Below are 57,671 nucleotides of genomic sequence, written 5' to 3'. Positions count from 1 at the left end.
TCTAGCCGTCGCGCGCACCGGACAGATCCTGGCGGCGTCGAAACGGCTCGGCGTCAACCATGCCACTCTCAGCCGCCGGGTGACGGCGCTTGAGGAAACGCTGAAGACGCGGCTTCTGGTGCGCCGGCCGAACGGCTGCGAGCTGACGGCCGAGGGAGAGATTTTCGTCACGGCAGCCGAGCGGATGGAAACCGAGATGCTGGCGGCGCAATCGCAGATCGGCCGGATCGATACTGCGATCGCCGGCACCGTTCGCATCGGCGCGCCCGACGGTTTCGGCGTGTCTTTCCTGGCGCCGCGCCTCGGTCGGCTGACCGCCCGCTATCCGGAACTGAAACTGCAGCTCGTGCCGGTGCCGCGTTCCTTCTCGCTGTCGCAGCGCGAGGCCGACATCGCAATCACCATCGAGCGACCGGAACAGGGGCGTCTCGTCTCCTCGAAGCTCACGGATTACACGCTCGGCCTCTACGCCTCGTCAGCCTATCTCGAAAAGCACGGTACGCCGCGCACGATCGACGACCTCAGGGAGCATCGCCGCATCGGCTATGTCGAGGACCTGATCTTCACGCCGTCGCTGAACTTTTCCGCCGAGATCATGCGAAGCTGGGATGCCTCTTTCGAGATCTCCAGCGCCACCGGCCAGACGGAGGCGGTGCGCTCCAGCGCCGGCATCGGCATCCTGCACAATTACATCGCCCGCCACACGCCGGAGCTCAAACGCGTCCTGCCGGAGACGACCATCCGCCGTGCCTACTGGACCACCTATCACGAAAGCGCCCGCGACCTCGTACGCGTGCGCACGGTGGTCGCCTTCCTGCAGGAACTGGTGACGGCGGAGCACCAGATCTTCGTCTGATACGCCTCAAACGGAGAAATCCGCGGACCAATCGCGCTACAGCGCCGCGCTTTTCGGGCGTATAAGGGCCGCTGTAACACTTTGCACCACTGCATGTTTTATCCTTAAAGCGGATACGATTTAAGGAAACATGCAGCAGCAACCCGGCGGCCTCGTCGAGCGAATTGCCGCTGTCAATGTGCGACTTGCGAAGCAGCCGCCATCAACTCCTCGGGATTGAGCGCCTGGCACAGGTTTTGGCCCTGGTCCTCAACTTCCGTAAAGCTCCAGCGCACCACGCCTTCACGATCGAGCAGGAAATGACCGACAAGCTGCATATGACCGGGTATCCTCACCTGCTGATCGGCATCTGTGATTTCGTACCCGTCCTTTTCGCTCAGGAGGTCGCCGGCCGTCGCCGGGTCCATCGCCTCGGGCAATTCCCCCGGCAGATCGACCCGCATCGTCGTGACGAGGTCCATCCCGACCCTGTGTGGCCAGTCGGTCTCATCCTCGGTGAACTCGAGGAGAGGCAGGCCGAAGGCGCGGTGTGATGCCCGCTCCGGGTCGGATGCAGCAAGAAGGCCGGGTATCGGATGATAGCGGAAATAAAGCCGCGCGCGTTCGACCGGGGTGTTCACCACTGCTAGAGACTCCACGCCTTTTTCGCGCAGGGCCGGGTTGAACTGCGCCATCGCCGCGACATGGCGCCGGCAGAAGGGACACAGCAGGCCCCGATACAACCCGACCAACAACGGACGACGGCCGCGAAAATCATCAAGTGCGATCTTGCCCTCGCGGGAGATCGCATCCAGCACAAAGTTCGGCGCCTGCTCGCCCAATCGCAACGGATGTTCCAAATATTGTGGAGACATGGTCAACCTCCTCCCCGAAGGACCAATAAAAAGAGGCAGCACGGCAAGCGCTTCGAGGTTGAGCTCAGCGCAAACGCCCTGCTCTATTGCATGTCTCCTTAAATCGACCTCGATTTGAGGACGAAGACATGCAGCAAATCAAAGTCCTACAGCGACCTTTGCGCGTCTGATAAGACGCGCGGCGCTCCAGCGCAAGATGCACTCGGCCCCCGTCATGGTGCGGGGTCGAGACCAAGCGTCGACCGGCCTGACCTCTCGCCTTAGCGCATGGCCATGATCAACTGAGAATGGCCCCACATCGGCTCGCGAGCAAGCAGCAAAAAGGTTCCTGATCCGTTCACGGGACGCTACGCCAGCGAGGCCGCATCGACGTCCCGGCACGCGTCTTCCCCTACTTGATGCGCGATGGACCAGAGCATCTCGGAATGCAGGTCCCCGCGTCGCATCTAAAGGGAAATCCCGGCTTCGCGGAGCCCGTCCACCAGCCGGCCCAGAACGCCCGGATCCTTGTAGGGCATGGCACGCTTGAAGTGATCTATCGAGAAATTCGGATTGACCTCGAACACCTCATGCCAATAACGCCGCGCCTCCTCGTGGCGCCCGGTGCGGCCGTAGAGACAGGCGAGATAGAAACGCGTCATGTCCGAGCGTGGAGCCAGCGCCAGCCGCCGCTTGAAGGCGATCTCGGCCTCGTCGAAACGGCCGAGATTGAGCAGGGTCCGCCCGAGGAAGTGCAGCGAAAGGTCGAATTGCGGATCGAGCCGGTGGGCTCGCGTGTAATAGGGCAGCGCGTCCTCGAACTTGCTCTGGAAGTCCCGGATCGAGCCGAGAGCCGTGTGACCGCCGGCGGAATTGGGGTCGAGCTTGAGCATGCGCTGCGCCGCGACTTCCGCCTCGTCATAATGCCGTGCCCAGCAGAGCGCGAGCGACAGGGCATGATGGCCGTGTGCCTCGTTCTCGTCGGTTTCGATAGCCTTCTCGGCAAGCTCAAGGGCACGCGAAACATTGTCGAACGTCCCGCCGTTCCACCGGTTGATGTAGTCGGTCAAGGCAACGATCGAGAGCGACGCATAGGCAGCGGCAAGGCCCGGATCGATGGCGATGGCGCGTTCGAGCATGCTGCGCGCCTCGGCGGACGATTGTACGTCGAACCGCAGGATGGCCTGGCGGGATCGGACGAGCAGGTCATAGGCTTCCGGATCGACCTTGTTGCGGCTCTCGCGCCGCTCCTCTTCACCGGCCGTCAGCTTCACCTTGAGCGCGGTGACGATGGTGCGGGTCACTTCGTCCTGAACCTCGAAGATATCTTCTATTCCACGGTCGTAGCGTTCGGCCCAGAGATGACCGCCTGTCGTTCCGTCGATCATCTGGGCATTGATCCGGATCCGATTGGCGGCACGGCGAACGCTGCCTTCAAGCACGTAGCGAACGCCGAGATCGCGGCTGACCTGGCGGATATCCGGCGACTTGCCCTTGTAGGCGAAGGAGGAATTGCGGGCGATGACGAAGAGGCCTGAAACCTTGGAAAGATCGGTGATGATGTCCTCGGTGATGCCGTCGGCGAAATAGCCCTGTTCCGGATCGCCGGACATGTTGTCGAACGGCAGCACGGCGATCGACGGCCGGCTCGGGAGCTGCGGCGGCGCTTCGGGCACAACCTTCACCGGCGCGTCATATTCGTCCGGCGACCAGCTCCAGATGTGCACGGGGCGTTCGATGTTCTTGACCTCATGATGGCCGCTGTCGACGAAATCGAGGTCGATGCGGCCATGCACATATTCGTGCACCCCGTCCGAGATCGCCACGCCGCCCGGTTTGGCAAGCGCTTCTATCCGGGCGGCGACGTTGACGCCATCGCCGTAGAGATCGCTGTCGGCGACCATGATATCGCCCATGTTGACCCCGACGCGCAGCACGATTGCCTGATCCGCCGGTACGTCCCGATTTGCGGCCGTCATGGCTCGCTGAAGTGCTGCGGCGCATTCGACGGCATTGACGGCGCTGGAGAATTCGACGAGCACGCCGTCGCCCGTTGTCTTGAAGACACGGCCCTGATGGGTGGCGACAAGCGGCTCCAGAACCTCTTTCCAGCGCGCCATGAGCTGCGTGTAGGTGTTTTTCTCGTCGCGCTCCATCAGCCGGCTGTAACCGACGACGTCGGCAGCCAGGATCGCAGCGAGCCTGCGCGTGATGGATTCGTTGGCCATGGGATTGCAGCGCCTTCCGAGAATCCGTTGTCGAAATTTTACCGACGGATGGCGCCAATGTCTATTCGGACGGAAGGTGCCCGCGGCCGCTTATTTCAGCCAGAAGAGGACCGTCGCCCTCGCCCCGTAGGCGACAGGCATTCGCGCAATAGGAACAGCTTCATCTCCGCCTGACTGCGGCAGCGTCACCGGTCAACCCGTTTTGGGTATCACAGCACAGGAACAGAGCGCCGTCTCCCAGCGTTTCTGCTCAATGGGAGACTCCCATGCGATGGTTCAGGGCGATCGCCCACGAACCAGCGCGATCGCGCGGAAGCGATTCGTATGTGGAGTCGAGCAAGGAGGATGGAACGATGCTTGTCGCTGTTACGGGCAGGCCAATCCTGCCGGGTGAATTCGTCAAGATCGACGACGTCTTCAACGATGCGATACGGGAGAGAAATCTCCCGCGCCGCTCACCCGAGGCCATTGCATTGGCCGCCCGGCTGATAGAACTCTACCAGAATGGCGTTGATGACGTGACGGCATTGAGAGCGATGGCCAAGCTGTTCTGAGAGCGCGCGATGCTTGTGCCGGCGGCTCGACAAAATGCTTCAACATCAGAGAGATAGAGAAGAAATGGTACGGTTGAGTGGGGTCGAACCACTGACCTCAGGTGCCACAAACCTGCGCTCTAACCAACTGAGCTACAACCGCACGGCTGGCGACGTCGTGTCGCTTGGCGGCTCACATACGGAGACTTCCGTCGATTTGCAAGCCTTAACTTGAGATTATCCTGCAAAAAGACCGGATGGCAACCCATCCGGTCTTTTTGAATTTCGGCGCGCCCCGGCAGATCCAGGGGCAACAGCGGCCCGTCGCCACCCGCCACGCAGCGCAATCGGTCGGCTTAGGCCTTCTTGAAGGAGGACATTGCCTTTTCGGCAGCTTCCTTGCCCGGCTTTGCGACGTTCTCCGCAACCTTCTTGGTCGCTTCCTGCATGGTCTTCGCCTGCTCGACGGCGAGCTCGGCCTGCTTGCGGATGAAGCCCGTTTGCAGCTCGACGAGTTCGGAGAGCGACTTCACGCCGAGCAGCGCTTCCATGTGCGAAAGCGAGTTTTCGGCATTCGTGCGCAGCGCATCGATTGCCTTGAGGCCGAGCTCGACGGTGCCGGTCTGAGCGTTTTCAAGCGTGGCTTCGACGGTCTTCGTCGCCTCTTCGGCGGCCGTCTTCATCTTGGCATAGGCTTCCTTCGACTGGGCGGCACCCTTTTCCGCGAAATCGCGGAAGCTGTCGGTGAACTTCGCCGGGTCGAACGAGGAAAGGGAAAATACGTCGTCGGTCTTCTTGGTAGCCATGAAAGCGCTCCTTGGTGTCAGGCCCTCTTTTGAGGCGCCGTTGCTTGATGCGCACTATATAATCGATCTCCTTGTGCATTGCAATAAAATTGTGCACCGCACAAAATCCGAGGCATTAACCTTTCGCGGTGAAAGCCGGGACGAAGCTCCGGGCCTCGCTGGACCCTCGCGGGCGGGCCGGGTATTAATAGAGTGTTAACCCGTAAGCGATCCGTCAATAGGCCAGTCCATGCCCGCGAGACAGTATCCTTTCATCGACATCGCCGTGCATGCGCGGGTGCGAGAGCATTTCGCCCGCGGCGATGCGGCGATCCTGTTTTCGCGGGACTTCGAACGCATCCTCTGGGCAAACGACCAGGGCGCCGCGTTCTTCGGCGCCGGATCGATCTATGACTTCATCGATGCGGGGCCGGACCAGAACGATCTTTCGCTGCGCCAGTTGCGCGCCGCGGCGGCGCAGCTCGTGCGCGTCGGCGACCGCCGCCAGCTTTCGATCCGGAAGTTCTCGGGCTTCCGCGGCACGCCGCTCAATGTCGCCGTCGAGATGATCCGCGTTCGGCCGGACGAGGATGCCGTGCTCTTTACCGCGCCGCATGCGGGCGCGCCGCTTTCGATCGAGGATCGGGCCGCGCGAATGATCGCCGGCCTGGACGGCCCCGATACCCACATGGCGGTGCTCGATGGTGAGGGCGCCATTGTCGCGCACTCCCCGGGTTTTCCCGGCCTCGGCATGTCGGACGAGACGCGCAGGCAACTCGTCGTCGCCGTTTCGCGCGATCACGACTGGCTGATCAAACGCCCGGTCGCCACCCGGAAAGGACATCTGCCGGCCGCTGTCGGCAAGATCGCCGACGATCCGTCACTGCATCTGCTCTTTGCCGTCGAGACCATTCTCGGCACCCTCGACCCCGAGGAAGAGTCTCCCGTGGCGGAACAAGTGCCGGTGCCGCCGCCCGTCCAGGGTCAGGATCCGGGCGAAAGCGGGATTGCGACCGAACCCGAATTGGCAACCGACGAAATGGACGACGAACCGGCGGCAAGCCTGGCGCCGGTCGAGCCGTTGGAAACAGTCGTCGAACCGGAGGCATCGGACGTAGAACCGCAGGCCGGCGACAGGGCCCTGGTCACGGACGAGGTGGACACTCCCGCGGAGACAGTCATCGAGCCGGACCCGCTTAACGCCTCCGGTGAGGCGACAGCCTTGCCGGCCGAGGGCGAAACCGACGCTGAGGACCTGAGCGCCGAGACCACAGAGACCGTCGCCCGAGCGGCAGCCGCCGAGGAGGCCCTGGTCGAAGAGGAAGCCCGGGCCGAAGGGAAGCCCCAGGCCGAAGGCGAGACGGGCGAAACCGGCGCGGACGACACGGCTCCCACCGAGGAGGCCGATTTCGTCTTTACGCCTGGCGGCCGTGCGGTGCGTTTCGTCTGGAAAATCGATGCCGAGGGCCGCTTCAGCGAAATTTCCGAGGAGTTCGCGACCGCGGTCGGGCCGCGCGCGGCCGATGTGATCGGCACGAGCTTCACCGATGTCGCGGCGCGCTACGATCTCGATCGCGACCACAAGATCAGCACGCTGCTGCAGCGCCGGGACACCTGGTCCGGCAAGACGATCTTCTGGCCCGTTCAAGGCACGAGCCTCAAGGTTCCGGTCGATCTGGCCGCTTTGCCCACCTATTCCCGCTCGCGCGAATTCGACGGCTTCCGCGGTTTCGGCATCGTACGCCTTGCCGATGCCGTCGAGGACGAGAACGCCAACGGCCTGGCGCTCGGCCCCGAGGCAAAGGTGGATGAGCCTGTGGACCCATCTCTGCCGGAAGAGGCCGGGAGAGAAGGACCAACCGGCGAGATCGAGGCGGAAAGCCAGGTTGCGGCAGAGCCTACCCCGGATGACGGCGACGCTGCCGAACACGAAGACCTGCCGCTCTTCTCGGTCGCGCCGGAAGCAACGGATCTTACGCCTGAAGATGAAAGCCCTATTGACGAGCCTGCGTCTCCCCCCGGTCCTTCCCAAAGCGAGCGTCCGGCGCTGCGCGTCGTGGAGACACCAAGCCCCCGAACCTCCGACAAGATCGTCGAGCTCGAGCAGCACCGTGCGGCGAGCGGGCTGACGCGCGGCGAACAGGCGGCCTTTCGCGAGATCGCCCGCCAACTGGGCGAGAATTTCGGCAAGCCGGCCGACGCGGCGGAGGCGGCGCCGGAAAACGGCGAAACAGCCAGGGCGACAACGGCTGAGCCCCTCCCCCCGAGCGAGGACGACAGCACGGCTTCAATGCAGCCGTCAGGTGAGCCGGAGACCGAAGACGCTGCACCCGTCGAGGCAGACGGAAGCGAAACCGCGCTCGACGCGGAGACACACGACGACGCGGCCGGCGAAATCGAAGGCCAGCAGCAGACGGCCGATATCGGTCTCAGCGGCGAGATCCTCGACAGCCTGCCGATCGGCATGCTCGTCCATCGCGGTGACCAACTGCTGCACGCCAATCCGGAGTTTCTGCGGCTCACCGCCTATGACGACCTCGACGCGTTCGCACAGGAAGGCGGCATAGACGCGCTCTTTGCCAATGGCGAAGAGGCAATCGACGGCGAGCCCGACGGCACCTTGACGCTGATCCGCAGGGACGGCCAAATGCGGCCAGTCACCGCCCGCCTGCACTCGATCCGCTGGGACGGCAAGGGCGCCTTGATGCTGGCACTGACACCGGCGAGCGCGCCGAGCGCCGAACCGGCCAAGGGTGGCGAGGCGGTCGCAGGGGGCCAACAGGTCGAGAGCCTGAAGACGGAAATCGACGAGCTCAAGTCCATTCTGGAAACGGCCACCGATGGCGTGGTCGTTCTCGGCCATGACGGCGATATCCGCTCGGTGAACCGTTCGGCCAGCGCCCTCTTCAACTATGACGAGGGCGAGATCCGCGGCAAACCCTTCGCGGCGCTTTTCGCCCATGAGAGCCAGAAGGCGGTCATCGACTATCTGCACGGTCTTTCCGGCCATGGCGTGGCGAGTGTGCTGAATGACGGTCGCGAGGTAATCGGACGGGAGGCCAATGGCGGCTTCATTCCGCTGTTCATGACCATCGGGAGGCTTTCGGCATCCAACGGCTTCTGCGCCGTGATCCGCGACATCACCCAGTGGAAGCGGACGGAAGAAGAGCTCCGGAACGCCAAGCGCGCGGCAGAAACGGCAAACGCCCACAAGACCGAGTTCCTGGCCCGCGTCAGCCACGAGATCCGCACGCCGCTCAACGCGATCATCGGCTTCTCCGACATGATGGCAAGCGAGCATTTCGGCCCGGTCGGCCATCCGCGCTATATCGAATATGCCGGCGATATCGGCCGGTCGGGACGCCACGTGCTCGATATCGTCAACGATCTCCTGGATATCTCGAAGATCGAAGCCGGAGAGATGGAACTCGACTTCGGCGCCGTCGAGATCAACGAGGCGGTTTCGGAGGCCGTGTCTCTCGTCCAGCCCCAGGCCAACAGCCAGCGCGTCATCATCCGCACCTCGCTTTCGGCGGCCGTGCCGAACGTCGTCGCCGACGGTCGCTCGATCAAGCAGATCGCGCTCAACATCCTGGCAAATGCCATCCGCTTCACGCCCTCGGGCGGTCAGATCGTCGTATCGACCTCCTACGAGGCGAACGGCAGCGTCATGCTGCGGATTCGTGATACCGGCGTCGGCATGACGCGCAGCGAACTGGACCAGGCGATGAAGCCGTTCCGGCAGGTGACGACGGGCGGACGCAAGCGCGGCGACGGCACCGGGCTCGGCCTGCCGCTGACAAAGGCCATGGCGGAAGCGAACCGGGCGCACTTCTCGATCACCTCCGCGCCGAACGAAGGCACGCTGGTGGAAATCTCCTTCCCGTCACAACGCGTCTTGGCGAACTGAGACCGGATGTTATAAGGAAATGTTGACTTGCGGCGGCCAGTTTGCTGGGCGCCGGTTAGCTATTCCTGCCGTCTCGCTTCGGAATCGATCGATTGCAGTCCACCTCTCAGAGCACAAAGCGGCGTCTTGCACGGGCAGGAACCGGTCTTTCCCATCCTCTCCTGGCGACCTGGGCCGGCCTGACGTCGGTGATCGTGCTGATGCCGATCATCGCGATCGCTTGGCTCGCAGTGTCGGGCGGCGGCGGCAACTGGCCGCACCTCATGGAAAACGTCATTCCACGCGCAACCGGGCGAACGCTCCTCCTCGTTTCGCTGACGGGTGCCAGCACTGCGATCATCGGCATCCTGACCGCCTGGCTGGTGGCAAGCTGCGAGTTTCCGCTCCGCCGGTTTCTCTCCGCAGCCCTCGTGCTGCCGCTCGCCATTCCCGCCTATCTCGCAGCCTATGCCTTCGGTGAACTCCTCACCTTCACCGGGCCGGTGCAAAGCATGGTCCGCGTCATCTTCGGCTTCAAGACGAGCCGCGACTATTGGTTTCCGGATATCCGTTCGCTCGGCGGCGCGGTGCTGGTGTTGAGCTCGGTGCTCTATCCATACATCTATCTCGCCTGCCGCTCGATGTTCCTGATGCAGGGGCGGGCGGCTGCGGACGTCGCGCGCACCCTCGGCGCCGGTCCGCTCAAGGTGTTCTTCCGCATCCAGATCCCGATGGCCCGCCCGGCGATCATGATCGGCCTGACGCTGGTGGCGATGGAGACCCTGAACGATATCGGTGCCGTCGAATTCCTTGGCGTGCAGACGCTGACCTTCTCGATCTTCGATACTTGGCTGAACCGCGGCAGCCTTGCGGGTGCAGCGCAGATCGCCTGCATCATGCTGGTCTTCGTCATCGGATTGATGATGATCGAACGGGCCGCACGCCGCCGCCAGCGCTTCTCCAGCCAAAAGACGACCTCGGCCGTCCACGATGCCGTCCGGCTGTCTTTGACCGGCTGGAAGAAGTGGGCGGCGATGTTCGCCTGTCTGCTGCCCGTCCTCTCCGGTTTCGCCGTGCCGTTCTTCATCCTCGGCAACTTTGCCCTGAAGCGGATCGACCAGTTCGTGGAACCCCGTCTCCTGAACGCGCTTTTCCACAGCATCCTGGTTTCGGGCGCGACGGCGATCGCCACGGTGCTGCTCGGCTTCGTGCTGGCCTATGCGGCGCGCACCGGGCACTCCCGGGTCTCCGACACGGCCGGGCGGCTTGCCTCCTTCGGCTACGGCGTGCCCGGCACGGTGCTGGCGATCGGCGTGCTCTTTCCGCTCGCCGCGCTCGACAACGCGATCGACGCCGGCATGCGGGAAACCTTCGGCATCTCCACCGGCCTGATGATGACCGGCACCGGCTTTGCCATCATCTATGCCTGCAGCGTGCGCTTCCTGACCATGGCGGAAGGCACCCTCGAAGCCGGCTTCCAGAAGCTCTCTCCGCATCTCGACATGGCCGCGCGTGCGCTCGGGCGCACGGGCGGACAGACTCTGCGCACCGTGCTGCTGCCGATGATGCGTCCGGCCGTTCTGACTGCGGCCCTGCTCGTCTTCATCGAAACGATGAAGGAGTTATCCGCCACGATCATGCTGCGGCCCTTCAACTTCAACACCCTCGCCACCCTCGTCTACGAGGATGCCTCGCGGGCAAAGGTCGAGGATGCCTCGGTTGCCGCCATGATCATCGTCATCGCCGGCATGATCCCGGTCATCGCGGTGTCGCGCTCGCTCGAAGGTCGATCCTGATCGGCCCCGGGCTCCACTCGTTTCTGACGGTCGAAACGGCATAAAAAAAAGGTGGCTGGGAGGCCACCTCGATAGTCGAATGCTAAATCAACAAGTGCTCGAGAAGGGATGACATCATGTCTGCGGCGGCATCGCTGCCGAACGCCGACCTACATCGACCGGCCCCAAGTTGACATGACAATGCGCCCCAAATTCTTAACAAGACCTTACCAGGCGACTCCGCAATTTTAGTGATTTTTCAGCAAGTCTGAAGGCTTGGTTAATTCGGGGAGCGCCAACAAGTTAACGCGCCCTCAATTCTTAAGGGCCTCGAGACCGGCAAAAAGATCGAGCGCCTCGGGGTTGGCGAGCGCCTCCTTGTTCTTCACCGGACGGCCATGCACGACATCGCGAACGGCAAGCTCGACGATCTTGCCCGACTTGGTGCGGGGGATGTCGGTGACCGCGATCACCTTCGCCGGCACGTGGCGCGGCGACGCGCCGACGCGGATGCGGTTCTTGATCGCCTTGGTCAGATCGTCGGTGAGCGTGATCCCGGATGCGAGGCGGACGAACAGAACGACGCGAACGTCGTCTTCCCAATCCTGCCCGATGCAGAGCGCCTCGACGACCTCCTCCATCTGCTCGACCTGATTGTAGATCTCCGCGGTGCCGATGCGCACACCGCCCGGGTTCAACGTCGCGTCGGAGCGGCCGTGAATGATGATGCCGCCGTGTTCGGTCCATTCGGCAAAGTCGCCATGGCACCAGACGTTGTCGAAGCGCTCGAAATAGGCGGCGCGATACTTGGCGCCTTCCGGATCGTTCCAGAACATCACCGGCATCGACGGGAACGCCTTGGTGCAGACGAGCTCGCCCTTTTCGCCGCGCACGGACTGCCCCTCGTCGTTCCAGACATCGACGGCCAATCCGAGGCCCGGCCCCTGGATCTCGCCGCGCCAGACCGGCTTCAGGGGATTGCCGAGCACAAAGCAGGAGACGATATCCGTGCCGCCGGATATCGAAGCGAGCTGGACGTCCGCCTTGATCCCTTCGTAGACGAAGGAGAAGCCTTCCGGCGACAAGGGCGAACCGGTGGAGGTGAGCAGCCTCAGGGTCGAGAGGTCATGGGTCTTGGCCGGCACGAAACCGCCCTTGCGGACCGCATCGATGTACTTGGCCGAAGTGCCGAACACCGCGAACTTCTCGGCCGCGGCATAGTCGAAGAGCACGTTGCCGTCGGGGTAGAAGGGCGAGCCGTCGAAGAGACAAAGCGTGGCGCCGACCGCCAAGCCCGAGGCCAGCCAGTTCCACATCATCCAGCCGCAGGTGGTGAAGTAGAAGAGCTTTTCGCCGCGGCGAAGGCCGCAGTGGAAACGGTGTTCCTTCAGATGCTGCAGCAAGGTGCCGCCGGCGGAATGCACGATGCACTTCGGAACACCCGTCGTGCCCGACGAAAACAGCACGTAGAGCGGATGGCCGAAGGGCAGCCGTTCGAACGTCAGGGCCTTCGCCTTGAAGGGCGCGATGAAATCTCCGAGCGTCGCAGCGCCCGCGATCGAGGTGGCGAGCGCCGTGCTGTCGCCGGCGTAGGGTACGATCAATGCCGGCACGGCAAGGCTTGCCGAGACCGCGCGCACCTTCGCGTCGACGTCCTGGCGCTTGCCGTTGTACCAATAGCCATCGCAGGCGACGAACAGCTTCGGCGCGATCTGGCCAAACCGATCGAGAACGCCCTGCTCGCCGAAATCGGGAGAGCAGGAGGACCAGATCGCTCCGATCGAAGCGGTCGCCAGCATCAGCGCGATGGTTTCCGGCATGTTCGGCATCATCGCCGCGACGCGATCGCCCGGGCCAATCCCTTGCGCTTTCAGCGCCTGCTGCAGTCGCGACACCAAGGCCCGCAGCTCGTTCCACGACAGGCGGTAGTCGACCTTGTCCTCACCGCGGAACACAAGCGCATCGCCATCGCCGGTTTCGCGAAGCAGGTTCTCGGCGAAGTTCAGCTTCGCTTCAGGGAAGAAGCGGGCATCGAGCATCCGCTCGCCATTCACGAGGGCGGTCGTGCCGCGCTCGCCGATGACGTTGCAATGCTCCCAGACTGCGGTCCAGAAATCGCCACGCTCGGCCACCGACCATGCATGGAACGCGTCATAATCCGCAAAGGTCCTGCCGAAGCGTTCGCTGCACCAGGCGATGAATTCGGCCATGGGGCTATGCGCACGGATCTCGGGACCGGGAACCCACAACGGCTGCTCTGCTTGCATGCTTTTCCTCCACTCCTGCTCCAGGCTCTCTATACCATGCTGCATCGCAAAATAAACAGTGCCCGCAATCGCCTCGGCATCGCGCCGGCGACATTTACCTGTCTGTTTCCTGTCCGCCGCATTTGATTTCTGAGGGCCGAAGGCCTATCCAACATGCGTGACCCAAGCGACGGCGACCAGGCGGACATGACACGGAAATTCCTGCATATGATGCGCGACGCACGCCTGCGGTCGCGGTTCCGTCGTCGCCACTTCCTATGGGCAGCGGCGATCGGAGTGGGGCTTGCTGCCGCCTACAATGCCGCGCTGCCTCTGCTGATTTCCACCGCCGATGTGCGCCCAAGGGTGGAGCACATGCTCGACGCCTGGTCCGGCGGGAAGAGCCGGATAACAGGCAATCCCGAGATCAGCTTCTGGCCGGAACCGACCCTCACGCTCCGCTCCGCGACCATCGAGACGGCAGACGGCACATCGCGCAAGCTCGCGAATATCGGCAGCATAACCGCTTCCTTCAGTCTGCTCTCGGCCATCGACGGCGATCCGGAACTCGAGGACATCCACTTGATCGAGCCGGTCGTCACGCTGGAGAGACGAACGGATGGCACGCTCAACTGGCAACCCCCACACTGGTTGACTGCGCCGGAAAGGCCGACCTCCAGCGACGATACGCCCTTTGGTGACGTCACGGTCGAAAACGGGCGCCTGCAGGTCATCGACCTCATCACCAACCAGACCCGGGAATTTTCCAGCATCGCCGGAACGGTCAAGTGGCCCTCCTTCACCGAGCCTCTGGGCGCCGAGTTCTCGGGCAGCCTTGGCGGACAGCTGGTGACCTGGACGCTCGACTGCAACGAGCCGCTGGCCCTGCTCGCCGGTCGCAACACGACGCTCAGGACATCGCTGAGCTCAACTCCATTGAACCTCTCTTTCGAAGGCACCGGCAGTCTCTCGCAGACGCCGATCAGTTCGGGTCGGCTCCAGCTTTCGACGGCATCTCTGCAAGCGCTGGCAGCCTGGTATCAGGGCAAGGCTGGCCGCGCCCTGCCCGACAGCAGCCTCAACCTCAGCGCCAATGTCACGACAGGCGATCGCTCCCTGAAGTTCGACGATCTGCAGCTTGCTCTGGGCGGCGCCAATGCGACCGGTGTCCTCGACGTCTCCATACCGGCCAACGATACGCCCCGCATAGAGGGTACGCTCGCGTTCGACCATATCGGCCTCAACGGCCTGCAGCCACTCATCGATCAATTGCCGGTAGAGCCTGACGATGTCACCAAGCAGCTCCGCGACGCTTTCGCGCGGACCTGGCGCGCCGACCTCCGCCTATCGGCGCAGGAGGCATCGATCGGCCCTCTGCGGCTGACGGATGTGGCCGCCGGCGTGATCATCGATCACGGGCGCGCTTCCGTCGACATCGCCGACAGCACCTATGCCAATGGTCGGCTCAGCGGCCGGATCGCCGTCTCGGAAGCGGGATTGGCAAAGGGCGGCAAGCTCGAACTGGTCCTGAAGAATGCCGACCTCGCCGCAGTGCTAGCGGATTTCGGGTTTACAGGCCCGATCCCGACCGGCCGAGGAAACGTCAACTTCGACCTTGTGACCGAGCATCCGTTCTGGACCGAGCAGGCGGCCGAAGCCTCGGGCAGCATCAGGCTCTCGCTCGCCAACGGCAGCCTCTCCGGCTTCGACGCAAACGCCTTCGCGAACCTTGTCAGGGCGGGAGAGTTCTTCTCGCTGGCTCAGGCCAGCGATGGCAGCTTCGCCTTCCAGACCGCCGACATCGAAGCGAGCTTCGGCCAGGGGTCGGCGCGGCTGAACCAGGCGCTTTTCACCGGCCAAGCCGGCAGTCTCTCGGTCAATGGCGTCATTCCCTATCGCACCGGCAGCCTGGCGCTCGCCGGCACCTTCATCGACGCGCTCAACGCCGGACAAAGGCTGCGCTTCTTCGTCGGCGGTTCCTGGCCAAATGCAGTGATCTCGCCCCTGTCGGTCCTTGGCGAGCCCAATTGAAAACGGCCGGCGTCAGAAACACCGGCCGTTGGCTTACAGTTCACAGCGACAAAAGCCGCCCACGCTAAGCGCGGGGCTGCTCCCGCTCAGGATTGGGCAAAGGCAGCCCGCTCGTCTCGCTCGCGCTGCGCCTCGCGCTGCTTGGTAACGATGGAAGCAACGACCACTCCGATCGCCACGACACCGATGAGGATGGTGCAGATCGCGTTGATTTCCGGCGTCACGCCGAGCCGCACCTGGCTGTAGATCTTCATCGGCAGCGTCGTGGCGCCCGGTCCCGTGGTGAAGCTCGAAATCACGAGATCATCCAGCGACAGCGTGAAGGCCAGCACCCAGCCGGAAAACACCGCCGGCGCGATAACCGGCAGCGTGATCGCAAAGAAGGTCCTGACAGGAGTAGCGCCGAGATCGAGCGCCGCCTCTTCGATCGACCGGTCGAAGCTGAGCAAGCGGGACTGCACGACTACGGCAACGAAGCACATGGTGAAGGTGATATGCGCCAGCGTGATCGTCCAGAAGCCGCGATCGAGGCCGATGGCGACGAAGAGCAGCAGGAGCGACAGGCCGGTGATCACCTCGGGCATGACGAGCGGCGCATAGACCATGCCGGAGAACAGCATGCGGCCGCGAAAACGCGTGTAGCGAACGAGCGCCAGTGCCGCGAGCGTTCCCAGCACGGTTGCACAAGTCGCAGAGATCAACGCGACGCGGATCGTCACCCAGGCGGCATCGAGCAGCGCCTGATTGTGCCAGAGCTGCGCATACCATTTGATCGAAAACCCGGCCCACACCGTGACGAGTTTCGACTCGTTGAAGGAGAAGATCACCAGAAGCACGATCGGCAGGTACAGAAAGCCGAAGCCGAGCACGATCGAGGCAATGTTGAAGCGTGACCAGGTGCCCATGTCCTACCTCCCCTCGCTGTCGGCTTTCGCCTGCGCGTTCTGGAAGTAGACGATCGGCAGTACCAGGATCAGAAGCAGGATCGTCGCTACGGCGGAGGATACCGGCCAGTCGCGGTTGGCGTTGAACTCGTTCCAGAGCGTCTTGCCGATCATCAGCGTTTCCGAGCCGCCGAGCAGATCGGGGATGACGAATTCGCCAACGGCCGGAATGAAGACGAGCAGGCAGCCGGCAACCACACCCGCCAGCGACAGCGGGAAAGTCACGCGCCAGAAAGCGGTGAACGGCGTGCAGCCGAGGTCGAGCGCGGCCTCCGTCAGCGTGTGGTCCATCTTCTCCAGCGAGGAATAGATCGGCAGCACCATGAAGGGCAGATAGGAATAGACGATGCCGATGTAGATCGCCCAGTTGGTGTTGAGAATGATCAAGGGCTGGTCGATCACGCCGGTCGCCAGGAGGAACTGGTTGAGCAGGCCCTCGGGCTTCAGGATCGCGATCCACGCATAGACGCGGATCAGGAAGCTCGTCCAGAACGGCAGGATCACCAGCATCAGCAGCGTCGGGCGGACGGTCTTCGGCGCCTTCGCCATGCCGTAGGCGATCGGATAGGCGATCAGCAGCGTCAGGACCGTCGAAACCGCCGCGATGATGACGCTCGACACATAGGCGTTGAAGTAGAGAACGTCTTCGGTGAGCCAGACGTAATTGTCGAAATTGAATTCCCGCGCCTTCTCGACAATGCCCGACAGGCCGCCGAAGAGGTCGAAAACCGGCGTATAGGGCGGCATCGCCACGGCCGTCTGCGACAGCGAGATACGGAAGACGATGAAGAAGGGGATGAGGAAGAAGAAGAGCAGCCAGGCATAGGGGATGATGATGACAAGGCGGCTGAAGAGAGCGGATGCGACGCGTGTCATGGTCTCAATCCTTCAGAACGACGCCGGCGTCTTCGCCGAAGGAAACCCAGACTTCCTGATCATAGCCGAGCGGGTCCTCGACCGCACGCACCGCGTTCAGCGACGACGCCTTGATCACCCGTCCATCCTTCAGACGTACGTGAAAGACGGTCATGTCGCCAAGATAGCCGATATCCCAGATCTCGCCCTGGACGGCGTTGACGGGCGCATTTGCCGGCGGCTGCCGGCTGACGCGGATCTTTTCCGGACGGACGGCGACCGCGGACCTGGTGCCGGTCGCCGGTCTTTCGGGGGACGCCATGCGGATGGGAAAGCCATTGGCGCCTTCGAGCCGCACATAGCCGCCCTCGGCTCCAGAAACCGCTCCCTCGAAAATGTTGACGTCGCCGATGAAGTCCGCAACGAAACGGGAATTCGGCGCCTCGTAAATCTCGGCCGGGGTCGCGACCTGGATGACCTTGCCGTGGCTCATGACCGCGATGCGATCAGCCATGGTCATCGCCTCCTCCTGGTCGTGCGTCACGACGACGAAGGTGAGGCCAAGTTCCTGCTGCAGATCCATCAGTTCGAACTGGGTTTCCTCGCGCAGCTTCTTGTCGAGCGCGCCGAGCGGCTCGTCGAGCAGCAGCACTTTCGGCCGCTTGGCGAGCGAGCGCGCGAGCGCGACGCGCTGACGCTGGCCACCGGAAAGCTGATGTGGTTTGCGCTGGGAGAATTTTTCGAGCTTCACCAGCTTCAGCATCTGCGCCACGCGCGCGGCGATATCCGCTTTCGGCATGCCGTCTTGTTTCAGGCCGAAGGCGATGTTGTTCTCGACCGTCATGTGCGGAAAGAGCGCATAGGACTGGAACATCATGTTGACAGGCCGCCGGTAGGGCGGAATGCCGGCGAGGCTTTGCCCGTCGAGAATGATCTCGCCTGAGGTCGGCTGTTCGAAACCGGCGAGCATGCGCAAGAGCGTCGACTTTCCGCAGCCGGAAGCGCCGAGGAGCGCAAAGAACTCGCGTGTGTAGATGTCCAGCGAGAGGTCGTCGACGGCGGTGAAGTCGCCGAACCGCTTTGTCACGTTCTTCACGGAAATGAATGGCTTGGAAGCGGGATCCGCCCAGGGGGCAAAGGACCGCCGGATACTGCCGAGAGACTTCATCATCAATCCCCGAATGATACAGCCGATCGGGCGCTCTCGTTTTCCCCGGCGCCCATTAAGAAAATTGCCCGGATCTTGAGGTCCGGGCAATTCGTTCTCCGCTCTTACTGGCCGGTTACGACCTTTGTCCAGAGTCGGGTCAATACCCTCTGTTCTTTCGCCTCGAAGGGCGTCACCGTGAACAGTTTCTGCATCACCTCGTCCGACGGATAGATGGCGGTGTCTTCGAGAACGGCCTTGTCGAGGAACTGCTGCGATGCCTTGTTGCCATTGGCGTAGAAGACATAATTCGATGCCTTGGCAACCACCTCCGGCTTCATCATGTAGTTGAGAAAGGCATGGGCTTCCTCGACGTGCTGCGCATCGGCGGGGATCGCGAACATGTCGAACCACATCTGCGCGCCCTGCGACGGGATCGCGTAGTCGACCGTCACGCCGGCCTTTGCTTCCGCCGCACGGTCGCGCGCCTGGAAGACGTCGCCGGAGAACCCGACGGCCAGGCAGATGTCGCCGTTGGCGAGCGCGTTGATGTATTCCGACGAATGGAACTTGCGCACATAGGGGCGGATGCTTGCGAGCAACTCGGCCGCCTTTTCCAGATCGGCGGCATCGTGGCTGTCCGGATTGAGGCCGAGATAGGCGAGTGCCGAAGGCATGACGTCGGTCGGGGAATCGAGGATGTGGATGCCGCAATCCTTGAACTTCGCCGCCAGTTCCGGCTTGAAGATGACATCCCAGTTGGGCTTCGCGTCGGTGCCCAGGATCTCTTTCATCTTGTCGACATTGTAGCCGATGCCGGTCGTGCCCCACATGTAGTCGACAGCATATTCGTTGCCCGGATCGTACTTCGCCGTACGCTCCATGATCACGTCCCACATGTTGGAAAGGTTCGGCAGCTTCGACTTGTCGAGCTTCTGGAACACGCCGGCGGCGATCTGCCGCTGAAGGAAGGTTGCCGTCGGCACGACGACATCGTAGCCCGAGCCGCCGGCGAGCAGCTTCGTCTCCAGGATCTCGTTGGAATCGAAGACGTCATAGACGACCTTGATGCCGGTCTCCTTGGTGAAATCTTCCAGAATGCTGCTGTCGATGTAATCCGACCAGTTGTAGACGTTGACCACGCGCTCCTGCGCCGAGGCCAGCATGGTCGAACCGGCCAGTACGGCTGCCGCCAGGGTTGTGACGATGAGCTTGGACATACAACTCCCCTCTTGGTTTTCATTTCGGGGCCCCGGCATGCCAAGGCACCATCCAATCCGTTTCGCTCAGGCGGCGAGGTTAGGCATGTTTCTCGATAACCTCAAGCGCTTTCGTGGCGATAAAAGACCGCTCCGCGCCAGTCGGTGTTTTTCACAAGTCGAGGAAAAACGGGTACTTATGACGAACCGCCGTGCCGCCGCTTAAGCCTGCCGGTACTCCCTGCCGCAGTTAACCATGTCGGATGCTCGACATGTACGAACCGATGTTTACAATTGATTAACCATGATCGCCGTGCGAATTTTCCGCCGGTTGTGCATCAAGGGTTGGGTATTGCGATGGGCGAGAAGATCATAGGCGAGAGCGCCCCGGGTGGGCGAAGCCGCAGGATCGATCCCAGGGAGTTGAAACGCCTGTCAGCGCTCGAGCCGCGGAAGGCGCTGGGCGCTATCGCTTTCGATTGGGCGATGATCGCAGCGGCGATCGCCGTCAGCGAATATGCCGGCAATCCTCTCGTCTATCTGATCGCCGTGGTGCTGATCGCTGGACGCATGCATGCGCTCGGCTGCATGATCCACGAGGCGGCGCATTACCGAATCATCCGCAACCGAAAACTCAGCGACGGGATGAGCGACCTGCTGCTCGCCTGGCCGGTGCTCGCAACCGTCGACGGCTATCGTCAGAACCATCTCGCCCACCACCAGCACGCCAATACCGACGCGGATCCGGACTGGACCGCGAAGCTCGGCATGCCACAATTCACCTTCCCGCAGAAACTTACGCGCGGCATCGCCCAGTTGCTTGGCTACCTCATCGCGGTCAATTCGCTGCGCGACATGTTGCATATGGCCAAGCGGATGGGAAAGAACGATCGCTCGACGCTCCAATACAAGCTGCTGCGCATCGGCTTCTACGTGGCCGCCGCAGCGGTCTTCACGCTGCTCGGCATCTGGCGGGAAGTGGCGCTCTATTGGGTCGTGCCGTTCCTCACCTTCTTCTGCCTGTTCCTTTACATACGCAGCGTCGCCGAGCATTTCGGCAGCATGGACTATGGCGACGAGTTGACGAGTTCACGGACCGTCTACCCGCATGCCTGGGAGAAGCTGTTCTTCGCCCCCCACAACATCAACTATCACCTCGAGCACCATCTCTATCCGGGCGTGCCCTTCTACAATCTGCCGGAACTGCACGCGATCCTGATGCGCAACAAGGCCTATGCGGACAAGGCGCACATTACCCGCGGCTACACCACCGGGCTGCCGGCGGAATGTTTCGCGCCGAATACACCGCTGCTGCCCAACCAGCATCCCGTCAGCTACTGAAAATCGAAGACGCTGAGCCCTGTCGCCATCTCATCGAGCCCAAGTGGTCGCGTGACCGGCGGTTCGGCGCGTGCCAGACAGCCCTGCCGCTCGCAGAGCCGGCAGGCAGCTCCAACCGCGACCGCCGGCGGCAGCGCCGAAGCGTAGACGACCTCGTCGGCGAAGGATGCCTCGCAACCGAGAAGCAGGGCCGTGCGCCTGACCCGCTCCTGGAACGCCGCCTGCGGGCCATCCAGCGTGCGCGCCACCGTCAGAAACGCAGCGCCATCCGGCATTTCGACACGATCGACCAGAACCTGCCCGGGCACCGAAAAGGCGGCATGAATATTGAGCTTCGGACAGCCGCCGCCGAACTTCGCCTGCGGGAAGCCCGCTGCGCCGGCCCGCCGCAAGCGGTGGCCGGCATTGTCGATCTCCATCAGGAAGAACGGCACGCCTTGTGCTCCGGGTCGCTGTAGCATGGTCAGCCGATTGGCGGCCTGCTCGAAGGAGACCTGGAAACGGGCACGCAACATATCGATATCATATTTCGCCCGCTGCGCGGCGGCGAGGAAGGCGGCATAGGGCATCATCAGCGCATGCGCGCCATAGCGCGCAAGCTCGAAACGGGCGATGCGGCGCGCCTCCGCGGTCGAGAAACGCAAAGGCTCGAGTTCGGCGATGATCGCTTCGTGGCAGGCGATCGACACCGCCTCCATGGCGATCTCGCGCAGTTGGTCGTAGGGCGACAGCCGCTCGGAGATGAAGAGGCGCATGGAATGCCGATCGAAACGGCGGCGCAGATTGGGCATAGCATGCACCGGCAGGCTGCGAACGACCAGGCCATGTTCCTTCTTCAGCCAGTTCTTCAGAGCGCCCACGAGATCATCGCCGGGCGACAGCGCCTCGTGAAAGATCTCCGCCGCCGCCTCTATCGCAGCAAAGTGGTTGGGCCGCGCCTCGAAGGTTTCGCGCACCTCGTCCATCGGCAGCCGCGTGCCGGAAAGCGCCTCCATATGCCCCTGCCCCGCCAGCAGATCGGCAAGATCCTTGAGGCGCGCCGCCTGCTCGCGATAGGCGCGATAGAGCTTGACGACGCCGCCCGCGGCATTGGGAGCGGCCTCCGCCACCTCGATCAGTTCCTGCTCTCCCGGCAGCTCGGCTGACAGCAGCGGATCGGCAAAAACCTCGCGCAACTGTGCGAGACTGCCGCCGGTTTCTCCCTGCAGTTCGTCGAGATCGACCTTGTAGACCGAGGCCAGTTTCAGGAGCAGTTGCACCGTCAGCGGCCGCTGATTGCGCTCGATCAGATTGAGGTAGGACGGCGAGATGCCGAGTGCCTCGGCCATGGCCGTCTGCGTCAGCGACAGGCCATTGCGAATACGCCTGACCCGAGGACCGGCGAAGATCTTGTTCTCGGCCATTTGTAACTACCTTTACAACTCGCGAAGCACATAACGCTTTACACTTTTTACAAATTTACTTCGCACTTCTGTCAAAGGCAAGACAAGATAACCCTTTTGGTCGCGCCATTTCATCGTTTCCAATAGCCGAATGCCGCAGCGCAATGTAAAAACTGTCACATGAACTCGAAACACGAAGCACCGTACGACGAAAGTCGAATGGATGAGAGATTTTGACAGGAGGATGTAATGACTGATTTTTACAAGCTTGTTCCGAGCGCACCGCAAGGCCGCTTCGATGGCGTCGACCGCCCCTATAGCGCAGAGACCGTGAAGCGGCTGCGCGGGTCGGTCGAGATCCGCTATTCGCTGGCCGAAATGGGCGCGAACCGCTTGTGGAAACTCATTCACGAGGAAGACTTCGTCAATGCGCTCGGCGCACTCTCCGGCAATCAGGCCATGCAGATGGTCCGCGCCGGCCTGAAGGCGATCTACCTCTCCGGCTGGCAGGTCGCGGCCGACGCAAACACCGCCTCGGCCATGTATCCCGACCAGTCGCTCTATCCGGCCAATGCGGCGCCGGAACTCGCCAAGCGCATCAACCGCACGCTGCAGCGCGCCGACCAGATCGAGACCTCCGAAGGCAAGGGCCTTTCGGTCGATACCTGGTTCGCACCGATCGTCGCCGACGCCGAAGCCGGCTTCGGCGGCCCGCTCAATGCCTTCGAGATCATGAAGGCCTTCATCGAAGCCGGTGCTGCCGGCGTCCACTACGAGGACCAGCTCGCTTCGGAAAAGAAGTGCGGTCACCTGGGCGGCAAGGTGCTGATCCCGACGGCGGCCCATATCCGCAACCTGAACGCCGCGCGGCTTGCCGCCGACGTCATGGGTACACCGACACTGGTCATCGCCCGTACCGATGCGGAGGCGGCAAAGCTGCTCACCTCCGATATCGACGAGCGCGACCGTCCATTCGTCGACTATGACGCCGGCCGCACGGTCGAGGGCTTCTACCAGGTGAAGAACGGCCTCGAGCCCTGCATCGCCCGCGCGGTCGCCTATGCGCCGCATTGCGACCTGATCTGGTGCGAAACCTCGAAGCCGGATCTGGAACAGGCCCGCAAATTCGCCGAGGGCGTGCACAAGGCGCATCCGGGCAAGCTGCTCGCCTACAATTGCTCGCCGTCGTTCAATTGGAAGAAGAACCTCGACGACGCGACGATCGCCAAGTTCCAGCGGGAACTCGGCGCGATGGGATACAAGTTCCAGTTCATCACGCTCGCCGGCTTCCATCAGTTGAACTTCGGCATGTTCGAGCTGGCGCGCGGCTACAAGGCAAGGCAGATGGCCGCCTATTCCGAGCTGCAGGAAGCGGAATTCGCGGCAGAAGCCAATGGCTACACCGCGACGAAGCACCAGCGCGAGGTGGGCACCGGCTATTTCGACGCCGTCTCGATGGCAATCACCGGCGGCCAGTCCTCGACAACCGCCATGAAGGAATTGACCGAGCACGACCAGTTCCGCCCGGCCGCAGAGTGAAAGACCGGCGGGAGCGCGGCAATCCCTGCCCGCTGCGCTCCTGCCGCTTCTCATAAATCAGAGTGGAATGGGAGGGCTGCCCCCATCCCACAATAGCCTCGAACCTCAAGGAGAAGTCCAATGACAGTCCAGACACGCGTCAAGGAACGGGCCGAGGAACAGTCTTCGGCGATGACCCCGGACCAGCAGGCAGCGATCCGCATGGTTGCCAACGACCTGCACCGCCTCAACCAGTCGGTCATGAAGGCCGTCGATGCCGGCGTATCGGTCGAGCTCGTTCGCTCGGCCCGCCACCACGGCGGTGAAGGCAATTGGGGCGATCTTCTGATCCCTGTCATCGTAACTCAGGGCAGACCATGACACTCGTTGCGGTGACGCTTGCGATGGCCCTGCTTTCGTCCGCTTCATTTCAGCCGGCGGCGGCAATCAGAGTGGCGACAGCAATTTCAGGTTGAGAGCCGCACATGTCATGGCGCAGATGCGACGTTGCCAGAGATTGGAATGGCCGGCGAGAATGCCGGCCATTCGGCATTGCGGCACCGAATCATGATTCAACATCTTCTTCGATATGCCATTTCAAGTTGATCGCACGGCGCGCAGCGGCTTATATTAGCCCAGCCTATCTCAGGTTGGGGCAAGCATGTATCGATCGACGAAAGCTGCCGATACGGCCGAATTGACGGAGCTCATCTACGGCGCCGCCTTTGGTGACTGTGGCTGGCAGGACTTTCTTGACCGGCTGACGACGACAATGCCGGACGGGCGCTCGGCGCTCCATTACCACGATCTCACGTCGCCGACGGCATGCGTGCCCTATGTCTCCGGCTTTACGCCGGATGCCATCGATCAGTTCAACAACCACTTCGCGGCGATCAATCCCTGGATACCGAAGTCGGTGCTGGTGCCGGTAGGGCGCGGTCTCGCCGGCGAACACATCGTCTCGCGCGCGGACCTGGTGAAATCGGAATTCTACAATGACTGGCTGAAAGGCCAGACCGGCTGCGAAAGCACCGTGGGCGTGACCATCGTGCGCAGTCCGACGCGCACATTGCTCGTGTCGACCTGCACGTCATCGACGGACGAAGAGCTGAACCGGCGGGCGGCCGATCAATACACCCTTCTTGCTCCCCATCTGAAGCGTGCCTTCGACTTCCTGCGCCGGCGCGACCTGATGATGGCCGAACAGCATGAAGGCCGGACGCTGCTCGATACGATCGGCGTCGGCGTCATCTATGTCGGCGACAATCTCCGCATCCGATCGATGAACGACAACGCCGAACAAATGGCGGCGAAGGGCTCTCCGTTTCGCGTCACGATCAACGGGCGCCTGGTCATGGACGAACCGGAAACCAACGCGACACTCGAGCTTCTGGCCTCGCCGGTCGGCACTCCGGCTCAGCCGCAGGTTCGCCTCGTCAGGACCGCAGAGGATGGCGCGTTTCGGATCACGCTGGTCCGGCGGAGCGCGAACATCTTTACCGAACTTCTCGATGGCCCCACCGTCGCCGTGCTGATCGAGCCGGCGACCTCGCTCGTTTGCGACCAGCGCCTCAACCACCTGAGAGACAGCTACGGCCTTACGCCGGCCGAACTCCGCATCGCGTCCGGCGTCGCCACCGGTCTGACGCTGAAGGAGATGTCGCAGGCCAACGGCGTCAGCTACGAGACGATCCGCACGCAGCTCAAGAGCATCTATGCCAAGACCCGGGTCAATTCGCAGGCCGCCCTCGTCAAGCTCCTGATGCGCTGACCGAAGGCGCCGTCATCCAATTTGGCATTCCTGCAGCACCAAGCTGGCCCTACGCGCGCTCAGCCGCGGCGTGGCCTCTTTCCGGCAAAGACGTCGGCATGGCTGCGCAACAGCTTCGTCATGCGGTCGACCACGGTGCGGATTTCCTTTCGGTGCCGGTCCTCGTTGTTCATCACGATCCATTGGCGGTGTCTCAGCGCGGGGATTTCCTCGCCTGCCCGCTCCAGCATGGGCTCGAGGTCGCCGACGAAGCAGGGAAGCACAGCGCAACCGGCGCCTGCCCGGGCGAGGTCCAAGAGCGAACGCGGCCGTGTGATGGTCGCGACAATCCTGCCTTCTGCCTGTTGGTGGGGCCAGCGAAGATAGGCCGAGATCGCCTCCTCTTCGCCCACTGCCACCCATCGGGTGTTGGCAGCCGCCGGTGCGTTCTTCTGGCGATAGGCGGCATAGGCGACGTCACCGACCGGGCTCGCCGCCAGATAGGTTTCCTCGGGCTCGAATGCGCGGATGCCGATGTCGGTCTCGCGATAGGCGAGGCTGGCGCGCGTCTCGCCGACGGTCATCGCCAGGCTGAAACCATCCCTCTCCGTGCAAAGCGCCGGAAAATTCTCCGCGAGCAGCCAGGCAATCCAGGTGCCGACGGTGATGCGGACGGTCGCGCCTTCACCCTCGCGCCGCCAGCTCTCGACCCGACGCGCCGCCGCCTCCATCTCCTGAAGCTGCTCGAACAGGAGCTCGCCGTCGCCGGTGAGCTGGTAACCGGTCTGGCTGCGCAGAAACAGGGAGCGGCCCGTCCGCTCCTCGAGCTCCAGCATCCGCCGCCCGACCGTGGCAGGGCTCGAACCAAGCGCCCGTGCGGCGCCGGTAAGGCCGCCGGTACGCGCCACGCTCATGAAACAGCGGTAGATGTCCCAATCCAGGTTTTTCATTTCTGAAAAACATAGGCCGATTTCCGCTGTATGTAAAACTGCTTTGGATGCATAAAAGGAGTGATGCCCATCAAACGAGGAGCATCACCATGGAAATGATGGCAATGGTCTATATCGCCGACATGGCCCTGAAAAACCGGCGTTGGGACGAAGACTTCGATCCGAAGCCGCCGGGACTTCTTCGGCGCATGTTTGACGCCTTGGCCGCCAAGATCGTCGAGCAGCGCAGGAGACGCCTCGGCGCCGAAAAAAAGAGCACCGCGGAGCCCTGCGGCCACGCGGTGCAATGTTAGCCCCTGCCCTTGTTATATCGCACGGCGATACCGATTGCCGTGCTTCCGTCCGAAGGCGGACGTCCGCCGTCGGCGAATTCGATTGCCGGCCGCCTCAGGCGGCCCGGTAACCGTAATCGTCCGCCTCCGGCTCCAGCCGGAACTGCTCGACGAGCATCATCAGTGTGTCCGCCTGGTGCGCGAGCGACCGGCTCGTCGCCGTCGCCTCTTCGACCATGGAAGCGTTCTGCTGCGTCATCTGGTCCATCTGGTTGACCGAACTGTTGACCTCGTTAAGCGCTACGGCCTGATCGCGGCTTGCGGTTGCGATCATCTCGACATGCTGGCTGACGGTGACGATCTGCGCGCTGATCGATGCCAGCACTTCGCCCGTTTCCTTGACCAGGTGCGAGCCGGCATTGACCTCGTTAGTCGATTTGTTGATGAGGCCCTTGATCTCGCGCGCGGCTTCCGCCGAGCGCTGCGCCAGCTCACGCACTTCCTGGGCAACAACGGCAAAGCCCTTGCCTGCTTCCCCGGCACGCGCGGCCTCAATCCCGGCGTTCAGCGCCAGGAGATTGGTCTGGAAGGCGATGTCGTCGATCACCTCGATGATCTGTTCGATCTGGCGCGAGGCCTCCTCGATGCGTCCCATGGCGGCGATCGCGTTGGTGACGACGGTCGCCGAACTGTCGGCGCTGCGCTTCGTCTGGATCACGGCATGGTTGGCTTCCCCGGCACGCTCGGCAGACGAGCGAACCGTCGCGGTGATCTGGTCGACAGCAGCCGCCGTTTCTTCGAGCGATGCAGCCTGGGCTTCCGTCCGCTTCGACAGCGAGTCCGCGGCATGGTGCATGCTGGAGCCGCTTTCCTGGATCGCCTGCGCATTGGCGCGGATCTGCGACAGCGTGTCCTGCAGGCGGATCAGCGAGCCGTTGAAGTCTTCGCGCAACTGTTCGAGACGACCGTGGAAGGGAACCTCGATCTGGCGCGAGAGATCGCCCTGCGCCAGGCGGCCGAGACCGGCGGCCAGCTCGCTGACGGCCAGATCGATCTGGCGATCGAGCTCGCGCTTTTCCTGGTCGTTACGGCTGCGCTCGATTTCGGCGCGGGTCCGCTGCTCTTCGCTCTCGGCCTCGATGCGGACCTTGGAAAGCGCGTTCTCCTTGAACACGCCAAGTGCCCGCGCCATGTCGCCGATTTCATCGCGGCGCGCATCGCCGTCGATCGCTGTGTCGAGGCGGCCGTCTGCGAGGCGACGCATCGCAGCAGTGATCTGGCCGATCGGCTTCTTCAGCGTCAGCGTCAGCGCAATGCCGGCAAGCAGCGCGATGACGACGCCGGCGACGGTTGCCGCCACCGAGATCTGGTTCGCTTCCTGGCGTTCCGTTCCGGCGGCGACCTTCTGGCGCTCGGCAAAGCTGGTGAGATCGCCCCAGATCTGGTCGATCGACTGACCGGCGGCGTCGAAATCGGCGGTCCGCTTGACGGTGATCTCGACGAGCGCTGCGGCATCCTTCTTCATCGCGGTCAGGATCGGCATCAGCGTATCGGCGATCTTGTCGAAGGAAGCACCGTCGCTGGCAACGCCACGCAGCGTTGCCATGTTCTGCTGAACGGCAAGCGACTTATCGAGCAGCTTCTGGCGGTTTTCTTCGTTGGTCTGGCCCATGAAGGTGGCAGCGGAAATCTGGATGTCCGTGATCGACCCGGCGAGCCGGCGGGTCGCGGTCAGCACCGATTCCGTCGTGACGATCTGCTCGTCGAGTTCGGCGAAGATCCGCGTCGCGTCACGCATCTTGCCGACCGATGCCGCCTCCAGGCGGAAGCTTGCGGTGCGGAAACGGTCGACATATTTGGAGATGCCGGCGAGCGTCTCCGGGCCGGCCGGCGCCTTCAGCAGCGCGCCGATCTCGCTCGAGGCGGAGGTGATCGTTTCCGCCAGCGACTTCTCGTCCTTCGGCAGCAGGCGGAAAATGTCGCGCTCGGTGCGGCCGATCATCGGGAAGCGCTCCTTGACCGCCTTCAGCTTGTCCTCGACGGAGATCGCCTTGCTGACTTCGGTGCCGAATTCGTTGAAGAAGCGGCTGGCGCGCATCAGCTTCTCGGCTTCGCGCAGCATGGTCTTTGCGGCGTTTTCGTTTTTCCGCACGGCATATTGCAGCCGGTTCGACTCCTCATTGATCTTGGAGCGCTCAATCAGCAGCGCGTCGAGGTTCGCCGCCATCGCCGTGCGCAGTTCCTGCTCACCGACATGCAGCTTCCAGAGACCGTCGATGCGCGCCTCGATGTCGTTTGTCGCGGCGATTGCGGCCGTCAGTTCGTCCTGGCCGCTCTGACCGGCAACCTGGGCCGCCGTCGCCGCAAGCACGTCCTTCTGGGCCGAAATCTTCGACTGGACGGCTTCCCTGGTTTCCTCGGTCGTCGAATGCAGGAAGGCGTTCATGCCCGCGTAGACATCCTTGAAGCCGCTCAATGTCTGCAGCACGCTGTTCGAAATCTCCATGCGCCCCTGTAGCAGGCCGGACGCATAGAGGCCGGTGATACCGACGGCACAGATGCTGACGACGAAGGGAAGGATGAAAAAGAGCACCTTCGTCTGGATCTTGAAACGGGCAAGAATTCTATCAATGAACATGGAAAACACCTTGGCTCGCAGCTCGCATTCGCCTCCCCGGCCGCTCAAGACGTCTTCGCATTCAACGACTGGGCGTGAAGGCGCGGACGATCGAGAGCCACCCGATGCGCAAAACAGGCTGATGTTTTTCGGAAAATCATACGGCGAACGCCGTCAGTCCGTCGGCAATCATTGCGGATCCACGTCACCGCTCCTAGGCAACGCGAACCTGACGAAACTCACTTGGTCGCACTATTTAATTTGAACGATTAAAATTTGTATAAGCGCGATCGCCTGCGGCAGAAAATCCGAAGGAGCGCTGAGGCGCCTCAACTGCGCCCGAGGAACCGGCCGTCTAAAGCCGGTCGCCTGAGATCAGAACCAAAGGGCCGGAAGAGCTGCGAGAGCGGCAACGGCGAAAAAAGCGATCAGTGCGAGGCGCGTGATTGCGGCCTTCTGCTGACGGCTTTCGTCGGTGCGGGCGATCGCTATGGCGCGGGGACGGCGGCGTGGTTGGTTCATGGCATCCTGTCCTTGTCACATTGACCGGCAACCATCGACCCGGACGAACCGGCTTGCCAGTCACACATATATTGCAGCCATGCCGTGGTGGAGGAAAGTCAAAAAATAGGAAACAGTGTTATTTCCGTTTATGTGACAATCCGATCTCACCAACCGCCGGCTGTGCCGACGAAAACAAAGGTTCGACCAGATCCGTTAACAATCGCTGAAGCACGGCCCGCCAAAAGCGGGGAGATCACACGTCCTGCCCGGCGGCAAAGCCCGATGCCCAGGCCCATTGGAAATTGTAGCCACCGAGCCAGCCGGTCACATCGACGCACTCGCCGATGAAGTAGAGCCCCGGCACCGCCTTCGCCTGCATCGTCCTGGAATCGAGCCCGTTGGTATCGACGCCGCCGAGCGTGACTTCGGCGGTACGATAGCCTTCCGAACCGGCGGGCTTGATCGTCCAGGCCTGGATCGAGGACGAAAGCTGGTTGATCGTCTTGTCCGAGAGGTCGGCCAGCTGGCGCCCGGTCAGCTTCGCGCCTTCGACGAAAAACTGCGCAAGCCGGCGCGGCAGGATATCACCGAGCGCCGTCTGCACCGCCTGCTTGCCGTGGGTGCGCCGGATTTCCTTGAGGATTGAAGCGATGTCGATGTCAGGCATCAGCCGCAGCACGATCTCCAGTCCTTCGCGCCAATAGGACGAGATCTGCAGGATCGCCGGGCCGCTCAGGCCACGGTGGGTGATCAGCACCGCCTCGCGAAAGGCTGTCTTGCCGCAGCGGGCTTCGGCGTCGGCAGCGACGCCCGACAGTTCGCCGATCGTTTCGAGCTGCGCCGGATCGAGGGTCAGCGGCACGAGGCCCGGCCGCGTTTCGACGATGCCAAGCCCGAACTGCTCGGCGATCCGATAGGCGAACCCGCTCGCTCCCATCTTCGGGATCGACTTGCCGCCGCTGGCAATGACGAGCGACTGCGCATCCACGGGCCCCTCGCCGGTCATGACACGGAAGCCCGCACCATGGCGTTCGACGCTTTCGATCGTTGTCTCCAGCCGCAACTCGGCGTGCACGTCGCGCATTTCTGCGAGCAGCATCCTGATGATGTCCTTGGCCGAATGGTCACAGAAGAGCTGGCCAAGCGTCTTTTCGTGCCAGGCGATGCCGTGCCTTTCGACCAATGCAAGGAAATCACGCGGCGTGTATCGCGCCAGTGCCGACTTTGAGAAATGCGGATTTGCCGAAAGGAAGTTCTTCGGCCCCGCATGGATGTTGGTAAAATTGCAGCGCCCACCGCCGGAGATGCGGATCTTCTCGCCGGGCGCCTTGGCATGGTCGAGCACGAGCACGCGGCGCCCGCGCTTGCCCGCCTCGATGGCGCACATCATGCCCGCGGCACCGGCGCCGATGATGACCGCATCCTTCTTTTCAGCCACGAAACACCCCAGCTCTTTTGTCCTTCCTTCCCGGTGGCGGGGACGAAAGTCAATGACGAAGCCCATCTAGCCAATTGCCAATCTACGGTTATGATGCGCTATCCGAAGCCAAAACCGGTGATTTATGCCCTCCAAGAGAAGTGCTGCCCAACAAACAACGAAAATCAGCAAAACCTCGAAAATCCCCCCCGCCCTGCACTCCCTCCGCGGCGTGAAGACCTGGAAGGAAGCCACGGACTGGCTCAAGATACGCGGCATCGAAGACATCGAATGCATCACGCCCGACCTCGCCGGCGTGCCGCGCGGCAAGATGATGCCGACCTCGAAATTCACTTCCAACACCTCGCTGGCACTGCCCTCGGCGATCTACCGTCACACGATTTCGGGCGAATATCCTGATGAAACCGGGCAGTTCCGCTACGATTCCCGCGATAGCGACATCAAGCTCGTACCCGACCTTTCGACCCTTTCGGTCGTGCCCTGGGAAACCGACCCGACGGCGCAGGTGATCTGCGACATCGTCGGCTCGCAGGGCGAACAGATCAGCTATACACCGCGCAACGTGCTGAAGCGGGTGGTCGATCTCTACAGGCAGAAGGGTTGGAAGCCGGTGGTGGCACCGGAAATCGAGTTCTATCTCGTCGCCCAGAACGACGACCCGGACTATCCGCTGCATCCGCCGAAAGGCCGCTCGGGCCGCTCCATCCTTGGCGGCCAGGGCTACTCGATCGCCGGCATCAACGAGTTCGACGAACTGATCGACGACATCTACCACTTCTCCGAAAAGCAGGGCCTCGAGATCGACACGCTGATCCACGAGGAGGGCCCGGCCCAGCTCGAAATCAACCTTCGCCACGGCGACCCGATCGAGCTTGCCGACCAAGTGTTCCTGTTCAAGCGCACGATCCGCGAGGCGGCGCTGAAGCACGGCATCTACGCGACCTTCATGGCCAAGCCGATGCAGGGCCAGCCGGGTTCGGCGATGCACATCCACCAGTCGGTGGTCGAGATCAACACCGGCCGGAACCTGTTCTCGAACCCGGACGGTTCGGCATCGAAGGAGTTCTTCCACTTCATCGGCGGTATGCAGCACTACGTGCCGCGTACGCTGGTCATGATGGCGCCCTACGTGAATTCCTATCGCCGGCTGACACCCGACATGTCGGCGCCGGTCAACACCGCCTGGGGTTACGACAACCGCACAACGGCTTTCCGCATTCCGGTGTCGGAACCGATCGCCCGGCGCATCGAGAACCGGCTGCCGAGCTCGGATGCCAACCCCTACCTGGCGCTCGCCGCCTCGCTCGCCTGCGGTTATCTCGGCATCATCGAACAGCGCGAGCCGACGGCACCGACCGAGGACACGGCGAACGAAGGCGAGATCCTCCTGCCGCGCGGCCTGCTCGAAGCCGTCGCCCTGCTGGAATCGGCACCATCGCTTGCGGATGTGCTGAGCCCCGAGTTCATCGCCATCTATGCCGGCGTCAAACGCGGCGAGTTCGAGACCTTCATGCAGGTCATCAGCCCCTGGGAACGCGAATTCCTGCTTCTCAACGTCTGATCTCAGAGGTTCTCCATGCCCTGGCAAAGCCCGATCTCGCCCGGTTATTCCTGGTATGAGGCAACGGTTCCGGATCGACCGGAGTATCCTGCCATGCCGGGATCGCGGAAAGCCGACATCGCGATCGTCGGCGGCGGCTATACCGGGCTGCAGGCTGCCTACAACCTGGCGCGCCAAGGCGTCGATGTGACCTTGATCGACGCCTGCCGCTTCGGCGACGGTGCCTCTGGCCGCAATGGCGGCCAGTTCGGCACCGGGCAGCGCGCCTGGGCGGACGAGACCGAGGAAAGCCTCGGTCATGAGCGGGCACAGGCACTCTTCGACATGGCCGAGAATGCCAAGCGCTATGTGCTCGACTTCGCAAGCACGCACGACATCGACATCGAATTCGTGCCCGGCCAGCTTTCGGTGGGCCACAAGAAGGCTCTCGAAAAAGACTACCGCGACCATGCGGAAGCCATGGCAACGCGCTTCGGCTATCCGCATCTGTCCTTCATGGGCCGCGAGGAAACCGCAAGCCGGCTCGGATCGAGCCATTACCACTTCGGCATCCGCGACGCCGGCACCGGCCACATCCACCCGATGAAGCTTCTGGTCGGTCTCGCGAAACAGGCCGCCCTTACCGGCGCCAATCTCTTCGAGCAGACGAAAGCCCTGAAGATCGATCGCAGCAGCGGTGCGATCGTCATCACCACGGACCGTGGCACAATCACCGCCGATCGCGTGCTCGTCGCCTGCAATGCCTATATCGGCAACCTGGAGCCGGTGAGCGCCAGCCACGTCATGCCGATCCGCTCCTTCATCGGCGCGACCACGGTGCTTTCCGACCACCCGACCGTCATACCCGGCGGTGAATCGGTCGATGATTCGCGCTTCGTCGTGCGCTATTTCCGCAAGTCACGGGACGGGCGGCTGCTTTTCGGCGGCCGCGAGGCCTATACCGCCGACAACCCGCGCGACATCTCGACCCACATCCGCCGGCAGATCAGCGAGATCTATCCGGAACTCGCCAATATCGAGATCACCCATGCCTGGGGCGGCTCCGTCGGCATCACCATGCCGCGCACGCCCTTCTGCCGCGAGGTCATGCCCGGCGTCACCTCGATCGGCGGCTATTCCGGCCACGGCGTGATGCTTTCCAACTATTGCGGCAAGCTCTATGCGGATCTCGCGCTCGGCAAGGACACCGAGCTCGACCTCTTGAAAGCCCTGAAAATCCCCGCTTTTCCCGGTGGTACACGGTTCCGCTCCGCCCTTCTCTTCCTCGCGTTAAGCTGGTACGCATTACGGGACAGGTTCTGAAACGCGCTTCCGCGGCATTTTATTGCACCGCACTCTAGCGCTTTTAAATCGATTAGATTATATGTGCCCGTGACCTGAACAGATCGAGATATCCCATGAGCAGCCAGATCATTCCCGTCGAACCATTTGATTATGTGGTGTTCGGGGGCACCGGCGATCTTGCGGAGCGCAAGCTGTTGCCGGCGCTCTATCACCGCCAGTTGGAAGGCCAGATCACCGAGCCGACCCGTATCATCGGCGCGTCGCGCGCAGCGCTCAGCCATGAGGACTATCGCAAGTTTGCCGTCGATGCGCTGAAGGAACACCTGAAGGCGGACGAGTACAAGGAAGAGGAAGTCGCGAAGTTCGCTGCGCGCCTTTTCTACGTTTCGGTGGACGCCAAGTCGGATCAGGGCTGGGATGCACTGAAGAAGATCCTCGAAGAGGGCAAGGACCGCATCCGCGCCTTCTATCTCGCGGTCGGTCCGGCGATCTTCGGCGACATTTCCGAACGCATTCGCGATCACAAGCTGATCACCAAGAACACCCGCATCGTCGTCGAGAAGCCGATCGGCCGCGACCTCGCGTCAGCGACCGAACTCAATGACACGATCGGCAAGGTCTTCCGCGAAGAGCAGATCTTCCGCATCGACCACTATCTCGGCAAGGAGACGGTGCAGAACCTGATGGCGCTGCGCTTCGCCAATGCGCTCTACGAGCCGCTGTGGAACTCCGCCCATATCGACCATGTGCAGATCACCGTGTCGGAAGCCGTCGGCCTCGAAAACCGCGCCGGCTACTATGACAAGGCGGGCGCGCTGCGCGACATGGTACAGAACCACATCCTGCAGCTCGTCTGCTTCGTCGCCATGGAAGCACCGACCTCGATGGACGCGGAAGCGGTCCGCGACGAAAAGCTCAAGGTTCTCCGCGCGCTGAAGCCGATCACCTCGGCGAATGTCGAGCAGGTGACGGTGCGCGGTCAGTACCGCGCCGGTGCTTCGGCCGGCGGCCCGGTCAAGGGCTACCTCGAAGAGCTCGAAGGCGGCATCTCGAATACCGAGACCTTCGTGGCGATCAAGGCCGAGGTCAGCAACTGGCGCTGGGCCGGCGTGCCCTTCTACATCCGCACCGGCAAACGTCTCGCCGGCCGCATGTCGGAGATCGTCATCACCTTCAAACAGATCCCGCACTCGATCTTCGACAACAATGCCGGCCGCATCTCGGCCAACCAGTTGGTCATCCGCCTGCAGCCGAACGAAGGCGTGAAGCAGTCGTTGATGATCAAGGACCCAGGCCCGGGCGGCATGCGCCTGCGCAATGTTTCGCTTGACATGAGCTTCGCCGAGGCGTTTGCCGTGCGCAATGCTGACGCCTATGAGCGGCTGCTCTTCGACGTCGTCCGCAACAACCAGACGCTGTTCGTACGCCGCGACGAAGTCGAGGCTGCGTGGAAGTGGGTCGACCCGATCCTGAAGGCCTGGGAGGAAACCGGGCAGCAGGTCCAGGGCTACACCGCAGGCACCTGGGGTCCGAGCCAGTCGATCGCGCTCATCGAGCGTGACGGCCGCACCTGGAACGATGCGATATAGGTGCCCGATGACGACGCAACTTCATACCTTCGAAAACGGCGCGGCATTGGCGGACGGCCTGGCTGAAGCCGTAAGCAGTGCACTTTCTGCCGGCATCGCGACGCGCGGCGCCGCGAGCATCGCGGTTTCCGGCGGCTCAACGCCCAAGGCTTTCTTCCAGGCGCTGTCCAGGAAGGACATCGCCTGGGACAAGGTAACGGTGACGCTCGTCGACGAACGTTTCGTGCCGCCGGAAAGTGACCGATCGAACCACGGCCTGGTTGCCGCCAACCTGCTTCAGGGCAAGGCGGCCGAGGCCAAGTTCCTGCCGCTTTACCACGCGGCCCCGACCGCCGAAGCTGCCGCCGAACTTGCAAGCCGGGAAACGGCCGCGATCGGCGCACCGTTCGACGTGGCCATTCTCGGCATGGGAACGGACGGGCATACGGCGTCGTTCTTCCCCGGCGGGTCGCAACTCGCGCGCGCCATCGACCCGGCAACGCCGCGCGGGGTGATCACGATGGAGGCGGAAGGCGCCGGCGAACCCCGCCTGACCTTCACCTTTGCCAGCCTTCAGGATGCGCGGCTACTGGTGCTGCACATCGAGGGCGAAGGCAAGAAGACCGTTCTCGCCAAGGCGGAAGAGGCCGGCGACGAGAAAGATATGCCGATCCGCGCGATGCTGCGCCGTGCGGCATCGCCGGTGCAGATTTACTGGGCGCCGTAGATCGAATGCTGTTGGGTCGAATAGGCCCAATAACAAAGTGGAGACACGTTCAGCCTGTGGTGCGCCCCACCGGAACGGACACGTGTTTCTGACAACATGCCGGGACGCGACGTGCGCTCTCCCAAGCTCGCCGCGCTCCGGACCGATGACTGGATGAAGATGAGGAGTCCCAAGGCTCCGGAACAGGATTTGCCATGTCCGCCGATTCCCGCATTGCCTCGATCACCGCTCGCATCGTCGAGCGTTCGAAACCGCACCGCGAACCCTATCTCGACCGCATCCGCCTTGCAGCGTCGAGCGGCCCCCACCGCAGCGTACTCGGCTGCGGTAACCTTGCGCACGGCTTTGCCGTCTGTTCCCCCGCCGAGAAGGTAGCGCTTGCGGGCGACCGCGTGTCCAATCTCGGCATCATCACCTCCTATAATGACATGCTCTCGGCGCACCAGCCGTTCGAGACCTATCCGGCGCTGATCCGCGAAGCCGCACGCGAGGCGGGTGGCGTCGCGCAGGTTGCCGGCGGCGTGCCGGCCATGTGCGACGGCGTCACGCAGGGGCAGCCGGGCATGGAGCTGTCGCTCTTCTCGCGCGATCTCATCGCCATGGCCGCAGGCGTCGGCCTGTCGCACAACATGTTCGATTCCACCGTCTATCTCGGCGTCTGCGACAAGATCGTACCGGGCCTCGTCATCGCGGCGCTGACCTTCGGCCATCTGCCGGCCGTCTTCGTGCCCGCAGGCCCGATGACTTCAGGCCTGCCGAACGACGAGAAAGCGCGCGTTCGCCAGCTCTTCGCCGAAGGCAAGGTCGGCCGTGACGAGCTTCTCGAAGCGGAATCAAAGTCTTATCACGGACCAGGCACCTGCACCTTCTACGGCACGGCCAACTCCAACCAGATGCTGATGGAGATCATGGGCTTCCATCTGCCGGGCGCCTCCTTCATCAATCCCGGCACGCCGCTGCGCGACGCGCTGACCAAGGAAGCGGCCAAGCGGGCGCTGGCGATCACCGCCATGGGCAACGAGTTCACGCCCGCCGGCGAGATGATCGACGAGCGCTCGATCGTCAACGGCGTCGTCGGCCTGCATGCGACCGGCGGCTCGACCAATCACACCATGCATCTCGTCGCCATGGCGCGTGCCGCCGGCATCGTGCTCACCTGGCAGGATATCTCCGAGCTCTCCGACATCGTGCCGCTTCTGGCGCGCGTCTATCCGAACGGGCTTGCCGACGTGAACCACTTCCATGCCGCCGGCGGCATGGGCTTCCTGATCAGCCAGCTGCTTAGCGCCGGCCTGCTGCACGACGATGTACGCACCGTTTTCGGCCAGGGGCTCGACGCCTACAAGATCGACGTCCAGCTCGGCCCCAATGGTGGCGTCGTGCGCGTGCCGACACCAAAGGAAAGTGCCGATCCCAAGGTGCTGGCGACCATCGACCAGCCGTTCCAGCACACGGGCGGCCTGAAGATGCTGACCGGCAATCTCGGCAAGGCGGTCATCAAGATTTCGGCGGTCAAGCCGGATCGCCATGTCATCGAAGCTCCGGCAAAGATCTTCCATGATCAGGCCGAGCTCAACGCCGCCTTCAAGGCCGGCAAGCTCGAGGGTGATTTCGTCGCCGTCGTGCGCTTCCAGGGTCCGAAGGCCAATGGCATGCCGGAACTGCACAAGCTGACGACCGTGCTCGGCATCCTGCAGGATCGCGGCCAGCGCGTCGCCATCCTCACCGACGGGCGCATGTCCGGCGCCTCCGGCAAGGTGCCTGCGGCAATCCACGTGACACCGGAAGCCAAGGATGGCGGCCCGATCGCCCGCATCCAGGAAGGCGATATCGTCCGTATTGACGCCGTTGCCGGAACGATCGAGGTACTGGTCGAGGACATCGCGCTGAAGACGCGTGTGCCCGCACATGTCGATCTCTCGAACAACGGGTTCGGCATGGGGCGCGAGCTTTTCGCGCCGTTCCGGGCGATTGCAGGTGCTGCCGACCAGGGCGCCAGCGTTCTCTTCCACTGAGGCGTAGAGAGCGCCGCCTCCTGATCGGGGCGGTGCTTTTTCTATGGCCGAACTTTTCTTCGGGGCCGCAGCGATCCGTGCGCCCATACGATCCGTTTACGGCAACGGACCGGGGAACATGTCATTGCGGCCATCGTAGCGCTCGATCTGCAGCACAAAGACATCGACGCCTTCGATGCAGCGGGCATTGATGGAGATCCTGTCGTCCGGGTAGCCGCTGCGCATGATCGGCGTCGAGCAGGTCGGGCAGAAATGGTGCCCCTCGTTGAGGCCGCGCCATATGTAGCTCGACAGGCGACGCTTCTCGGTAAGCAGCTTCACTTTGGCCGCATCCACCTTCCAATGCAGGAAACCGGAGCGCCGGCAGGTCGAGCAATTGCACTCGATGAGGCCGGTTAGCTCCTCGTCGACCTCGACTGCGATTTCGCCGCAATGGCACGAAAGCCGATAGGGTCGCTGCATGGCTATGGTCCGATCCGTTGACGAAGAACACAACCATCCATTGAGTTCTGCGGGACAGTCAAGCCCGAGGTCACTGGTTAACGGTAGATGTCGAGCGTCCGGTTGCGATGATTCGGATGGGTGCTGTAGACGAAGATGCGATTGAGATCGCGGTCAGTCAGCAGCCGGAGAAACCGTGCTTCGATGACGTTGTTGGCATGCACGCGCTTCAGCAGGCAGCCGATCATCTGGATGCGGGCACTCGGGATATCGAGATAGAAGTTCTGCGGAAGCTGGTACTGCGTCAGAATGCTGAGGACGGCACCGCTCTTCGACAGCTTGATGATTTCGCAGCGCCGCGAGCTTAGCTGCGTCATGCCCTTCTCGGTATACTCGATGCGCGCCTCGTTCCGTGTGTCCTCCATCGGAAAGTTCGCTTCCCGATCGTACATGAAGGACTCTTCCTTGTTCAGGAAGTGCCGCTGCATTACAGGCGTCGCGCCTCTCATCGATATGCCTTTCCTATCCCCTTTTGAGACAGAATAGCGGCAGAGATTTAACAGAGGGTTTGATCTGCAGGTTGCATTGAAAAAACCCGTCCGATTTCTCGGGCGGGTCGAAAAGCGCGAGATCGGTATCGTCACTCAGGCGCGATAGCTGCGCCCATCGGCGTCAAAGAGGTGCAGCTTGGCCTTGTCGGCGGTGAAGCGCACCTTGTCGCCGCGATGAACCGACAGGATGCCGGGGATCTTGGCGATGATCGGCTCCTTGTCGACGAGCCCTTCGATATAGAGCAGCGTCACTTCGCCGAGCGCCTCGACGATGGAGACTGTGCCTTCAAACAGGAAGTCCTCGCCAGTCGTGACCTGCAGGTCTTCCGGCCGCGCGCCGAAGCTCGCCGTCTTGCCGTTTTGCGATGAGTCTGTCGGGATATCCAGCGTCACGCTCTTGCCGCCGGTCAGCTTCACCGTCGTTTGCGCGCCGGTGGCGGTAACAGTTGAAGGAATGATGTTCATCGCCGGCGAGCCGATGAAGCGGGCAACGAAGAGATTGGCCGGACGCTCGTAGAGCTCTAGCGGCGCCCCCACCTGCTCGATGTGGCCCTGTGACAGCACCACGATGCGATCGGCGAGCGTCATCGCCTCGACCTGGTCGTGGGTGACGTAGATCATCGTCGTATCCGACATCTGCTCGCTGAGCTTGGCGATCTCGATGCGAGTGGCGACACGAAGCGCCGCATCCAGGTTCGAGAGCGGCTCGTCGAACAGGAAGACCTTGGGGTTGCGGCAGATCGCGCGGCCGATGGCGACGCGCTGGCGCTGGCCGCCGGACAGCGCCTTCGGCAACCGGTCGAGATATTTGGTGAGCTGCAGGATTTCGGCGGCGTTGCGCACGCGGCGGTCGATCTCCTCCTTCGTCTCCTTGGCAATCCGCATGCCGAAGGCCATGTTGTCGTAGACCGTCATGTGCGGGTAGAGCGCGTAGGACTGGAACACCATGGCGATGCCGCGCTTCGACGGCGGCACGGTGTTGACCCGCTCGCCGTCGATGAACATGTCACCGCCGGTGATCTCTTCGAGACCGGCGATCATGCGCAGCAGCGTGGACTTACCGCAGCCGGAAGGGCCGACGAAGACGATGAACTCGCCCTGCTTGATGTCGAGATTGATGCCATGAATGACATCGACCGCGCCGTAGGACTTGCGGATATCTTTAAGCAGCAGACCTGTCATCACACCCTCCCCTTCGGTTCTTCCCGTCTGTCCTTGCTGTCATAACTCGGTCCTCAGACCAGCCGCGCGAAAAACGCGCCCCAGGCCGGCACGTTCACCGTTCTGTCCTTGACCTCTGCGACGAAGCCGTGTCCTTCCAACGCGGCAACCGGCTCGTTCGGCAAGTTGGCCTTCGCCGGTGTGGCGCTCATGTTGAACAGGCAGAAGAGCTTCTCGTTGCCGTAGCTGCGCACGAAGGCGAGGACCTCTCCGTCCGTGCTCAGGAACTCGATCTCGCCCTTGGCGAAAGCCGGATGGGCTTTCCTGAACTGCAGGAACCGGCGGTAATGTTCGAGAACAGACGCCTGGTCGCCCTGCTGCGCCGATACGGCACGCGCCAGGTGTTCCGTCGGCACCGGCAGCCAGGGTTTCGCGCTGCCGAAGCCGCCGTTTACCTTCGCACCGTCCCAGACCATCGGCGTGCGGCAGCCGTCACGGCCCTTGAAATCGGGCCAGAACTGGATGCCGTAGGGATCCTTCAGATCCTCATAGGCAAGTTCCGCCTCCGTCAGCGCCAGTTCCTCGCCCTGATAGATGCAGACCGATCCCCGGAGCGACATCAGCAAGCTCGCGAGCAGCTTCGCATGCGCGTCGCGATCGGCGACACCGTCGCCCCAGCGGCTGACATGGCGCACGACATCGTGGTTGGAGAAGGCCCAGCAGGCCCAGCCCTCGGGGGCGGCCTTCTGGAAATTGCGGAGAACCTCGGCGACGGTGGCCGGCGTCAGCGGGTCCGGCGCCAGGAACTCGAAGGCGTAGCACATATGCATCTTGTCGCCGCCGGAAGTGTATTCTCCGGCAATCTCGAGACCGCGCTGGCTGTCGCCGACTTCGCCGACCGCCGCGATCGCCGGAAACTCGTCCATGACCGCGCGGAAGCGCTTCAGGAAGTCCAGATTCTCCGGCTGGTTCTTGTCGTAGAGATGTTCCTGATAGTTATAGGGGTTCACCGCCGGGGCAGTCTGAGCATTGCGGCGCTCGGGCGCCAGCGCCGGATTGTCGCGCAGCTTTTTGTCGTGGAAGTAGAAGTTGATGGTGTCGAGACGGAAACCGTCGACGCCGCGTTCGAGCCAGAATCGCTCGACGCCGAGCAGCGCCTCCTGAACGTCCGGATTGTGCAGGTTGAGGTCCGGCTGCGAGGTCAGGAAGTTGTGCAGGTAATATTGCAGGCGGGTCGGATCCCAGGCCCAGGCCGAGCCGCCGAAGATCGACAGCCAGTTGTTGGGCGGGGTGCCATCCGGCTTCGAGTCGGCCCAGACGTACCAGTCGGCCTTGGCGTTCGCCCGGCTCGACCGGCTTTCGACGAACCAGGGATGCTGGTCGGAGGTGTGCGACAGCACGAGATCGATCATCACCCGGATGCCGAGGCGGTGCGCCTCTGATATCACGGCGTCGAAATCGGCAAGGCTGCCGAAGATCGGATCGATGTCCGTATAGTTGGAGACGTCGTAGCCGAAGTCCTTCATCGGCGAGGTGAAGAACGGAGAAATCCAGATGGCATCGGCACCGAGTGCTGCGATGTGCGGCAGCCGGGCAACGATGCCCTTGAGGTCGCCGATGCCGTCGCCGTTCGAGTCCTGGTAGGAGCGCGGATAGATCTGGTAGATCACCGCGCCGCGCCACCAGTCCCGGTCAGGCTGTAACGTGGATTGGCTCATTTCGGTCATGCTCATTTTGGTCGAAAGTCCCTTTTGTCAGCCGCCCTTGACCGATCCCGCCAGCAGACCGCGCACGAGATAGCGCTGCAGGCTGAAGAAGACGATCAGCGGAACGACGATGGTGATGAATGCGGAAGCCGTCAGGATTTCCCAGTTGCCGCCGCGTGAACCGAGCAAGTTGACGAGCCGGCCGGTCAGAACCAGTTCGTCGGGGCCTGCGCCCAGAAACACGATCGCGACCAAGAGGTCGTTCCAGGTCCACAGGAACTGGAAGATCGCAAAGGAGGCCAGCGCCGGGAAGGACAGCGGCAGGATGATCTTGACGAAGATATCGAAATCGCTGGCGCCGTCGACGCGGGCGGATTCCATGATTTCGCGCGGCAGGCCGGCCATGTAGTTGCGAAGCAGGTAGATCGCAAGCGGCAGGCCGAAGCCGGTATGCGCAAGCCAGATGCCGACATAGGTCTTGGCCGGCACACCGAAGAAGGCACCCACGCCGTTGTAGAGCTTCAGCAGCGGGATCAGCGACATCTGCAACGGCACGACCAGCAGGCCGACGACGACGGCGATCAGGATCGCCCGGCCAGGAAACGGCATCCAAGCGAGCGCATAAGCTGCGAAGGCAGCGATCATGATCGGGATGATCGTCGCGGGAACGGCAACGGTCAGCGAGTTGATGAAGGACCGGCCGATGTTTTCGGCGCCCAGCACCTCGGCATAATTGTCGAAGGTGAAACGTGGCGGTGACGACGCCGTGACGAAGATACGCTGGCCGCGCGAACCCTCCATCTTCTTGTCGGAGACGATCTCGAAACTGCCATCCGCCTGAACGGTCAGCTTTTCGCCGTCGTTGAGTTCGGCGGTCTCGCCGGCCTTAAACGCGGTCGGCTCGCGGCTCGAAAAGCCGAAAGCGGAGATCTGACCGGTCTGTCCGTCGAGCAGGTTGCCAGAAATCACGAACTTGCCGTCGCGCTCCACCTGCGTGTCCGGACCTGGCGCCCGGACGACGATGTTTTGCGACGATGTCGACAGCGCCGTCCACCAACCGGAAACGGCAAGCTGATCCTTGTCGCGCAGCGACGAGATCAACAGGCCGGCGGTCGGCAGCGTCCAGAGCGCGACGATCAGCAGCACCGAGAGGTGGACGATCCACATGAGGGGGGAGCGTGTCGCTGGATTCATCTCAGTGCCCCTTCATTTCCTTGGCCGCATTGCGGATGTTCCAGACCATGATCGGAATGACGAGGACCATGATGACGACGGCGATCGCCGCGCCGCGACCGAAGTCACCGCCCCCGCGGAACATCCAGTCGAACATGAGGTTGGCGAGCACCTGGCTCTGCCATTGGCCATTGGTCATGGCGAGAACGATATCGAAGACCTTCAAAACCAGAATGGTGATGGTCGTCCAGACGACGGCGATCGTGCCCCAGATCTGCGGCACCATGATCTTGAAGAAGATCTGCCAGCCATTGGCGCCGTCGATGACGGCCGCTTCGATCGTTTCCTCGGGAATGCCGCGAAGCGCCGCGGACAGGATGACCATGGCGAAACCGGTCTGGATCCAGACGAGGATCGCCATCAGGAAGAAATTGTTCCAGAAGGGCAGCGTGATCCAGGCCTGCGGGGCGCCACCGAAGGCGACGACGATCCCGTTCAGGAGGCCGATCTGTTCCGCCCCCTCGGGGCGAAAATCGTAGATGAACTTCCAGATGACCGCGGCACCGACGAAGGAGATCGCCATCGGCATGAAGATCAGCGTCTTGGCGATATTGCCCCACCAGATACGATCGGTCAGCGCAGCGATGATAAGACCGAAAAAGGTTGCGAGCGCGGGGACCACCAGCAGCCAGAGGAAGTTGTTGTAGATCGACTGACGGAACTCGCCATCATTGACCATCCAGGCATAGTTGCTGGCGCCGACGAAGTTCTGTCCCGCGCGATCATGAACACTGTACCAGAGCGACATGAACACGGGATAGATAAGATACACCGTCAGCGCAAGGAGCGCCGGCCCCAGGAACAGCCACGGGCGGATGGCGTTGGTGATACGCAGGTTCCTTGAGGCGACGGCACCGGATTTCCCTTTCGACGGGAAGATCAGGTCGAGAATGAAACTGGTTCCCCAGAAATAGGCGGCACAGCCGATGACCCCGCCCAGCATGAACCCTGCAGCCTTCACAAGCTGAAACAACATGACATGTCCCTCCCCCCGGTGCACGATCACGTGCAGGGCTGGCGATTGTCGCCGTTCTCATTGGGGCCCGCCACTTCTCATCGTTAAGAGCGGGAAGCGAACGGAAAACCGCATACAATTTTCCTCGTCCCGCTCAGGCGTGCCCGGGTCGGCAACGGGCGGCATTTCTGCCGCCCGTCATCGGTTGTGTTACTTGATGGCGTCCCAGGCCTTCTGAACGCCGTCGGCGACGTCGGCCGACGACTTGCCGCCGACGAAATCGACCATGCCGGTCCAGAACGCGCCCGCGCCGATCTTGCCCGGCATCAGGTCGGAACCGTCGAAGCGGAAGGTGGTGGCGTTCAAGAGGATCTCGCCCTGCTTCTTCAGCGGCGGGTTGCCGTAGGTCTCGACGTTGACGCTCTTGTACGGTGTCAGGAAGCTCGTCTGCGCCATCCAGACTTCATGCGCGATCGGCGTCTTCAGGAAGTCGATGAAGGCGCGTGCGGCCGGCGAATCCTTGGTGATCATCGCCAGCGTGCCGGCGCCGAGCACCGGATTGCCGAGGTCTTTCTTGCTCTCGTATGGCGGCATGTAGAAGAAGTCGGCATCTTCGCCGATCACCGTTCCCTCCGGGAAGAAGGACGGGATGAACGATGCCTGGTGGTGCAGATAGCACTTCGGCGGCGATGCGAAGAGGCCCTTCGGGCTGTCGCGGAAGTCGGTGGAGGCAACGGCTGCGGCACCACCATCGACGAACTTGTCGTTCTTGGCGAACCAGCCGAATTCGTCGAGCGCGCCGACGACGGCGGGATCGGTGAACGGAATCTCGTTCTTGACCCACTTGTCATAGACGTCGGCCGGCTGCGTGCGCAGCATCAGGTCTTCCACCCAGTCGGTCGCCGGCCAGCCGGTCGCGCCGCCGGAACCCAGGCCGATGCACCAGGGCTTGCCGCCGTCGGCGGCGATCTTCTCGGTCAGCGCCTTCAGCTCTTCCATGGTCTTCGGCACTTCGTAGCCGGCGTCCTCGAAGTTTTCCGGCACGTACCAGACGAGCGACTTCACGTCGATCTTGTAGGGAAACGCATAGAGCGCGGCGTTGCCGTCCTTGCCCTTGTAGGTCGAAAGATCGACCCAGGACTGCCCGGCGGCATAGTTGTCGAGCAGCCACTTCTGGGTGTCGTCGCCAAGCGGCGTCAGGTAGCCTTTGGAGGCGAGATCGGCGATCAGGCCCGGCTGCGGGAGGATCGAGATTTCGGAGGGGCTGCCGGCCTGGGTGTCGATGACGATCTGTTGCTCATAGTTTTCCGAGGACGAATACTTGATCTCCGCGCCGGTCGCCTCGGTGAAATAGGCATAGACGCTCTTGAACAGAGCCTCGTCCTCGCCGCGCCACGGACCGAAGATGGTCAGCGTCTGCCCCTTGAGGTCGTGGCCCTTCTTGAATTCCTCGAAGCTTGCCCAGTTGAACTTCTTGTCTTCACCCGGCTTGAACTTGAGGTCCGCGGCGCCTGCAGCACCTGCCAACAGGGCAAACGCCGCCACGCCCAACAGCAATGATCTCTTCACGTCCTTCTCCTCCCAAGATGAACCCGGATCCCGCCGGGCAGACGACAATGCGCAAAAATTCAAAGCGCTTTGAGTTCGCTAACAAACCATTGCGACACTCCAGGAGTCAAGAGTTTTCCCATCCCTGTCCTCGATGCGACGAATTTGTGCTTTGCGGTAACATTTTGCACCGCGCAATGGTTGAATTCCGCTTTGTTGCTCGAAAAACGGATGCTACACAAACCTCGGCGCTGGGACCAAACACCAAAAATCATACGGATATCCAAAGCGCTTTGGGAGGAATCCTGGCCATGGCGGTCAATCTCAAGCAACTTGCGGAATTACTCGGCCTGTCGCAGACGACGGTCAGCCGGGCACTGAACGGCTACCCGGAGGTCAATGCCGAGACCCGCCGGCGCGTGCTGCAGGCCGTGCGCGAGACCGGTTACAGGCCCAACCGCGCCGCCCAGCGGCTGGCCACAGGCAAGGCCTACTCGATCGGCATGGTCATGCCGATCGCTCCCGGCATCGATTCCGACGTGCATTTCGGCGAGTTCCTGGCAGGCCTTGCGGAAGAAGCGGTCAAGCACGACTTCCACTTCGTGCTCAATCCGAGCGCGCCGGAAGACGAGGAAGTGACGTTCCGGCGGCTGGCGGCGAGCGGCAATGTCGATGCCCTGTTCCTTGCCTATATGCGCGCCAACGACCCGCGGATCGCCATGCTGAAATCGCTGTCGATCCCCTTTCTCGTCCATGGCCGCTCGATCGGCGAAAGCCGGGACTATCCTTTCCTCGACATCGACAATACGGCCGCCTTCTACGACGCGGCGCGGCTGCTCATCCAGCTCGGGCATCAGCGGATCGCGCTGATCAACGGCCCGGAATATCTGACCTTCTCCATCCGCCGTCAGAAGGGAATGCTCAGGGCACTCTCCGAACACGGCCTCGCGCTCGACGAAGCGCTGGTCCAGCATTCCTTGATGACGGATGAACACGGCTACCGCAGCATGCAGCGCTTTCTGCAGCATTCGCAGCCGCCAACGGCGGTTCTGTGTTCAAGTACGGTATTGGCCCTCGGCGCCGTCCGGGCGATCAATCAGGCGGGATTGAAGATCGGCGAGGACATTTCGCTGATCGCGCATGACGACGTGTTGCCGATGCTGAAGCCCGAGAATTTCAGCGTACCGCTGACGACGACGCGCTCGTCGCTCCGGGCCGCAGGAGCCCGGATCGCCACACGCCTGATCGGCGGCATCCTGAAACGCGGCGACTACCCGGAACAGGAACTCTGGCGCGCCGAGCTCATCGTGCGCGCGTCGACCGGGCCGGCCCCGCAAAAATGAAAACGCGCCGCAATCGCGACGCGTCTCGTCAATCCATGTGAACCGGGATCAGAAGCGCGGCGGCTTGCGGCCAGCCTTGCGATAGGCGGCAATCACCGTGTTCGCCATCAGCATGGCAATCGTCATCGGGCCGACACCGCCCGGGACCGGCGTGATCACGCTCGCCACTTCGGCGGCTTCGGCGAAGGCCACGTCGCCAACCAGCTTGGATTTACCCTCGCCCTTTTCCGGCGCCGGTACCCGGTTGATGCCGACATCGATGACCGTCGCGCCGGGCTTCACCCAGTCGGCCTTCACCATCTCTGGGCGGCCGACGGCGGCAACGAGGATATCGGCATTGCGGCAGACGGCCGCCAGGTCCTTGGTGCGTGAATGGGCCGTCGTCACGGTCGCATTGGCAGCGAGCAGCAACGCCGACATCGGCTTGCCGAAGAGGTTCGAACGGCCGATAACGACAGCATTCAACCCGGAGAGGTCCTCGCCGTGGGTCTGGCGCACGAAGACCATGGCGCCGGCCGGCGTACAGGAGACGAGACCGCCTTCGAGATCACCGGTGGCGAGCTTGCCGGCGTTGACGACGTGCAGGCCGTCGACGTCCTTTTCCGGCAGGATCGACTGGATGATCGGCTCGGACTTCAGGTGCTTCGGCAACGGCAATTGCACGAGAATGCCGTGAATGGAGGAATCCGCATTGAGCTCCGCAACCAGGGCGGCGAGCTCTTCCTGCGTGGTTGCCTCCGGCAGGGTGTGCTGGATCGACAGGAATCCGCACTCCTTGGCCATCTTGCTCTTCGACGAAACATAGGCGTGGCTTGCCGGATCGTCGCCGACGATGACGACGGCGAGACCCGTGCGAACACCGGTATCCGTCTCGAGCGCCTTGGTCGCAGCCTTCACAGTCTCGATGACCGAAGCGGCGACTTTCTTGCCATCAATCACAGTCGTCACTGCATGTTCCTCCTGGCTTCCTGTTCACGCGGCACACTCTAGTTCGCCCGGGAAAAGGCGATGGCCTCAAAGCGCCCTATGCTGTCCCAAACGCATAAATGCAAGAGGCGATGGAGCGCTCGGCGTTCGTTTCGCTCCGCCTGGCGGCATTTCCTTTCACAGGTGAGAGGCGAGCTTGGCTTCGCTCAAAGGCATGAGAGCGCAATCCCTGCACGATTGCGGGTGAATGAGCCCACGCTCGGGGACGGCCTAGCCACGCGCCAGTTTCTGGCGGGAGTAATGCTCGACGCGCGACCTCAGCGCGCGAAGATCTTCCTGTACCTTGGCAATATCGCTCCCGGCCTCTGCGTTGGGTAGCGGATGCCGCGGCGTAGAGCCCCCCGCTTCGCCACGACGGGCGGCGGCATAAGCGGCCGTCAGCGATTGAGCATGATGCGCCGCAGGGCTGAACGGCGGCGGAAGATCGGACTTGGCGGACGCCGGCTCGGACCGCGGCTGCGTGCGTGGCGAGGGCTCGGGATCACCCTCCGGCTCCGGTGGTTCCGGATCCTGATCGCGCTGCGGCCGTGCACCAGGGGCGGCAAACAAACCGCGCATGCTGCGGTAGATGCCGAGCAGTACGCCGAGGCCGAAGCCGGCGAAGAGGCCGGCCATTGTGGCGGCAACCACGATGATCTTGCGGGAGGGGCCTTTTGCCTGCAACGCCGGCTCCGCCTTGGAGATCACCCGGATGTTCTTCGCCGTCAGCTTTTCCTCTTCGCGCGTTTCGCCGGCGCGCTTCAGGAAGGATTCGTAAATTTCGCGGGTTGCTGCGGCTTTCCGCTGCAGCTCACGCAGTTCGACGAATTCCGCGGAAGAATCGATCTGTCGCGCCTTCTGCACGGCAAGCTGCCGCACCAGGTCCTGTTCGGTGCGCTGGGCGCGATCGAGCTCGGTTCCGGCTGCGGCCGCAATGCGCCGCAGTTCATTGGCGATTTCGGAGCGCGAGGCTTCGAGCGCCTGCTGGGCTGCAATCCGTTGCGGATGGCGTGGCCCGAGGCTCGCGTCAAGCGCGCTCAGTTGCGCTCTGGTCGCGGCATATTGCTTGCGCAGTTCGGACAGCGCCAGCGAGCTGATTTCCTCCGGATAGGCGCCGGTCAGTACGTCGTTCAACTGCACCTTGCCGGAGGCTTCCGCTTTCGCTTTTGCTTCGGCGATGCGGTTGCGGGCGGCGGCCACCTGGTCGCTGAGGCTCAGGAGCTGCTTGTCGGCGATCAACTCGCCGCCGGCGCCGACGATGTCATTGGTCGCCTTATAGTCCTCGACCGCCTTCTCGGCCGCATCGAGCTCGGCCTTCAATTCCTTGATGCGGGCGTCCAGCGCCACCGTCGTCTTCTGGAAGAAGCCGGACTGCGCTGCGGTTTCCTCGCCAAGGAAGGTTTCGACCAGCCGGTTGGTGATCAGCGCCGACTTCTCCGGGTCGCGCGTCTGCGCCTCGACCGTGACGATGAAGGTCTTCGGGTCGCGCCAGACCTGGATCGCTTCGCTCAGCTTCTTCAGCACACGAGCGGATGCGTCGCCGCCGCCCTTGCCTGCAAATTCCGCATCCTTCTCGAGGTCGAGGCCGGCTGCAACCTTCTCCATGACGGTGCGCGAGCGCAGCACTTCAAGCTGGCTGTCGACGAGCGCGAGAATGCCTTCGGTTGCCAGTGATTGTTTCGACAGATCGGAATCGGTGAGCCGCACCTCGCGCGGATCGATGTAAAGCTTGCTTTCGGAGACATAGACGCTGGGCGTTGAAAGCGCGAGCAATATGCCGCCCACGGCACCGAGCGCTGTCGTTGCAATAATGATCTTGCGAAGCTGCCAGACGGAGCGCAGGACCGTCTCGATGTCGACGAGAGGACGGTCGCCCGGTGCGTCAGCGGCGGGCGCGGCTGCCGCCTGGGCATCGTCCGATCGGCTGTCGGCCAACCATCGCACCAACCTGTCACCCACGCCGCTCAAGCGGCGGCGATGCTTGGTCGATCCCTTGCTTCCCTTCAGAGCGTTCCCGCCACTTGTCGGCTGCGCCGCGGAACGGTTCGTGTTCCGCGCGCCGGGCCGGCCACTCGGGCCATCGGCTGCGGACAGGCGATTGAGCAAAGGAGAATTGGCCGCGGATGCGCCGGCCGCACGCGGCTTTTGCGCGCGCGTGGAACCGCGCGTGTCGTCGGCTACGAAATCGAGCAACGATGCACGCGGAACCGGGCGTTTCTCGTCGTCGATGTCGAACATGACTGATCCCGCGGCTGCCGAGACGGCGAATTCCGAATAGTGAAGCCAAGCTAAGCAAACATGGAAAACAAATGGTTAATTTCGGCAGATCAGCGGGTGCAAACAGGCCGATCTCACGCCTTATTAAGCTTTCCCGGCTATGACCGTAGACGGAGAGCCGTTCCAGTAGAAGGCACTGCAGGCCCTGCATCCGGAACTGCGTAAAAACAAAGAGATAGAGCGCGTCCGTCGCCCCCGAAGGAAAATGCGCTATTGGAACGTCGGCCGTGCCTCATCGCGTCAAAGCGCTATACTTCCGCCACCGGGCGCTGATCCACGCCTACCTGTCCATGACCGGAGGTTCGGCCGGGCGGCTCGTGTTGTCGCTCGTCTACTTCATCGCGGTCGCGAACACGCTTGCCATCGCCGATTTCGGTCTCTTTGCCACGGCGTCGGCGGCCGGCATCATGATCTCGCGCGTGCTTGCCTTCGGCTTCATGTCGCCGCTCTATCGGGTCGCCACCGTCAAGCCCCTGCTGGTCGGAACCTACAGCGCCGGCTTCCTCGTCGGCGCGGTAATCTCGCTGCCGCTGATTGCCGTGATCTGTGCCGCCACCTTTGTCGCCCTGTTTTCCCGGGACATGACGGCGGGCGCCTTCTCTGCCTTCATGCTGGCCGAGATCATCTTCTGGCGCGGGTTGGAAACCGCGGTCATCGTGCTGAACGGCCTCGGCCGCTTCGGTCGTGGGGCGTTGCTCGTGGTGATCGGTACAGCGATCCGCACCGGTGCCGCACTGCTCTTCGCTATCCTGTCCTGGAAGACGCTTGAGGCGTGGTCCTATTTCTACCTGGCTGCGAATGCGCTTGGCCTCGCCGTGGCGCTCCTGTGGTTCTACCCTCGCGTCCGGCTGCGCTGGAAGCCCAGGCTCTATTTCCGGCGCTGGGCTGATTCCGTCTCCGTCGCCGGTGCCGAGGTGCTGTTCTACATCCAGTCGGAATTCGACAAGATCGCCGTGCTTGCCATCGGCGGTCCGGCGGTCTCCGGCCTTTATGCCATCCTGATGCGGCTTGCGGACCTGACGGCGCTACCGGTCAGGTCGTTCAATACCCTGCTCGTCCAGCGCATCATGCGCACGCCCGAGGCGATCGCGCGCTGGCGGACCAGATTGTCGATCGAGCTTCTGGTGGCGCTGGCTTCGCTCGCGGCAATCGCGGTCATGGCTCTCTATCTCTGGATCTTCCCGAACGGCCTTGGTCATAACGTCTCTGCCGCCGCCCCGATCGTCGCGATGGTCCTTCTCGTTCCCTCGTTCCGCAACCTGATCGAATATCACTCCGAACTGCTCTATGCGACGGGGCGGACGGTGCGGCGCATGCTCAACCTGCTGATCGCCGGTGTGGTCAAGGTGGCCCTGCTGGTGCTGGTGCTGCGGACGACGACGGACGTCGCCGCATGGGCGCCGGCACTCAACGGGATCTTCCTGGCGCTCTACGCCCTGTCCTTCACGCTGACCTACACGGCACTCAGGAAGCCGGCTGAACGCGTCATCTGACGCCGGCCGAACCTTCAGGCGGCAAGTTCGACGACCGCCCGGCGGATGTCGTCGAGGTCGTGCCCGACGAAGGATTGAACGCCGATGCCGATCTGATGGGGCGCCATGTCCTTCAGGAAGTCCCTGAGGCCGGAAAGGTCCTGCCGGTAACTGTCTTCAAACCAGAGCACGTGGCAGAGCGCGGCATCGGAGGGCACATGTCCCTCCCCGGCGAGCACCTCGTCAACGAAGCGGCCATAGATCGTGCATTCAGAGAAGGCACGCGTGCGTGTGATCGCCCGCACCCAGTTCCGCCCGTGCCGGGCCTCGATATGGTCCAGAAGTTTCCGGCACGTGTCGGTGCGCCAGGCGATCAGCGTGTTGATATAGTCGTTGGCCGGCAACCGATAGGGACCAATGCCGAGAAGGCGGTCGGAATGGGCGAGCCACTCGAGATGGTTGGAACGCATATGTGCGTCGATCGCTCCATCCTTGCGATAGAGCGTCAGCCGATCCGCCTGCCAGAGACTGGCGGGATCGAAGGGACGCAAGAAGACGACATCGGAGTCGACCGCAAACATCGCCGCCTCGTCGATATGGCGCGCGAGCGCCAGGCGACGAAGCTGTTGTGCATGCCAGCCACGCAGCGGCAGGCCAAAGGGACTAAGCCACACTTTCCTGCGGCCGGCGGACAAGGGATCCGTAATCGGATGCAACCACCAGGGCAGAAGATCGCGCTCGCTGACGACCACCCGCCGCGCCCCTTCCAGTTGCCGGAAGAGCGCGACGTCGAAGTCGGCGACCAGCAGATAGTGCTTCCAGTCGCCCTGAAGCTTGCGGTCCATGCTTTCGCACATGAGCCTGCAACGCTCGAAATCGTTCGCATAGGACGCTGTGACAACCGCGGTGCGCATGGTCTGACCGTTCACGATGTTCCCGTTCGAAGGCTGGTGTCGGCGATCGTATCGCGCGAACGTCCCGATAATTTGTGCCAGAGGACATGGCACAGGAAAAGCGGGTTTCCGAGAACGTAGCGGCGCCACATGCGCCGCGGTTCCATCGCCAGGCGAAAGAACCATTCCAGCCGCAGCCGGCGCAGGAATTTCGGCGCCCGCGGAAACTCCTGCGCGACGAAATCAAAAAGCGCACCGACGGTGATGACGAGCCGAGCATCCTGGGGGCCGACATGGGCATCGACCCATTTCTCCTGACCCGGACTGCCCATCGCGACCAACAGGACGTCGGCCTTCGCCGCGCGGACTTCAGCGAGAATCTCCTGCGACCGGTCCCGATCGAAGAAGCCATCCGAAACCGGCAGGAACTCGTGCCACGGCGCATGCGCGCGAAAGTTCTCGGCGGCACGCGCGAGCACCTTCGGCCGCGCACCGATCATCGCGATGCGTAGCGGCCTTTCGACATAGGTCAGCAATGCCGGCACGAAGTCGGTGCCATTCAGATTGGCAGGAAACATGCGGCCGTAAAAAAGATAAGAAGCGATATCGACGCCGTGCCCATCCGGAAAGACGACCTGGCGCGCCAACGCCGCGCGGTACTCCGCGTCGCGCATCATCAGGTTGGCGTTGTTCGCATTGAGGAAGGCAAGGACCGTTTGCCCGTTGGGCCGCGAAAGCGCTTCGGCGGCGAAGGCGAAAGCCTTCGCCCAGCCGAGATCGACAACCGGCATTCCGAGGATCAGACGCCGCGACAGAGAACCGTTGTTTGCAGCAACGGTCTTCGTCACGATCGCCCCCCTTCATGAATCGTCAAGTCCGGCGGCAGCGACGGCCCCTCCGCAGCGCTCGCAGGCGCAAAGCCCACCAGCACGTTGCGCATCACCCGCATCAGTCTCACTTTCTGGGCACGATGGAAGGCCGAGCCGTCGAGACGTTGACGGTCGCCGGCACGCGCCTTTGCAACCTTGTCGACCAGAAGCCGCGCGAATTCCGAGGGATCGTCGGCCGCGGAGCAATTGTCGGGAACCGCGTCGATGCCACGCAACGACGCCTGCGTTGCTACGCAGGGCATGCCGAGTTCAAAGGTCTCGAGGCTTTTCAGTTGCACGCCGGTGCCGCCGCGGCTGATGAGCGGGATGACCGCGCTTTCGGTTATGAAGGCACGCGCGTCCGGCACCCGCCCGACGAAACGGACGCCCGGGTGAGACACCGAAGGCACGCCGTCCAACTGACCGGCAATTGCGATCGACATGTCCTCCGGCAGATGCGGTACAACCTCGGCGAGGAACCAGTCGAGGCCCAGCCTGTTCGGCCGCCAGCTCCACGTGCCGATCAGGCCGAGATCGTGACGGCGGTGTTGATCAGCTTCGCCAGCCGGGACCGTCGGCGTGCCCCAAGCCGTAACCAGCGGCAGAACGAAGGCCCGCTCGCTGACGGCGCGGCCGAAACCGAAACGATCCGCCTCGGCAAAAGTCCAGACGGCGACCGCATTGTGCGCCAGGTGCTGCTCGTAGTGTTCGAGATATTGCGCCTCGCGCCGGAAGAGAAAGCGCTCGATGGTTCCCTTTGCCCGCTCGGCGTTCTCGAAAGCGGAATCCGCCTCGACATTGTGCGCGACATAGATCGACGGATAGGGGCGGAAGACCTGCGCGAAGGCAGCCGGCAATTGCACCGAATTGAGCACCAGCCCATCGAACGGGGCGAGGCTGTCGAGAATCGACTGAATCCGATTTGCCGATACAGTGAGCATCTTGCCCGATGAAACCGACGTGCGGTTGAGGAAGGCGGTCGCGAGCCAGCGCAGTTTCTGAAGCTTGCCGACCCTGGCATTGGTGACCTCGAGCTCGCCGAGGAGATGCATCTCGCAATCGTGCGCGGGCGTGCGCCCTGGCTGGAGAAAACCGATGACGCTGACCCGGTGACCGAGTGCACGCAGACCGTCAAGCACGGCCCGGTTGGCGATGTCGAAACCGGACGCCGGATTGGCGACGGGAACGAGCGAGGAAACCAGGACAAGATGCATTTTGCCACACGTCATGAATGGAGCTGGGCACTTCTTTAGCAGCATGAGGTGAAGGAGCACTTAAAGCCCCCTTTCAAAATCCGCCGGACAGGTTCAGCATCTGTTTAGGAAGATTTGTTGTATTGCCCGTCAGTTTTGCTTGCACAGGTTTCGCCATGACGTCGACCGGCCAGGACATTTCCGTCTATTTCCGGACAGAATTGGAGGATGCCGGCGACATCGAAGTCGTCGTCGTGCTGCCGACGTTTCGCCGGCCCGAACACGTCGTCAAGACGCTGAAAACCATTGTTTCCCAGAGGCCTGATGTCTCCTTTGCCACCGTCGTGGTGGAGAACGACGATGAAGGATTGGCCGGCGCTCAGGCCGCCAAGGACTTTTTCCTGGGCCATCCATCCGAATCGATCGTCATCGTCGCGCACCAGCGCGGCAACTGCCATGCCTACAACGCCGGCTGGTCGATGGCGCTCGAGACCTATCCGAATCTCAAGGCGATCGCGATCATCGATGACGACGAGATCGCGGCGCCCGAGTGGCTCGATTGCCTCATCACGGTACAGGAAACGACGGGTGCGGACATGGTCGGAGGGCCGCAACTCCCGGTCTTCGAGGGTGATGGCGGACAGAAATGGAAGCGCCACCCGGTTTTCACGCCCCACTATGATACGACCGGGCCGGTGCCGATCCTCTATTCCTCCGGCAACGTGCTCGTTACCCGGCCCGTGCTCGACACCATGCCGCGGCCCTTCCTGGACCCGGCATTCAACTTCATCGGCGGCGGCGATGCGGATTTCTACAGCCGCAGCAAGGAACAGGGATTCTGCTTCGCCTGGGCTGCCGATGCCTGGGTCGCCGAGACCGTGCCGGCACGCCGAACCAGCGCATCCTGGATCCGCGCGCGTAGCCTCCGCAACGGCGCGATCTCGACAATGCTCGAACATCGACGCGACCCGAGCTTCCGCGGGCGAATGAGAACCTTCGGCAAATCCCTGGCACTGCTCGGTGCATCGGTCCCGCGCGGCATCGAGCTCTGGAGCAAGAGCGGCCTGGCAGGCGCAGGGCTCTACCACTTCTACGTGGCGCTCGGCCGGTTGATGGCAGAGTTCGGCCTCGTCAACGAACAGTACCGCAGCCCTGAGAAAAACTGACGAAGCGGGGTTCGGAAGAGCGTCTCCAGGAAAAGCCTGGAAGGGCTTTCCGTCCGGAATATCGCAACGTCAAAATGAAATGATCGAGATCGGCAAGCGAGCGGACAAGTGCCCGCGTTCTCCGGTCAATGCGTGCTGCTCGCCTTGACGGCGCCCTCCGGCAGCCTGTCGCTGGCGACATTGCCGTTCTTGTCGACGATCGGAACCGGCTTCTGCCGCGGCACGTTCTGGCTGTTGGCGACGCGCTTGACGTCGTCCTTGGTGAGGTATTCGAGCTGCTCGACGAGCACCTCGGTAATCACCTCGTCGCCGAGCTTCTTGTTCAGACCATCCTTCACCGTGGTCTTGAAGGTCGGCAGATCGAAGGTGCCGGTGTCGGCGACATCGATGAATTTCGAGCCGACGAGCAGATCGTAAAGCTCGTCGGTGACCATCTGCCGGAGCGGGGCACGAAGATTGTTGATCCCCTCCTTGGTCGCGGAGAAGGAAAGCTTGGTGAGGAAATAGCCCTGGACGGAGCCTTCCCTGATCACCGGAATGGTGATCATCTCACCGGGAACATATTGCTCCGATGCGCGCCGGGCGGCCTCGCCGTCCGGGACGGCGGGCGCCGAGGCGCTTTGCATCGAGAAATAGACCGATCCGAGCGTCACCGCGCAGACCCAGACCCCGGTGAGAATGAGCTTCAGCATCAGAAATCGCTATAGCGGAACTGCGCTTCGGAATAGATGCCGTCCGCATCGGCATCCTGTGCGGCCGTCTTCAGGAGATCGACGACGGAACGCACCGCTTCGAGATGCGCTTCCACCTTCTGCGAGTTGACCGCCAGCTTGTCGCGAAGATGACGGGCGTGCGAGGTAAAAGTCGACGACGTCTCTCCCGGCTGCATGTCGCGATGCAACATCGTCAGTTCGTAGAGGCAACGGCTCTTGTGTGCGTTCGACGTCTTGATGTCGAATTCCGGGTCGATGCCGATGCGGCTGTTCTCGTTGTCGAGGATCATTTCCAGTCGCCCGAGCACGTTCTGGATCCGGACGTCATTGGATGCCACAGCTTCCATCAATCAACTCCCAATTGGATCACGATGATTTGGGGTCGGATCGGCCCAAATCACAAACATGATCAATTCCTATGAATTAGAGCGGGATGCGGGCGGAAAACCGCATACACTTTTCCTCATTCCGCTCTAGGCCTGCTTGTTCTTGTCGTCGGTCGCAAAGCCGGTCAGCGTCTTGCGCTCGTATTCCTGCACGAGGCTTGCGGCGAGGTTCCGGCTGTTGCCGTCGAGCGAGGCCTGGACCCGATCTGTCGCACTGCCGCTCGCGAGCTGATCGGCGATGCCGATCCCGCCGTTCTTCGACAGCACGTCGCCGATCTGTTCGGCCATCATGCTTTTCCAGATGTCGCCGGCCGTCCCCTTGCCGAAGACATTTTCGCTATCCGTCGGCAACATCGATTTCACGAAGTTCTGCAGCACCATGGCCTCGAACTTGCGATAGGTTTCGGGGATCTTCTTCTGCTCGACACGATTGTTGATGTCGCCGAGCCCGGTCGACCCTTCGGAAGAATTGAGGATATTGACGGCGGCGGCGAAGCCGTTGCCATTCTCCGCAAGGCTCGTCGCCTTGAACGCGGCGCGATTGGCCTTC

Annotated in this window: 46 protein-coding genes and 1 tRNA gene (2 of these 47 cut by a window edge); 18 read left to right on the top strand and 29 right to left on the bottom strand. The window is 62.6% G+C overall.

All coding sequences use genetic code 11. From position 1 onward, the window contains the following. Positions 1-856: the 3' portion of a LysR family transcriptional regulator gene (locus AC1Z3V_RS20680; protein ID WP_483501414.1), read on the top strand. The gene continues 26 nt to the left of window position 1, outside the view; the window shows 856 of its 882 coding nt (coding positions 27-882); its start codon lies beyond the left edge, outside the window; the stop codon is at positions 854-856. Positions 857-1,029: 173 nt separating this feature from the next. Here AC1Z3V_RS20680 and AC1Z3V_RS20675 read toward each other — a convergent pair whose 3' ends face one another. Both AC1Z3V_RS20675 and AC1Z3V_RS20670 read right to left on the bottom strand, forming a co-directional pair. Further along, positions 1,030-1,710, bottom strand: a complete 681-nt coding sequence (locus tag AC1Z3V_RS20675; RefSeq protein ID WP_483501412.1) for a peroxiredoxin-like family protein — start codon at positions 1,708-1,710, stop codon at positions 1,030-1,032. A gap of 446 nt (positions 1,711-2,156) precedes the next feature. Beyond that, on the bottom strand, positions 2,157-3,917 hold the full coding sequence (locus AC1Z3V_RS20670; RefSeq protein WP_483501411.1) for an adenylate/guanylate cyclase domain-containing protein: 1,761 nt from the start codon (positions 3,915-3,917) through the stop codon (positions 2,157-2,159). A gap of 353 nt (positions 3,918-4,270) precedes the next feature. Here AC1Z3V_RS20670 and AC1Z3V_RS20665 point away from each other — a divergent pair, with 353 nt between their 5' ends. Beyond that, positions 4,271-4,471 (top strand): hypothetical protein, encoded by a 201-nt coding sequence (locus tag AC1Z3V_RS20665; RefSeq protein ID WP_429812398.1) that lies wholly within the window; start codon positions 4,271-4,273, stop codon positions 4,469-4,471. A gap of 65 nt (positions 4,472-4,536) precedes the next feature. Here AC1Z3V_RS20665 and AC1Z3V_RS20660 read toward each other — a convergent pair. After that, a tRNA-His gene (locus AC1Z3V_RS20660) sits at positions 4,537-4,613 on the bottom strand. Positions 4,614-4,806: 193 nt separating this feature from the next. Then, positions 4,807-5,256: a phasin gene (locus tag AC1Z3V_RS20655; RefSeq protein WP_483501409.1), complete on the bottom strand. Its 450-nt coding sequence runs from the start codon at positions 5,254-5,256 to the stop codon at positions 4,807-4,809. Between the two features lie 229 nt (positions 5,257-5,485). On the opposite strand from AC1Z3V_RS20655, the gene AC1Z3V_RS20650 reads away from it, so the two are divergent. Together AC1Z3V_RS20650 and AC1Z3V_RS20645 are read left to right on the top strand one after the other, a co-directional pair. Continuing rightward, positions 5,486-9,145, top strand: coding sequence for a PAS domain S-box protein (locus AC1Z3V_RS20650; protein ID WP_483501407.1), 3,660 nt, complete (start codon positions 5,486-5,488; stop codon positions 9,143-9,145). A 92-nt stretch (positions 9,146-9,237) separates the two neighbouring features. After that, positions 9,238-10,920 carry an ABC transporter permease gene (locus AC1Z3V_RS20645; protein ID WP_483501405.1) on the top strand — a complete coding sequence of 561 codons (1,683 nt, stop codon included), beginning with the start codon at positions 9,238-9,240 and terminating at the stop codon, positions 10,918-10,920. A gap of 293 nt (positions 10,921-11,213) precedes the next feature. Here AC1Z3V_RS20645 and AC1Z3V_RS20640 read toward each other — a convergent pair whose 3' ends face one another. Beyond that, entirely contained in the window at positions 11,214-13,166 is a 1,953-nt protein-coding gene (locus tag AC1Z3V_RS20640; protein ID WP_483501403.1) for an acetoacetate--CoA ligase, read from the bottom strand. Positions 13,167-13,352: 186 nt separating this feature from the next. On the opposite strand from AC1Z3V_RS20640, the gene AC1Z3V_RS20635 reads away from it, so the two are divergent. Next, positions 13,353-15,176: an AsmA family protein gene (locus AC1Z3V_RS20635; protein WP_483504123.1), complete on the top strand. Its 1,824-nt coding sequence runs from the start codon at positions 13,353-13,355 to the stop codon at positions 15,174-15,176. A gap of 86 nt (positions 15,177-15,262) precedes the next feature. Here the strand turns inward: AC1Z3V_RS20635 and AC1Z3V_RS20630 are convergent, their stop codons facing one another. The 4 genes from AC1Z3V_RS20630 to AC1Z3V_RS20615 all read right to left on the bottom strand — a co-directional run bounded on the left by AC1Z3V_RS20630 (position 15,263) and on the right by AC1Z3V_RS20615 (position 19,342). Further along, on the bottom strand, positions 15,263-16,081 hold the full coding sequence (locus AC1Z3V_RS20630; protein WP_429812408.1) for an ABC transporter permease subunit: 819 nt from the start codon (positions 16,079-16,081) through the stop codon (positions 15,263-15,265). Positions 16,082-16,084: 3 nt separating this feature from the next. Next, a complete protein-coding gene (locus tag AC1Z3V_RS20625) occupies positions 16,085-16,996 on the bottom strand; it encodes an ABC transporter permease subunit (RefSeq protein WP_429812410.1) in 912 nt (303 codons plus the stop codon). Between the two features lie 4 nt (positions 16,997-17,000). Continuing rightward, positions 17,001-18,143 (bottom strand): ABC transporter ATP-binding protein, encoded by a 1,143-nt coding sequence (locus AC1Z3V_RS20620; RefSeq protein ID WP_483504122.1) that lies wholly within the window; start codon positions 18,141-18,143, stop codon positions 17,001-17,003. Between the two features lie 104 nt (positions 18,144-18,247). Then, on the bottom strand, positions 18,248-19,342 hold the full coding sequence (locus tag AC1Z3V_RS20615) for a polyamine ABC transporter substrate-binding protein (protein WP_429812415.1): 1,095 nt from the start codon (positions 19,340-19,342) through the stop codon (positions 18,248-18,250). Positions 19,343-19,678: 336 nt separating this feature from the next. On the opposite strand from AC1Z3V_RS20615, the gene AC1Z3V_RS20610 reads away from it, so the two are divergent. Further along, a complete protein-coding gene (locus tag AC1Z3V_RS20610) occupies positions 19,679-20,662 on the top strand; it encodes a fatty acid desaturase family protein (protein ID WP_483501400.1) in 984 nt (327 codons plus the stop codon). Here the strand turns inward: AC1Z3V_RS20610 and AC1Z3V_RS20605 are convergent. Beyond that, positions 20,656-22,065 (bottom strand): helix-turn-helix domain-containing protein, encoded by a 1,410-nt coding sequence (locus tag AC1Z3V_RS20605; protein ID WP_483501398.1) that lies wholly within the window; start codon positions 22,063-22,065, stop codon positions 20,656-20,658. The genes AC1Z3V_RS20610 and AC1Z3V_RS20605 overlap by 7 nt on opposite strands. 228 nt (positions 22,066-22,293) lie before the next feature. On the opposite strand from AC1Z3V_RS20605, the gene aceA reads away from it, so the two are divergent. The 3 genes from aceA (at position 22,294) to AC1Z3V_RS20590 (ending at position 25,333) form a co-directional block, all read left to right on the top strand. Continuing rightward, entirely contained in the window at positions 22,294-23,583 is a 1,290-nt protein-coding gene (gene aceA / locus AC1Z3V_RS20600; RefSeq protein ID WP_483501396.1) for an isocitrate lyase, read from the top strand. 120 nt (positions 23,584-23,703) lie between these two features. Then, positions 23,704-23,943 carry an SMc00767 family acetate metabolism repressor gene (locus AC1Z3V_RS20595; RefSeq protein ID WP_034800815.1) on the top strand — a complete coding sequence of 80 codons (240 nt, stop codon included), beginning with the start codon at positions 23,704-23,706 and terminating at the stop codon, positions 23,941-23,943. Positions 23,944-24,223: 280 nt separating this feature from the next. After that, positions 24,224-25,333 carry a helix-turn-helix transcriptional regulator gene (locus AC1Z3V_RS20590; protein ID WP_483501393.1) on the top strand — a complete coding sequence of 370 codons (1,110 nt, stop codon included), beginning with the start codon at positions 24,224-24,226 and terminating at the stop codon, positions 25,331-25,333. 59 nt (positions 25,334-25,392) lie between these two features. On the opposite strand, the gene AC1Z3V_RS20585 is transcribed toward AC1Z3V_RS20590, so the two are convergent. Continuing rightward, positions 25,393-26,262, bottom strand: a complete 870-nt coding sequence (locus AC1Z3V_RS20585) for a LysR family transcriptional regulator (RefSeq protein WP_483501391.1) — start codon at positions 26,260-26,262, stop codon at positions 25,393-25,395. Positions 26,263-26,366: 104 nt separating this feature from the next. Between AC1Z3V_RS20585 and AC1Z3V_RS20580 the strand changes: the two genes are divergently transcribed. Next, entirely contained in the window at positions 26,367-26,555 is a 189-nt protein-coding gene (locus AC1Z3V_RS20580) for a hypothetical protein (protein WP_483501389.1), read from the top strand. Positions 26,556-26,649: 94 nt separating this feature from the next. Here AC1Z3V_RS20580 and AC1Z3V_RS20575 read toward each other — a convergent pair whose 3' ends face one another. From AC1Z3V_RS20575 to AC1Z3V_RS20565, 3 genes are all read right to left on the bottom strand, one after another. Further along, positions 26,650-29,172, bottom strand: a complete 2,523-nt coding sequence (locus AC1Z3V_RS20575) for a methyl-accepting chemotaxis protein (protein ID WP_483501387.1) — start codon at positions 29,170-29,172, stop codon at positions 26,650-26,652. A 354-nt stretch (positions 29,173-29,526) separates the two neighbouring features. Continuing rightward, positions 29,527-29,673 (bottom strand): hypothetical protein, encoded by a 147-nt coding sequence (locus AC1Z3V_RS20570; RefSeq protein ID WP_429812434.1) that lies wholly within the window; start codon positions 29,671-29,673, stop codon positions 29,527-29,529. A gap of 235 nt (positions 29,674-29,908) precedes the next feature. Then, complete coding sequence (locus AC1Z3V_RS20565) at positions 29,909-31,093, bottom strand: BaiN/RdsA family NAD(P)/FAD-dependent oxidoreductase (RefSeq protein ID WP_483501385.1); 1,185 nt, start codon at positions 31,091-31,093, stop codon at positions 29,909-29,911. Between the two features lie 124 nt (positions 31,094-31,217). Here AC1Z3V_RS20565 and AC1Z3V_RS20560 point away from each other — a divergent pair, with 124 nt between their 5' ends. The 5 genes from AC1Z3V_RS20560 to edd all read left to right on the top strand — a co-directional run bounded on the left by AC1Z3V_RS20560 (position 31,218) and on the right by edd (position 38,248). Further along, positions 31,218-32,654, top strand: a complete 1,437-nt coding sequence (locus AC1Z3V_RS20560; protein ID WP_429812440.1) for a glutamine synthetase family protein — start codon at positions 31,218-31,220, stop codon at positions 32,652-32,654. Between the two features lie 15 nt (positions 32,655-32,669). Next, complete coding sequence (locus AC1Z3V_RS20555) at positions 32,670-33,956, top strand: NAD(P)/FAD-dependent oxidoreductase (RefSeq protein WP_483501383.1); 1,287 nt, start codon at positions 32,670-32,672, stop codon at positions 33,954-33,956. A 95-nt stretch (positions 33,957-34,051) separates the two neighbouring features. Next, positions 34,052-35,527, top strand: coding sequence for a glucose-6-phosphate dehydrogenase (zwf, locus tag AC1Z3V_RS20550; protein WP_429812444.1), 1,476 nt, complete (start codon positions 34,052-34,054; stop codon positions 35,525-35,527). A 7-nt stretch (positions 35,528-35,534) separates the two neighbouring features. Then, complete coding sequence (pgl, locus tag AC1Z3V_RS20545; protein ID WP_483501381.1) at positions 35,535-36,233, top strand: 6-phosphogluconolactonase; 699 nt, start codon at positions 35,535-35,537, stop codon at positions 36,231-36,233. A gap of 194 nt (positions 36,234-36,427) precedes the next feature. Continuing rightward, a complete protein-coding gene (edd, locus tag AC1Z3V_RS20540) occupies positions 36,428-38,248 on the top strand; it encodes a phosphogluconate dehydratase (RefSeq protein WP_483501380.1) in 1,821 nt (606 codons plus the stop codon). Between the two features lie 96 nt (positions 38,249-38,344). On the opposite strand, the gene AC1Z3V_RS20535 is transcribed toward edd, so the two are convergent. The 7 genes from AC1Z3V_RS20535 to AC1Z3V_RS20505 form a co-directional block, all read right to left on the bottom strand. Further along, entirely contained in the window at positions 38,345-38,710 is a 366-nt protein-coding gene (locus tag AC1Z3V_RS20535) for a GFA family protein (RefSeq protein ID WP_429812452.1), read from the bottom strand. 77 nt (positions 38,711-38,787) lie between these two features. Further along, entirely contained in the window at positions 38,788-39,198 is a 411-nt protein-coding gene (locus tag AC1Z3V_RS20530; RefSeq protein WP_483501378.1) for a hypothetical protein, read from the bottom strand. 135 nt (positions 39,199-39,333) lie between these two features. Then, entirely contained in the window at positions 39,334-40,422 is a 1,089-nt protein-coding gene (locus AC1Z3V_RS20525) for an ABC transporter ATP-binding protein (RefSeq protein WP_483501377.1), read from the bottom strand. Between the two features lie 53 nt (positions 40,423-40,475). Beyond that, positions 40,476-42,134 (bottom strand): beta-galactosidase BglA, encoded by a 1,659-nt coding sequence (gene bglA, locus AC1Z3V_RS20520; RefSeq protein WP_483501375.1) that lies wholly within the window; start codon positions 42,132-42,134, stop codon positions 40,476-40,478. 21 nt (positions 42,135-42,155) lie between these two features. After that, positions 42,156-43,301, bottom strand: a complete 1,146-nt coding sequence (locus AC1Z3V_RS20515) for a carbohydrate ABC transporter permease (RefSeq protein WP_429812460.1) — start codon at positions 43,299-43,301, stop codon at positions 42,156-42,158. A 1-nt stretch (position 43,302) separates the two neighbouring features. After that, a complete protein-coding gene (locus AC1Z3V_RS20510; RefSeq protein ID WP_483501374.1) occupies positions 43,303-44,316 on the bottom strand; it encodes a carbohydrate ABC transporter permease in 1,014 nt (337 codons plus the stop codon). A gap of 189 nt (positions 44,317-44,505) precedes the next feature. Further along, entirely contained in the window at positions 44,506-45,864 is a 1,359-nt protein-coding gene (locus tag AC1Z3V_RS20505) for an ABC transporter substrate-binding protein (RefSeq protein ID WP_429812465.1), read from the bottom strand. A 290-nt stretch (positions 45,865-46,154) separates the two neighbouring features. Between AC1Z3V_RS20505 and AC1Z3V_RS20500 the strand changes: the two genes are divergently transcribed. Further along, entirely contained in the window at positions 46,155-47,186 is a 1,032-nt protein-coding gene (locus AC1Z3V_RS20500; RefSeq protein WP_429812467.1) for a substrate-binding domain-containing protein, read from the top strand. Between the two features lie 48 nt (positions 47,187-47,234). Here the strand turns inward: AC1Z3V_RS20500 and folD are convergent, their stop codons facing one another. Then, entirely contained in the window at positions 47,235-48,134 is a 900-nt protein-coding gene (gene folD, locus AC1Z3V_RS20495) for a bifunctional methylenetetrahydrofolate dehydrogenase/methenyltetrahydrofolate cyclohydrolase FolD (RefSeq protein WP_483501373.1), read from the bottom strand. Between the two features lie 249 nt (positions 48,135-48,383). Continuing rightward, positions 48,384-50,390, bottom strand: coding sequence for a GumC family protein (locus AC1Z3V_RS20490; protein ID WP_483501372.1), 2,007 nt, complete (start codon positions 50,388-50,390; stop codon positions 48,384-48,386). Between the two features lie 266 nt (positions 50,391-50,656). Here AC1Z3V_RS20490 and AC1Z3V_RS20485 point away from each other — a divergent pair, with 266 nt between their 5' ends. Continuing rightward, complete coding sequence (locus AC1Z3V_RS20485) at positions 50,657-51,922, top strand: lipopolysaccharide biosynthesis protein (protein WP_483501371.1); 1,266 nt, start codon at positions 50,657-50,659, stop codon at positions 51,920-51,922. A 14-nt stretch (positions 51,923-51,936) separates the two neighbouring features. Here the strand turns inward: AC1Z3V_RS20485 and AC1Z3V_RS20480 are convergent, their stop codons facing one another. From AC1Z3V_RS20480 to AC1Z3V_RS20470, 3 genes are read right to left on the bottom strand one after another with little or no spacing between them, the layout of a single operon-like run. After that, the gene (locus AC1Z3V_RS20480) at positions 51,937-52,830 is read right to left on the bottom strand and encodes a DUF6492 family protein (RefSeq protein WP_483501370.1); all 894 of its coding nucleotides are present in this window, start codon (positions 52,828-52,830) and stop codon (positions 51,937-51,939) included. Then, positions 52,827-53,642 carry a WecB/TagA/CpsF family glycosyltransferase gene (locus tag AC1Z3V_RS20475; protein WP_429812478.1) on the bottom strand — a complete coding sequence of 272 codons (816 nt, stop codon included), beginning with the start codon at positions 53,640-53,642 and terminating at the stop codon, positions 52,827-52,829. The genes AC1Z3V_RS20480 and AC1Z3V_RS20475 overlap by 4 nt, the downstream gene beginning before the upstream one ends. Next, positions 53,639-54,877 (bottom strand): glycosyltransferase family 4 protein, encoded by a 1,239-nt coding sequence (locus AC1Z3V_RS20470; protein ID WP_483501368.1) that lies wholly within the window; start codon positions 54,875-54,877, stop codon positions 53,639-53,641. The genes AC1Z3V_RS20475 and AC1Z3V_RS20470 overlap by 4 nt, the downstream gene beginning before the upstream one ends. A 155-nt stretch (positions 54,878-55,032) precedes the next feature. On the opposite strand from AC1Z3V_RS20470, the gene AC1Z3V_RS20465 reads away from it, so the two are divergent. After that, entirely contained in the window at positions 55,033-56,022 is a 990-nt protein-coding gene (locus AC1Z3V_RS20465) for a glycosyltransferase family 2 protein (protein ID WP_429812483.1), read from the top strand. A gap of 125 nt (positions 56,023-56,147) precedes the next feature. Here the strand turns inward: AC1Z3V_RS20465 and AC1Z3V_RS20460 are convergent, their stop codons facing one another. From AC1Z3V_RS20460 to AC1Z3V_RS20450, 3 genes are all read right to left on the bottom strand, one after another. Further along, on the bottom strand, positions 56,148-56,714 hold the full coding sequence (locus AC1Z3V_RS20460; protein WP_429812486.1) for a hypothetical protein: 567 nt from the start codon (positions 56,712-56,714) through the stop codon (positions 56,148-56,150). Next, the gene (locus AC1Z3V_RS20455) at positions 56,714-57,082 is read right to left on the bottom strand and encodes a hypothetical protein (RefSeq protein ID WP_429812489.1); all 369 of its coding nucleotides are present in this window, start codon (positions 57,080-57,082) and stop codon (positions 56,714-56,716) included. The genes AC1Z3V_RS20460 and AC1Z3V_RS20455 overlap by 1 nt, the downstream gene beginning before the upstream one ends. Before the next feature lie 126 nt (positions 57,083-57,208). Beyond that, a protein-coding gene (locus tag AC1Z3V_RS20450) for a rod-binding protein (protein WP_483501367.1) crosses the window boundary here: on the bottom strand, positions 57,209-57,671 show its 3' portion. 86 nt of this gene lie beyond the right edge of the window; 463 of the gene's 549 nt are visible here — the last part of the coding sequence; the start codon falls outside the window, past its right edge; its stop codon occupies positions 57,209-57,211.

This window comes from Ensifer sp. 38_S197 (genome assembly GCF_056924495.1).
The sequence above is the reverse complement of the archived record's forward strand: the minus strand, read 5'-3'. Positions and strand labels throughout refer to the sequence as shown.

Bases quoted from the DNA above. Each gene is read 5' to 3' on its own strand.
- AC1Z3V_RS20605 (WP_483501398.1), bottom strand. From the start codon at position 22,065: ATGGCCGAGAACAAGATCTTCGCCGGTCCTCGGGTCAGGCGTATTCGC.
- AC1Z3V_RS20650 (WP_483501407.1), top strand. From the start codon at position 5,486: ATGCCCGCGAGACAGTATCCTTTCATCGACATCGCCGTGCATGCGCGG.
- AC1Z3V_RS20665 (WP_429812398.1), top strand. From the start codon at position 4,271: ATGCTTGTCGCTGTTACGGGCAGGCCAATCCTGCCGGGTGAATTCGTC.
- AC1Z3V_RS20655 (WP_483501409.1), bottom strand. From the start codon at position 5,256: ATGGCTACCAAGAAGACCGACGACGTATTTTCCCTTTCCTCGTTCGAC.
- AC1Z3V_RS20500 (WP_429812467.1), top strand. From the start codon at position 46,155: ATGGCGGTCAATCTCAAGCAACTTGCGGAATTACTCGGCCTGTCGCAG.
- bglA (WP_483501375.1), bottom strand. From the start codon at position 42,134: ATGAGCATGACCGAAATGAGCCAATCCACGTTACAGCCTGACCGGGAC.
- AC1Z3V_RS20610 (WP_483501400.1), top strand. From the start codon at position 19,679: ATGGGCGAGAAGATCATAGGCGAGAGCGCCCCGGGTGGGCGAAGCCGC.
- AC1Z3V_RS20595 (WP_034800815.1), top strand. From the start codon at position 23,704: ATGACAGTCCAGACACGCGTCAAGGAACGGGCCGAGGAACAGTCTTCG.
- AC1Z3V_RS20620 (WP_483504122.1), bottom strand. From the start codon at position 18,143: ATGAAGTCTCTCGGCAGTATCCGGCGGTCCTTTGCCCCCTGGGCGGAT.
- AC1Z3V_RS20590 (WP_483501393.1), top strand. From the start codon at position 24,224: ATGTATCGATCGACGAAAGCTGCCGATACGGCCGAATTGACGGAGCTC.
- AC1Z3V_RS20635 (WP_483504123.1), top strand. From the start codon at position 13,353: ATGACACGGAAATTCCTGCATATGATGCGCGACGCACGCCTGCGGTCG.
- AC1Z3V_RS20525 (WP_483501377.1), bottom strand. From the start codon at position 40,422: ATGACAGGTCTGCTGCTTAAAGATATCCGCAAGTCCTACGGCGCGGTC.
- AC1Z3V_RS20510 (WP_483501374.1), bottom strand. From the start codon at position 44,316: ATGTTGTTTCAGCTTGTGAAGGCTGCAGGGTTCATGCTGGGCGGGGTC.
- AC1Z3V_RS20670 (WP_483501411.1), bottom strand. From the start codon at position 3,917: ATGGCCAACGAATCCATCACGCGCAGGCTCGCTGCGATCCTGGCTGCC.
- AC1Z3V_RS20570 (WP_429812434.1), bottom strand. From the start codon at position 29,673: ATGAACCAACCACGCCGCCGTCCCCGCGCCATAGCGATCGCCCGCACC.
- AC1Z3V_RS20530 (WP_483501378.1), bottom strand. From the start codon at position 39,198: ATGAGAGGCGCGACGCCTGTAATGCAGCGGCACTTCCTGAACAAGGAA.
- AC1Z3V_RS20585 (WP_483501391.1), bottom strand. From the start codon at position 26,262: ATGAAAAACCTGGATTGGGACATCTACCGCTGTTTCATGAGCGTGGCG.
- AC1Z3V_RS20470 (WP_483501368.1), bottom strand. From the start codon at position 54,877: ATGCATCTTGTCCTGGTTTCCTCGCTCGTTCCCGTCGCCAATCCGGCG.
- AC1Z3V_RS20640 (WP_483501403.1), bottom strand. From the start codon at position 13,166: ATGCAAGCAGAGCAGCCGTTGTGGGTTCCCGGTCCCGAGATCCGTGCG.
- AC1Z3V_RS20560 (WP_429812440.1), top strand. From the start codon at position 31,218: ATGCCCTCCAAGAGAAGTGCTGCCCAACAAACAACGAAAATCAGCAAA.
- AC1Z3V_RS20675 (WP_483501412.1), bottom strand. From the start codon at position 1,710: ATGTCTCCACAATATTTGGAACATCCGTTGCGATTGGGCGAGCAGGCG.
- AC1Z3V_RS20535 (WP_429812452.1), bottom strand. From the start codon at position 38,710: ATGCAGCGACCCTATCGGCTTTCGTGCCATTGCGGCGAAATCGCAGTC.
- AC1Z3V_RS20625 (WP_429812410.1), bottom strand. From the start codon at position 16,996: ATGACACGCGTCGCATCCGCTCTCTTCAGCCGCCTTGTCATCATCATC.
- AC1Z3V_RS20455 (WP_429812489.1), bottom strand. From the start codon at position 57,082: ATGGAAGCTGTGGCATCCAATGACGTCCGGATCCAGAACGTGCTCGGG.
- AC1Z3V_RS20575 (WP_483501387.1), bottom strand. From the start codon at position 29,172: ATGTTCATTGATAGAATTCTTGCCCGTTTCAAGATCCAGACGAAGGTG.
- pgl (WP_483501381.1), top strand. From the start codon at position 35,535: ATGACGACGCAACTTCATACCTTCGAAAACGGCGCGGCATTGGCGGAC.
- AC1Z3V_RS20515 (WP_429812460.1), bottom strand. From the start codon at position 43,301: ATGAATCCAGCGACACGCTCCCCCCTCATGTGGATCGTCCACCTCTCG.
- edd (WP_483501380.1), top strand. From the start codon at position 36,428: ATGTCCGCCGATTCCCGCATTGCCTCGATCACCGCTCGCATCGTCGAG.
- AC1Z3V_RS20615 (WP_429812415.1), bottom strand. From the start codon at position 19,342: ATGTCCAAGCTCATCGTCACAACCCTGGCGGCAGCCGTACTGGCCGGT.
- zwf (WP_429812444.1), top strand. From the start codon at position 34,052: ATGAGCAGCCAGATCATTCCCGTCGAACCATTTGATTATGTGGTGTTC.
- AC1Z3V_RS20630 (WP_429812408.1), bottom strand. From the start codon at position 16,081: ATGGGCACCTGGTCACGCTTCAACATTGCCTCGATCGTGCTCGGCTTC.
- AC1Z3V_RS20555 (WP_483501383.1), top strand. From the start codon at position 32,670: ATGCCCTGGCAAAGCCCGATCTCGCCCGGTTATTCCTGGTATGAGGCA.
- AC1Z3V_RS20490 (WP_483501372.1), bottom strand. From the start codon at position 50,390: ATGTTCGACATCGACGACGAGAAACGCCCGGTTCCGCGTGCATCGTTG.
- AC1Z3V_RS20580 (WP_483501389.1), top strand. From the start codon at position 26,367: ATGGTCTATATCGCCGACATGGCCCTGAAAAACCGGCGTTGGGACGAA.
- aceA (WP_483501396.1), top strand. From the start codon at position 22,294: ATGACTGATTTTTACAAGCTTGTTCCGAGCGCACCGCAAGGCCGCTTC.
- AC1Z3V_RS20460 (WP_429812486.1), bottom strand. From the start codon at position 56,714: ATGCTGAAGCTCATTCTCACCGGGGTCTGGGTCTGCGCGGTGACGCTC.
- AC1Z3V_RS20465 (WP_429812483.1), top strand. From the start codon at position 55,033: ATGACGTCGACCGGCCAGGACATTTCCGTCTATTTCCGGACAGAATTG.